Raw genomic sequence first — 57,671 nt, 5'->3', positions numbered from 1 at the left:
AAGAATATTAATCTATTAAATGTACTGCCGCTAAAAGAAGTCTTAGTAGAAGCTGAAAAAAAGGGGTATGCAATCGGTTCATTCTCACCACGATATACACCGATGATTCGTCCGGTTTTACGAGCAGGGGAAAAGACAAAATCTCCTTTGATTGTCCAAATATCCGAAAAAGAATTAATTCGCTATGGCATTACCCCGTTTGAATTTGGTGAAGAATTTTACAAGGCAATGGAGGAAGAGAAAATCACAGTGCCAGTCGTCCTTCATCTTGACCATACAAAGAATTTTTCTGTTATTGAGGATACGATTGAAGCTGGGTTTACTTCTGTTATGATTGATGCTTCTGAAAAAGAGCTGGACGAAAATATTGCCATCAGTAAAGAAGTAGTTGAATTTGCCCATGCAAAAGGTGTTTCTGTCGAAGCGGAGCTAGGAAAAATCGGAACAACTGATTTTGTAGAAACTGACAACGATGAAGAGCTTTACACCGATCCGGAAGAAGCGTTGCAATTTGTGAACGAGACAGGCTGTGATGCGCTGGCTGTTTCGGTCGGAACGGCACATGGTGTCTATCTAGTCAAACAGCCAAAGGTCGACGTTGACCGCTTAAAGGCAATCAGAAAATTAACCCCGGTTCATTTAGTTCTCCACGGAGGATCTGGTGTACCATCTGAAATGATTAAAGAGGCGACAAAGCTTCCGAATGGCGGTATAAGTAAAGTTAATATCGCAACCGATTTAGAACTTGCACTTTTAAACGCCCTTGGCAGGGAAGAAAGAATGACAAACGAGGAGTGCAAAGGACTTTCAAAGGAGCAGTTAGAAATTGCTCAAAATGCAGTTGAGGCAACAGTAATTGAAAAAATCAAGTACTTTCTTGGTAGCGCTGAACAGGCAGAAAGCTTTCAGGCATAAGTCGAAAGTTTTTTGGGAAATGGGGTCATTCATATTGTGATGAAGAAAATCTCAACAAATCTTTACTTATATGAAGATACATGTAATGTATACGTGATTAAGACCGAAGAAAAGGCGGTCTTAATTGACTTTGGGGATGGAAATGTTCTCAAGCATCTTGATACAATCGGGGTTGAGAGCGTAACAGATGTTTTCATGACCCATCACCACCGGGATCAGTGCCAGGGGCTTCCTGCTGCTGTTAAGGAAGGGATCCGAATTTGGGTACCTCAAAATGAACAAGATTTATTTCAATATATCGATGAACATTGGCTGGGTAGGGAAATTAATAACAACTACAATATGAGACAGGACCGTTTTTCCCTCCTTCAATCTGTACCAGTGTATAAAACATTAAAAGATTATTCTACACATGTTATAAACGGGATTAAGTTCACGATTATTCCCAGCCCTGGCCATTCAATCGGTTCCATTACCATAATAGCGGAAATTGACGATAAGAAGACAGCGTTTACAGGTGATCTGATTTATGCCCCTGGAAAGGTTTGGTCGTTAGCGGCTACACAATGGTCCTACAACGGTGGTGAGGGTATTGCTTTAAGTGTGCTTTCGCTATTGGATTTAAAAGATCGGGAACCTGATTTGCTTCTGCCCTCTCATGGGCAAATAATGGAGGAGCCATTTTCAGCTATGGAACTCCTAATTGAGCGTTATGCCGTATTGATGGAACAAAGAAAGCAGAATCCAAGATTATTTAAATTGCGGGAAAATCCATATCAAGCCATTACACCTCATTTATTGCAAAACTGCACAAGCATGTCCAATGCCTATGTCGTTTTATCGCAAAGTGGCAAAGCGCTGTTTATTGACTTTGGTTACGATTTTATTGGCGGAATCGGATCTGGGAGTGACAGGGCTTCAAGAAGACCTTGGTTATATACTCTTTCAAGGTTAAAGGAACAGTACGGGGTTGAAAAAATCGATGTTGTCATTCCAACCCATTTTCATGATGATCATGTGGCGGGAATAAACCTATTGCGGGATGTAGAAGGAACTGAGGTTTGGTGCCCTGAAAACGTGGCAGAAGTATTGGAAAACCCCAAAAAATATGATTTGCCGTGTGTGTGGTATGATCCGATAAAAGTGGATAAACAGCTGCCATTAAACCAAATATTTAAGTGGGAAGAGTTTGAATTTATTGTTTATGAGCAGGCAGGGCATACACTATATGCGGCTGCTATTGAATTTATGGTAGATGGGAAAAAAGTTCTTGCAATTGGAGACCAATATCAGGGTGAAAATGGCCAATTCAATTATGTGTACCATAACCGATTCAGAATATCGGACTACATTGACAGTGCTGAACTCTATAAGTCTGTTAAACCTGACCTAATTATTTCTGGACATTGGGATCCTGTCATCGTAACGGAGGAATTTCTTTTGCAAATCGAAGAAAAAGGGAAGGTGCTTGAACAGCTCCATAAAGACCTTTTGCCATTAGATGAACTGGATTTTGGGGCGGAAGGCTTTGGAGCGTTCATTCAGCCATACCAAACAGAGGTACAGTCAGGGCAAACTTTTTCTGTAACCGTTGAAATAAAGAACCCTTTCCCAGAAGAAAACGAAGTCATGGCAAAAATGATCACGCCAGCCAGTTGGGAAATCAATAAGAGAGAGTTCAAAACGAAGCTGCCTGGCAATGAAGAAGCACAATTTACAACATCCATTACAATTCCTGCAGGAACAACGGGTTACAGGGAACGAATTGCAGTGGATCTTACGGTAGGTAAGCGGCGTTTCGGCCAGCATGCAGAAGCACTTATAACGATAAAGGATTTGCCAATTTTAGGAGGTGCAAAAAATGACTGAAAAGAATATTTCGATGATGGAAAAACAATTGCCTAAAACAAAAGAAAAAACCTTACATATGATTGGAAATGCCCATCTTGACCCCGTATGGCTATGGCAATGGCAGGAAGGATTCCAGGAAACAAAAGCAACATTTAGGTCTGCGCTTGATCGGATGAAGGAGTATCCAGATTTCGTGTTCACGAATAGTTCAGCCGCTAATTATGAATGGATTGAAAACAATGAGCCTGAGATGTTTGAAGAAATCAAACAGCGTATTCAAGAAGGTCGGTGGGAAATTGTCGGCGGCTGGTGGATTCAGCCGGATTGCAATCTCCCGAGCGGGGAGTCGTTTGTACGCCAAGGTCTTTATGGACAGCGTTATTTCCAAGAGAAATTTGGGGTAATCGCAAAGGTTGGCTATAATGTTGATAGTTTTGGACATCATGGTATGCTTCCACAAATATTAAAGAAAAGCGGCATGGATTATTATATTTTTATGCGTCCAAGCCCGCAGGAAAAAGGTCTGCCCGGAAGGTTGTTCTGGTGGGAATCAGATGACGGCTCACGCGTTTTAGCCTATCGTATTCCATTTGAATATTGTACATGGGGCAAGGATGTTGAAAAACATATACGTAGAAATGCAGGAGAATTAAAAGCACCATTTAATGATTTAATGACATTTTACGGTGTTGGTAACCATGGCGGTGGTCCAACGAAGGAAAATATCGAAAGCATTAAACAATTAAATGAAAATCCGTCATATCCAACGCTCGTTTTTAGCACAGTAAATAAATTTTTTGATGAACTCATGGCAAAGAATCTTCCGTTCCCGGTTGTCCATGATGACCTTCAGCACCATGCAAGCGGATGCTACTCTGTTCATTCGGGAATTAAAAAATGGAACCGTGAGGCAGAAAATTCCCTGATTAAAGCTGAGAAATTCTCGGCACTTGCGGAATGGACGACAGGACAAAAATATCCGGCTTCTGAATATAAACAGGCATGGAAAAATGTATTATTCAATCAATTCCATGACATTTTAGCAGGGACGAGTATTGAAGCAGCATATGAGGATGCCCGGGATATGCACGGAGAGGCCATGTCGATTGCTAAACGGGGTGTCAACTACGCGATTCAATCTTTGTCCTGGAGAATTGATATAGAAGAAGAAAAAGGGATGAAACCGATTGTTATCTTTAATCCTCATTCGTGGAACAGTACTGTAAATGTTGAACAAGAAATAGGCGGATTAAAGCTAGAGGATATTTTAGTTGATGAAGAGGGAAATCAAGTTCCGATGCAAGTGGTTCAATCGCAGGCAACGGCTGGTGGCCGTTCAAGGATCAGCTTTATTGCCAATCTTCCTTCAATGGGATACCGGGTATATAAAATCGTTCAACGTGAAACTGGTAAAGAATTTACATCCATCAAAGCAAGTGACACTAGCTTGGAAAATCACCATTTTCGAGTTGTAATCGATCAACAAACCGGATTTGTCACGAGCATATTTGATAAACAAAAGCACCTTGAAATACTAGGAGGGCCAGCAGCAAGACCAGTCGTCATTAACGATCATAGCGACACATGGTCGCATAATGTTCTTCAATTTAATGGCGAAGCAGGCACATTTAAAGCAACCAGCGTCAAACTGGTGGAACATGGTCCAGTAAAATCTGTCATCCGCGTTATCAGTGACTATGGAAAATCGACACTCGTTCAAGACTTTACCATGTATAATGAGTTAAACCAGATTGATGTCCATTGTACAATAAACTGGCAGGAACAATTTAAAGCACTAAAGCTTAAGTTCCCAGTCGATCTTATCTTCAGAAAATCAACCTATGAAATTCCTTATGGGCACATTGTTAGAGAGGGAAATGGAGAAGAAGAGCCTGGACAAAACTGGATTGATACTTCTGGAACTCATCCATCAACAGGCGAAGTATACGGATTCAGCTTAATAAATGATGGCAAATACAGCTTCGATATCCATAACAAAGAAATGAGTATGACGGTCCTTCGCAGCCCGATTTATGCACATCATGACCCGCTAGTACCGGAAGAAGACCGATATTATTCATTTATTGACCAGGGAATTCAAAGATTCACTTACTCCATGCTGCCGCATGAAGGAAATTGGGAAGCAGCTGGAACTGTAAAACGTGCAGCAGAATTGAACCAAAAACCAATTAGCATTATTGAAACCTATCATAAAGGTTCACTTCCACAAAAAGATTCTTTCTTGTCTGTTGATGTTGAGAATGTCATAGTAAGTGTCATAAAGCAAGCGGAGGACAATGAGGATCTTATTGTGCGTGCCTATGAAACAGCAAATGATGAAACTACGGCCATCATTTCTCTTCCTAAATGGAACCGAAAAATAAAGACTAAGTTTAAGCCGTCAGAAATAAAGACATTCCGTATTCCAAAAGATTCGTCCGAACTAGTAATGGAAAATAATTTACTGGAGTGGGAAGAATAAGAATGTCTAATGAGCACTTACTTAAGACAAGAGGAGTAAAGTACATGATTGTGTCACAGCGTCGTAAGTTAATAAAAGAGCTATTAATAAAAAATAAGAGTGTAAAGGTTTCTGATCTTGTTGATTTGCTGCATGTATCAGAAGAAACAATCCGGCGGGATTTGAACCAGCTTGAAAAAGAAGGCGTTGCCGAGAAAAACTACGGTGGAGCAGTCTTAATAGAGGAAGACCAAAACCAATTCTTGATTCCTCCTGTGGATAAAAGAAAACTTCAATATTCTCGTGAGAAGGAGTTAATTGGGAAGGCCGCAGCCCAATTGATAAAAGAGGGCCAAACCATCATATTTGATGCAGGATCGACAACTTGGTATGTGGGGAAAAACTTACCTGATAAAAGTAACTTGACGATTATCTCCAATGCTATGAACGTAGCTGAGGAATGCAGCAAGGATGAAACCGCCTCTATCTACTTATTAGGCGGGAAACTAAGGAAGAATTCAATGAGTCTTGTTGGGCCGCAGGTAGAGACTGAATTACAAAACTACAATGCCGATTATGTGTTCCTTGGGACAGCCGGAATTTCATTAAGGCATGGGTTTACAAGCTCTGATTTGTATGATGCGGAAATGAAACGGGCGATGGTTTCTGCAGGACAAAAGATTGTTGTTGTGGCTGACCACAGCAAACTTAAAAGAGCAGGTTTAACTCCTTTTTGCCCTTTTGATCAAGCAGATATGTTTATTACCAGTGACCTTGCCGATCAAGAAATCCTGAAAGAAATTGAAAAAAGAGGTGTGGAAGTAATTGTAGTACCTCTATCAGAAGATACGTTTGCTTGAATGGAGTTAACAAAGCTAATTTGGAATTTTTTGTGCGAGGTCAAGAGGGATTATTATAGGTAAATTGGTTTCGCACGCTTTCTCTAGATAGAAAGGTAGTGAGGAGAAAAAGCAAATAAGTTTGTTTTTTCCCCTGACTTCTATGAATTTTACATTCTAATAAAAAATCAAACTTGCAAAAGGAGGTTACTCAATGGTAAATGTTGCTTTATTAAGTAAATGGCATGTTCATGCTGACGATTATGCACATCAAGCAAATCAAAATAAACATCTGGAAATCAAAGTAGTCTGGGATGAAAATGCCGAACGTGGGAAAGAGTGGGCAAGAAAGCTAGGTGTTCCTTTTGAACAAGATTTAATGAAAGTTTTATCTAACCCGGAGATTGAGGCAGTCATTGTAGATACGCCAACAAACCTTCACAAAGAGATCATACTTCTTTCGGCAAAAAATAAAAAACATATTTTTACAGAAAAAGTACTGGCTTTTACGGTGGAAGATTGTAAAGAGATTTATGAGGAAGTCCAAAAAAACAAAGTAAAATTGATGGTTTCTTTGCCCCGGCTAACTGAAGATTACTATTTATACGCCCAGCAGGTTGTCAATGAAGGGTTGATAGGGAAACTGACTTATATTCGTTGCCGATTAGCACATAATGGTGCGGTTCCCTTTGAGGGAAATCCAAACGGATGGCTTCCCAAACACTTTTTTAATAAAGAGGAATGCGGCGGTGGTGCATTTATTGACCTAGGGGCGCACCCGATATATTTAACCAATCGCCTTGCAGGACCAGTAAAAGCTGTGACAGCTAGGTTACAAAAACAATTTGGCTATGAAGTGGATGTTAATTCCGTCGCTATTATTGAATATGAAAACGGTGCTTTAGGAACGATTGAAACGGGATTTCTTTCAGGACGCAGCCCTTTCCAGCTGGAACTGTATGGGACTGAGGGAGCTTTATTAATAGAAGATAATAAGATTCGCTTAAATTCTAAATCGGCAGGCGAAGGATGGAATGCCCCTGAAAGGCTGCCAGACGCACTTCCTATGCCGATGGAGCAATGGGTAAATTCGATCATTGATGAAACAGTACCAACCATTACGGATACTGATGTTCAAGGGTTAACGTTAATCAATCAGGCAGCACTGCTATCGCAGGATCGAGGCCGAAGAGTAGAAACAGCTGAAATTATAATAGATAAACAAAGAGTATGAATCGGAGGGAAAGAAAAATGGGGAAAACATTAAGAGTTGGGATTATCGGAGCGGGCGGCATCGCAAAGCATGCACATATTCCAAACTATTTAAAATGCGGAGAAAAAGTTGAGATAGTTGCAGTAAGTGATGTTGTAAAGGAAAAGGCTGATCAATTAGCAGCAGAATTCAATATTCCTCATGCTTTTAGAAGTTATGAAGAAATGTTTCAGACTTTAAAATTGGATGCGGTCAGTATTTGTACACCAAATAAATTCCATTATCATGCCACAATAGCCGCATTAAATGCAGGATGCCATGTTCTATGTGAAAAGCCGCCGGCGATGACCGCAAAAGAAGCAGAGGAAATGGCCATCGCTGCTGAAAAGGCTGGAAAAATCCTAACTTATGGATTCCATTATCGTCATGCACCACAGGTAGAAGTGTTAAAGCGCTTTATCGACGCTGGCGAACTTGGTGATATTTATGCTGCACGTGTAACGGCAATGCGCCGCCGGGGAATTCCTGGATGGGGTGTATTCACAAACAAAGAACTTCAAGGCGGAGGGCCTTTAATTGATATCGGTGTCCATATGTTGGATACGGCATTATATTTAATGGGTTATCCAGAGCCGGATACCGTATTTGGAGTAACCTATCAAAAACTTGGGAACCGAAAAGGACTAGGACTCATGGGATCATGGGATTGGGAGAATTTCTCGGTTGAAGATATGGCGCGCGGAATGATCACTTTCAAAAATGGGGCTTCCATTCTATTGGAGTCTGCATTTGCTGCTAACGTCGAGAAGGCTGATGAAATGAATGTGACGTTAATGGGGGACAATGGTGGAGCAGATGTCTTCCCACTAAAGATCTATCAAGAAAAACATGAATCGTTAATTGATCTCACTCCAGCACATTTACCAAAGAGAGATTATCATGAACTTGAACTTAGTAGATTTGTAGACGCATGTTTAGAAGGTACAACACCATTAAGTACCGCCAAACAAGGCGTTTATCTCCAACAAATCATCAACGGACTATATGAATCAGCGGCTAAAGGTGAAGCTGTCAAATTAAGTGAACATGTACAAGTTTAACTAAAAAATTTCAGAAATGAGGGGCGGCAGGTATTACTTTAAGTCGCCTCTTATTTAATAATTAGGGGGAATTTCCATTGAGTAAAATTGGCTTGCAATTATTTTCTGTGTGGAAGGATGCCGAAAAAGATTTTTTAGGAACGATTCAAAAAGTGGCAGAGCTTGGATACGAAGCAATCCAATTTGCGGGCTTTTATCATACTCCAGCTGACAAACTACAAAATGTATTAAAAGAAAATGGAATCTTAGTTGCAGGGGCACATGTAGGGATCGAGAAGCTTTTAGATGATGAATTAAAGAGGACGTTTGAATACCATAGTGCCATTGATAATAACTTACTTATTTGTCCTGCGCTTCCAAAGGAAATGAGACAGACAGCTGATGATTATAAGAAAACAGCAGAGACACTGAATCAAATTGGTGAAACATGTAAAAAGGCAGGTTTTACTTTTGGATATCATAACCATGCATTTGAATTTGAACAGTTTGGAAGTGAAACGGGATTTGATCTGCTATTTGGACACACAGACCCTGATTTAGTGAAAATGGAATTAGATTGTTATTGGGCTAGCTTCGCGGATCATGACCCGTTAGAAATCATTCAAATATATAAAAATCGTGTCGTGTCCCTGCATATTAAAGATATGAAAATAGTTAAAGGTAAAAAGACTGGTATTGAAATAGGAAGAGGTCAACTTGATTTTGCCTCGCTTATTAAGATAGGGAATAAAGTTGGTGTTGAGTGGTTCACGGTTGAGCAGGAGGAATTTGAACGGGACCCTTATGAAAGTCTTTCGATTAATGTTGATACTCTTAAGCAATTAATGTTGGAAGAGAAAACTCGATGACTAATATGATTCCTAGACCGGAATATCCAAGACCTAATTTCAATCGAAATAAGTGGTTAAATCTTAACGGCCAATGGAACTTTGAATTCGATGATCACAATATTGGTTTAAGAGAAGAGTGGTATGTAAAACATGATTATCAACAAGAAATTACGGTTCCGTATCCATTTCAATCGAAACTAAGCGGTATTCATACAAATGAGTTCCATGATGTTGTTTGGTATGAAAGAACATTTATGATTCCAGAAAAGTGGCAGGGGAAACAAATACATCTTCACTTTGGTGCCGTTGATTATCGTGCAGCTGTCTGGGTTAATGGAAAGTTTGTTACTTCTCATGAAGGAGGGCATACATCGTTTTTTACTGATATAACAGATAATTTAATTGAGGGATTAAATAGAGTTGTTGTAAGGGTAGAAGATGTATCAACCGACTTAGAGCAGCCGCGTGGAAAACAATACTGGGAGGAGGAATCGGAAGGGATTTTTTATACCCGAACAACCGGCATTTGGCAAACTGTTTGGTTGGAGCCAGTAAATCACTCTTTCATTGATAGAGTAAAACTAACACCCAACATCGATACAGGTGAAGTAACGGTTGAATATTTTATTCAGAACCGATCAGAAAAACAAGAGCTAGAAATAGAAATCTATTCTCAAGATTTAGTTGTTGCAAAAGAGTCTTGTAAAGTAAATCTTGTTCAACGCAAGAATAAACAAGTGGTTTTGTTGAAGGATTTCGAGAGCGGTAACGGAAAACTTTGGAGCCCGGAACAACCATTTCTTTATACGATTAAACTCTGTTTAAATGTAGAAAATGAGATTGTTGATAAAGTTGAAAGCTATTTTGGGATGAGAAAAATTTCTATTAATGACGGAAAAATTGAATTAAACAATAAGCCTTATTATATGAAACTGGTTCTAGATCAAGGATATTATCCTGCTAGTCTACTAACCGCCCCAACGGATGAAGATTTAAAGAGAGATATCGAAAAAACGAAAGATATGGGCTTTAACGGAGTGAGGAAACACCAAAAGGTCGAGGAGCCTCGTTATCTATATTGGGCAGATCAATTAGGAATTCTTGTCTGGGGTGAAATGGCTAACAGCCATACATTTACAGACAAAGCCATAAAACGGATTTCGTCTGAATGGCAAGAAGCGATAGAACGCGATTATAATCACCCTTCTATTGTTGCTTGGGTACCTATTAATGAAAGCTGGGGTGTTCCTCGATTAAAGAGGGATCCCCATCAAGCGAATCATTTAGTAAGTATGTACTATTTAACCAAATCATTGGATCAGTCGCGTCTAGTTATTTCAAATGACGGATGGGAACACACCGTTTCAGATGTCTTAACCATTCATGACTATGAAGGTGAAAAGCAAGTATTAAAGGAACGGTATTCAAAGCTTGATACTACATTACAGTTTACACCTGCAGACCGTTTTTTATTTGTCCCTGGCTATCAGTATCATGGTGAGCCCATTATGGTTTCGGAGTTTGGCGGTATTGCCTATCAGAAAAGTGAATGGCAAGGATGGGGCTATACATCTGCCTCAAATGATCAAGATTTTATCGAGCGATATTATCATGTTGTTTCTAGTTTGCTGGAATCACCGCTCGTTCAAGGATTCTGTTATACCCAACTTACAGATGTCGAACAGGAGATTAATGGTCTTTTAACATATGACAGAAAGCCAAAGGTTGACCCTAGCGTAATTCGTGAAATCAATGAAGGTAAAAAGCTAACGTTTATAGTGAAAGACTAACCCTGACTCCTGGTGTGTTTATGTTATAGTTTACAGTTTTAAAAGATACAAAAGGGGAGCTTTCAACAATCATTAATTAAATCGAACAAAAGGCGTGAAACCGTTTAGTTTGGTTTCCGCCTTTATTATGAAGAATATCTAATTGTGTTTACTTATTATCCGCTAATTTCACATGACGATTATGAAGAATATGCCTTAAATAATCGAGTGAATGCTCCACATCCTCCAGCATAGTTCGAACGGGCTGGGTGCTTTGTGGATGCCATAGTTCAAGTGCTAGCCAGCCGTTATACTTTGCAGCTGCTGCGGAATCGAGCAAGGAGACGAAATTAATCTCTCCTTCAAGTAAGTCTTCACTTGGTACATGCCCACGTTGATTACGTAAATGGAAGGCAAAGACTCGATCCGGATAGTCAGTTACCCACTCAATGGGATTGCAGCCAGATACATATGCCCAGCCAGTATCTATACATAGTCCAACATGCGGATCTGCATATTGGATGGCCGATCTTAAGTCACCTCTGGCATTGTGATTGTCTGCAGCATGGTTATGAAGACAAACCTTTAAACCTAGGGAGGCAACAAGTTCGGATATACGAGATAGGTTTTCACCCTGCTGTTTGAAATGATCCTCCGACTTAGGAACTGGGTTTTTCCAATTGATAGGGTCAGCATTTATTAGTAAATCGGTGCCGTCTGCTGCTGCCAAGCGTTCAGCAAATGGTAACACCGTTTGCTCCACTCCAAGATCGTTGAATGGTATATGTAAAGGGAGACCGATATAGGAGGCAGATACTGCCAACCCAAAGGAACGTGCCAATTTTAGTTTTTCAGTAACAGCATCAATCTCGACAGCATCAAGACCTGCTTCTGCACAAGCGCGGAATAATTCTTCCCACTGTGGTTTTTTGCCATCCATTTTCCAGCGTTCTGTCCAGCCGTACATATTTGATGAAAATCCTTTGATGTTCAAAGTGTTACTCCTTTCTGCACCATTTCTATCAGTTGTTTTTGTCCGGTTTCTGCAGTTGTATATATGGATGTAAGGCAGAGAAAATTATTCAGTGCTTGTTGATTAACGTTAGCATGTGATTCAATGCCTTTCACTTTTCGATAAAAGTGAAGGAGTGGATTGTCGAAAATCGTGTACTCACTTCGCGGTCCTGTTTCTACCTGTTCCTCTACAAGTTGCCCGTGCTTATCGTAACGAAAGAAGACAGGCTGCCTAGAATCAAATGGTGTCCACCTAAGTGAACCAAGTGTACCCTCGATTTCCGCCCTTACATAACTTTCTCCGTGTGCACATGAAGCACGCTCGTAATGGACGTGAATTGGATGGTTACCACTGCTGAAAGTCATGAAGGCGCCGACATGAGTTTCAACATCGAAGGGTGTATCCATGGGATCAATTTCAGTATGGGGCTTCGCCGTCCATGCAGTATTTATCTCAATGGAGGTTGGATTGAGTATGTCATTCAATGTGGCAAAGTCGTAAGGTCCCCAATCCATTAACACGCCTCCGCCGCTTAGTGTTGAATCTAAAAACCAGCGGCTTGCAGGCTGATATTCGATTCCTGATCGGCTTCGTTCCCATTTGTTAACAAACGTAACATGATAGATTTCACCTAGAGATCCGGACTTGATTACTTTCTTTACTGCCTCCATGTGAGGCATGCCTTTAAAACGTACACTGCAGCATCCTAATAATCGGTTATGCTTTTCTGCAAGCTGGACCATTTCTTGAGCTTGAGAACCATTCATCGCTAGAGGTTTCTCACAAAGAACATGGCGGCCAGACTCAATTGAAAGTCTTGAGGGATCAAAATGTGCCGTCGGCGGTGTACAGATAATTACAATATCATCGTTTTGTGCAGTCTCGGAGTTCAGCATTTCTTCCACACTTGTAAAGCCAATTGTCTCAGGAAATTGGCTGCAAAATGCTTCTAGTGCAGCAGGATTTGTATCAGCAGCTCTCAATTGAATCTGTTCGGAAAGTTTTTTTGCCGCTTCCGCATGTGTCCGGCCAATTACGCCCGCGCCAATTATATAAATTCTCAAATTTATTCACCTCTGTAGAATATTAATGGTTTTACTCTACCATATCCAATAAATTAAGTTCTCCTCCAATTAAGCTGAAAACTTATCATTTTGTTCAAAGAAAAGATTGTTTAGGAGTTGTGAAAAATGTATGTAGAACACTTACGTTTACAGCGATCGTTTGCGTTTTGCCGTGTATGGGGGTCACATGAGGAGCATGATTTGCATGTCCATGATTGTTTAGAAATAGGGGTAGTTATTAATAATGAATTAGAATATAGGTTTAACGAACACACCTACCTCGGGAAGCCGGGAGATGTGTTTTTATGCCGTCCATTCGAGCCGCACTGGAGTTTTGCTCAGCCTGATCAACCGTTCGAATGTATTCTCCTCCTGTTCACACCGTCTGCTGTACGTAAAATCCCTGATGGAATTCAGCTTCTTAAGCCTTTCTATACTGCACAAGGAATACAGCCCATTATCCCGTCTAACACGATTTTCGCAAGAGCAATAAGGCAGGCGGCTGTATCTGCGATGGAAGATCAAGAAAAGGAAGAAGATCTTTGGGTGACCCGTCAATATATGCATTTAATCAATATTTTACTGCAAGTAAATCAGTTTGCTAAAGAATCTCAATCTGCAGATAATTCGGAATTACCATCTTCTGGAATTGTTGAAATTGTGGGGTACATGCTTGAAAATTATCAGAAGCCTATAAATATTGAAACATTATCCTGGCAGGCAAAAATGGGGAGAACAATGTTTTTTAATGAGTTCCGCAGGTTGACTGGACTTAGTCCAAATGAATTTCTTAACTTCCTGCGCCTACAAAGCGCAATGGACCTCCTTCGTTCGACGAACAAGAGTATCATTGACCTTGCCTATGCAAGCGGATTTCAGTCCTTAAGTACCTTCAATAAACAATTTAAAAGGTATACGGGGCGATCCCCTAAAGAGTATCGCCAGATGGCATATCAAATTTCGTAGAAACTTGGTTTGTTCAATAGGCGAACTAAGTTTAGCGGGAAACATTGAAAATATATTAAATAGGAATGTTTCAAAACTATTAAAAATAAGGGGCTATCAAAATCATGAATTCTATTTTAATTCGTAATGTTCGTGTAATCTTCGATGAAGAACCAATACTTGGAAGCATACTTATTCGGAATGGGCAAATTGAATCGGTTCATACTGGCAATAGGTGTTCTGACTTTTCCGCTGATTATGAAATCAATGGAAACGGCCAGATTCTAATTCCAGGAATGATTGATGTACATATTCATGGAGCAGAAGGTTTTGATATGATGGACGGTACTGTTGGCAGTGTGGAAGCAGTTTCTAAAGCTTGCGCAAAGACAGGATGCACCTCCTTCTTAGCCACCTCAGTTTCTTCCTCCTTAGAAGATCTTCTTGAAATGATTACCAATGTAAAAGAGCTGGCTGGCAGCGAACCTGGGGCTCAAATCATTGGCATTCATATAGAAGGTCCTTATCTAAATGTAAAACGAAAAGGTATGCAAAATGAGCGGTATTTAAGGCATCCTGATTTGGAAGAAATGAAAACCATCATGCAGAAAACTGGTCCATTGCTCCGCATGGTGACGCTGGCGCCTGAATTGCCAGGCGGTCTTGAGATGATTTCTTTTTTAAAGGAACAAGGGATCATTGCTGCTATTGCCCATTCTGATGCCACTTATGATGATGCGAAACAAGCATTTAAGTGTGGTGCCAGCCATGTTACTCATTGTTTTAATGGGATGCGGCCAATTCATCACCGTGACCCGGGTTTGATTTTAGCAGCTTTTGAAGAAAGCAGTGTTAGTGTTCAAGCAATCGTGGATGATGTCCATCTTCATCCAGCCATTGTAAGGCTCTTATACCGGGAAAAGGGTCCAGATAGAATGGTGTTAATTACAGATGCCCTTCAAGCTATGGGAATGGGGGATGGAACATACTTATTCGGGGGTCATGAAGTTCGCGTAATGGATGGAGTTGCTATGTTAGACGACGGTACCCTTGCATCAAGTACGGTGACAATGAATGAAGCATTGGCAAAAACAGTTAAATTGGGAATTTCTTTAAAGGACGCAGTTAAGATGGCGACACAGTCACCCGCAGATATACTGGGATTTGAGAAAAAAGGCCGGATTAAATCCGGTGCAGATGCTGACTTAGTTCTAATGAACGATCGTTTCGAGGTCCTGTGGACAATGGTAAAAGGGCGAATCGTCTATCAGGCCTAAGCTTTGTTAAGATGCCGTTATCGGCCAGCGTTATTGGACCATATAAAACAAAAATGGGTATCTTAAATTAGATACCCATATTTTATATTGTTCAATTAGATGTATTGTAAGGTTGAATTATTGTAAAAACTGTCTATTATCCTAAAAACTTAACACAAACTGGATGTGGCATCGTTATATCAGATTGTATAAGAGTTAATTTTCATGTATTCTCATCTCTTGAAAATAAAACCAAATTGCTCGATTCTTGATTAGAGTAATCAGTAGATATTTAACTGAAAAGAAAAAAGAGTTCTTTAACGCAATCAGCCAATTGACATTATAATTGGCAATGGTTGAAAAAATAAAAATAGTGATGAAGGAACCACTATACCTAATAAGACAAAACCGGAAAGAGACATTATGGTATTCAAATGTTCCTATAATATTTGGAAATTAACCAAGCGTATACTTTGGTGTCACCTTATCAAAATGAGGATTTTCACCACTAACCATTAATCCCATTCCCCAATCAAAATGTGTATCTTCTATAGGGAAATCCGATGCATCACGATATTGAAATAAAACATTTCTGCGATTTCGTCCACTCTTGTTTACATCAGAACCGTGAATCGTTAAATAATTGAAAAATAATACATCTCCAGGTTCAGCTGGACAAGGTGTTCCACTAGAAATAGGATATTCTTTGTGATTTAAGTAGTGTCGCCCAACATGCGAAAGGACACCTTGTTTGTGTGACTTAGGGATGACACGCAGACAGCCGTTTTCTTCATTACTTTCGTCTAAATGTACACTTGCGGCCAACATGCTGTGTTTTTCATGAGGAAAGTAAGGGTAATCTTGATGCATCGGAAATGCAGCACCTTTTTCAGGTGGCTTAACAAGCATTTTTGAATGATGAAGTTGTACATTTGGCCCTATTAATTTTTTTAATACAGAAACCATATTTACATGAAATAGGGCATTTAAGAAGACAGAGTCATGATAATGAACGTTATGAAATCCCTTCAATACGAGTCTTCTTATTTGTTCCTTTGGCAAATAATCACCATCCCATGCGGCATTCTCATCCCTTTTTGCTTCAGCTGCTCGTCGAATGATATTGTCTATACCACTTCGCATAGCTTCGACTTCTTGCATATTAAACACGCCTTTAACTAATAAATAACCTTCTTCTTTGTAAAATTCTACATCCTTTTTTTGAATCATCGTTTCCCATCCCCCTTATTTCATAATTGTTTAATACTTAAATCCTTTAAAAGTAACGTCCAGCATCCCCGTTTTATTCCATTTATTTCACTGCAGAAGGGCGTTCCTTCGCTTTGTCAGATTCACCAGCATTCTTATTTGCTGCTTCTCGGTTTTTAGCCATTTCTTCTACTGTTTTGACTTTGAACCGCGCTGCACCTTTATTGTGCTTAGCTTGAATTGATTTTCCAAATTCTAATCGCTTTTTAGCATTTACGATTGCATCCTGATATTGTGGTAACCATTGTTCCTGCGCCACTAGCATCTCATCTACAAGCTGCCAAATTTCTTTCGGATTACACACTGCTCCTACTAATGGATCCATCATCATGGCTTGACGTAATAGATAATCATCTCCATGAATTGCAGCTTCCACTGCAAGGTATTGAACGGTGATACTAGCATTACAAACTGCCGCACAGCCCAGTGGCAGCTCTCCTACATGTGGCATACTAATACCATTTCGATCAACATATCCAGGCGCCTCGATAATCGAGTAATCTGGTAGATTTGAAATAATCCCATTATTAACGACATTAAAGTGTCCTCGGTATACTCTTCCAGTTTCTAGGGCTTCAAGAATATAGGATGCGTGTTCCTCACCACGATTTTCCTCTTTATATTCACGAACAGGTTCTTTCATCCAGTTCGGAAAATCCGTCTCAAACCAATTTCTTCCTTCCGTACAAACTCTTAAATATCCCCCGGTCTCACCATTTATCCAGCTTCCAAGATCAATCCAATCGTTAATTTCTTCTGGACGTTTTCGGTACCAAGGCACATATTCACTTAAATGACCATTTGATTCAGTGCTGTAATAGCCAAAACGTCTTAGCATATCAATGCGAACCTTTTCCGTTTTACTAAATTCCGGGTGATTTTCAAATGCATGGAGAAGCTTATCTGTCATATCTTCACCATTGTGCTTTACTTGGATATACCATGTTTGATGGTTGATACCAGCACAGATTATATCGACTTCATGTTTCTCTAGACCTAGCACTTTAGCAATTTGTCGGTGTCCCCCTTGTACACCATGACAAAGTCCAATAGTCTTAACACCACCGTGTTTATTACAAGCCCATGTAATCATTGCCATTGGATTAGCATAATTGAGCAACAAGCACTCATGGTCTGCAACTTCACGAATATCTTTACAGATATTAAGAATTTCTGCTATTCCCCGCTGCCCGTACATAATTCCACCAGCACAAAGTGTATCTCCTACACATTGGTCTATGCCGTATTTTAATGGAATGTCAATATCATATTGAAATGCCTCTAACCCACCTACTCGTACAAGCGAAAATATATATTTTGCATTTCTAAATGCTTTCCTGCGATCGACTGTCGATTGTATTTTTATATTCAAGTTGTTTTCATCAATATCTCGTTGACACAGCTTTGTAACTCTATCCAAGTTTTTTGGGTTAATATCTGTAAATGCTACCTCAATATTATGGAATTCTGAGACAGACAAAATATCCCGTAATAACCCTCTTGTAAATCCAATACTACCTGCCCCAATAAATGCAATTTTAAATGTCAATGAGTAACTCCCCTTTGCTGATCACGGTAGATTACTTTCTTTATCTTACCAAGCAATATAAGAAAGCGTTATCAATATTCTAACCTTCTCAATCTATCGATGTATAAAATACTAACTTCTACAATCTTTTCTTGACTGAAATTATTTGTTAAGCGTATTTCGATAATCAACGGGAGTCTTACCAGTGTGCTTTTTAAAGAGTGTACTAAAGTACTGACGGCTGTTTATACCAACGTATTCAGATATCTCAATGATGGGTATTTCTGTGTGAGCAAGCAGCATTTTAGCTTTTTTGATTCGCAATGAAGTTAAATATTCCATCACCGTATAACCCATTTCTGCCTTGAAAATACGATGTAGGTAAACAGGGTGTAGATTAACGACATTTGCAATATCCTTCACCTGAATTTCACAGTCATAATTCTGGTGAAGGAAAGATAGGATTTGTTTGATATATAAATTTACTTGATAAGAATTCTGATTTTCATATTCAATCGCTAATCTGCCAATTTTAATAAATAGTTGAGAAAATAGGAGTTGAATCATCAACTTATTCTCTAAACTTCTCTCGTATAACTCAAGTACAAGACTTTTTAGTATATGGTAAATATCACTTGAATCTTTTAACACAATATAAGGATAAGCTTTTGAAAGGAACTGAGACAGCATACCATTCGTTCTGACAATTTCTTTGAAAGATGGTGAAAATCCCTCATTCTCTTTGTTTGTAAAAAAAAACTCTAAATTTAACATTCTGCAAGGATTTTCATTATCTACAACCAAACGATGCGCAATGTTTGAATCGAGTAAAATTAAATCTCCTTTTTTCATGGGTACTGTTTCGGTAGCGGTTTCGACAACACATTTTCCCTCAATCACATACATAATCTCGATTTCATTATGAGAATGATACGGCATTTCAAAACCCTTCCATTGTTTAAAATAATACGATATAACCTTTGGATAGTATTTATCATGCAGCAATTCACTTTTATAAAGGCTGTATTCATTCAAGCATTTTTACCTCCCCCGTACATGTAAATTTTTCTTCTAAAAACTTAAAAATATTCTCACTATTGATTGACAATGGACAGTGGGACAGGTTTCATGTCCAATGGTCTTTCAACTGACTATCTTTCAATATTCACTTTATAAAACCTTTATTCTCAATTTTAAGACCTATTCCAAAAAACAGTACGACGATCTTTTATTTATATCGTCATTGTAAAAAATTTATCTTCACTTTTTCTTTATTTCTTAAGGTAGGTTCTAATCTCCTAGAAAAACATAACAAATATCTTGTTTACTCCCATAGGTATTTATATAAATAACCACAAAAAATTAGAGTCTTTCTATATAGAAAGGCTCCATTGTGTTGAAAAAAGAAAATCTTTGGGTGACCAGTAAAATATACATTTAATTAATATTTTGCTGCAAGTGAATCAGTTTACTAAAGAATCTCAATCTGAAGATTATTTGGACATACCATCATCTGAAATTGTTGAAATTGTGGGGTACTTGCTTGAAAATTACCAGAAGCCGATAAAAATTGAGACATTGTCCTGGCAGGCAGAAATGGGGAGAACAATGTTTTTTAATGAGTGTCGCAGGTTGACTGGACTTAGTCCCAATAATTTCTTAAACAGCTGCGCTTACAAAGCGAAATGGACTTTCTTCGTTCGACAAACATGAGTATGATAGACCTTGCCTATGCAAGCGGATTCCAGACTTTAAGTACCTTCAACAAGCAATTTAAAACGTATAGTGTGCGATCCCCTCAAGAATATCGCCAGATGGAATAAAATGGTTTCAAAGTCATTGCGAGTAAATCACAAAAGTTAAAAAAAACCGCGGAATCAATCCGCGGACTTTATCTATCTTAAAACATTAAAGTATCTCGCCTCTGGATGGGCAAATACCATGGCTGATACGGATGCTTCTGGCTCCATCATGCAGCCTTCCGTTAATTCAATCCCAATTTCCTCAGGATGAATTAATGCAAATAATTTCTTCTGATCCTCTAATTCCGGGCATGCTGGATAACCAAATGAGAAGCGCTGCCCCTGATATTTAGCTGTAAATCGATCCTGCATGGTGAACGTTAGCGGGTCTGGGAAACCCCAGCGGTCGCGCATTTGACGATGAATCAACTCTGCAAAGCCTTCTGCTGATTCAAGTGCTAAAGCTTGTAGGGCATGACTCTCAAGGAAACGGCCTCCAGCCTTTAACTGGTCTGCCTTTTCACGGATTCCTCTTCCCGCAGTTACCGTAAAGAACCCAACATAATCTTTCTCCCCACTGTCAACAGACTTTACAAAGTCTGCTAAACATAAATGAGGTGCAGATTCCTGACGTGGAAAATCAAATGTTTCAATAACAGTATTAGGCTCTTCTGGATCATAAATAAATATCTTATTCCCATCAGACTGAGCAGGGAAGAATTGATAGACAGCAGCCGGTAAAATCCAATTACCTTGTTTAGCATCTGCTAATAATCCATCAACTACTTCTTTTACTTTTACAGCTTTTTCATTCTTTTCAGCTAGTAAATTTGCAATTTTTCCTTTTACCCCTAGGTGGTGTCCAATTAACATTTGCATATTAATATAAGGCTCAATATGGGATAGTGAATAAGTTTTTAAGATATGTTTCTTAGTATCCATCGGTGTAAAAACCGGTACTTCAGTCGAAACAGATGGCCTTGTTTTAACTGCGGTGGATACAGCTGAACGAATAGGCAAATCGCGCGGAAGTTCAATCGCGGCTAGTTTTTCCCTTTTTTCAGCAATCAGTTTTTCGTGCTCTTCTGGCGATTGAAGCTGATTCGCGAGTGATAATCCAGTCATAGCATCCTTGGCATAAAGAACAAGTCCATCATACTCTTTTGCAATTTTAGTATCGGTGAACTTTCTAGAAAGGGCAGCTCCTCCTACCATGATTGGAGTTGAAATTCCAGCTTCTTTCATATCCTGTGCTGTTAACACCATTTGCTGTGCAGATTTCACCAGCAAGCCAGATAATCCAACGATGTCCGGTTTTTCTTTTTGAATCACTTGAACCAATTCTGTAGGTGATACTTTAATCCCTAAATCATGTACATCATAACCGTTATTGCTAAGAATAATGTCAACTAGATTTTTTCCAATATCATGTACATCGCCTTTTACAGTTGCTAAGATGACTTTTCCTTTGGAAGAAGAAACATCACCCTTTTCCATATAAGGTTCTAAATAAGAGACAGATGCCTTCATAACTTCAGCACTTTGGAGAACTTCGGCAACAATCAGCTGATTGTCGTTAAACAGTCTTCCTACTTCTTTCATGCCCTCCATTAATGGTCCATTAATAATATCAAGCGGGGCAGGGTACTTTTCAACTGCTAAAGCCAAATCTGGCAAAAGACCTTCCTTCGTACCTTCGACCACATAGTAAGAGAGTCGTTCTTCCAAACTCATATTTGGTACTGTACTCTTTGTCTCTTTCTTCTTGCCTCGATAAAATTCAGTAAAGGTTGCTAAGGTTTCATCTGTCGTGTTAAATAAAAGGGCTTCTGCTAATGTGACTTCTTCCTTTGAGATAGAAGCGAACCGTTCGAGTTTTTCAGTATTTACAATCGCATAATCAAGCCCTGCTAATGTACAGTGGTATAAAAACACCGAGTTTAATATTTCTCTGCCAACAGGCGGAAGACCAAAGGATACATTGCTGATTCCAAGAATGGTTTGTGTCTTAGGAAGATGTTCTTTGATTAACTTAATACCTTCCACCGTTGCTTTTGCAGATCCAATATACTGTTCATCACCTGTACCAACAGGAAAAACAAGTGGGTCAAATATTAGATCCTGGGGCTTTAAACCATACTTGTTGACGAGAATGTCATGAGATCGCTTGGCAATTTCTAATTTCTTTTCAGCTGTAACACCCATACCCTTTTCATCAATCGTACCAACGACGACAGCAGCACCATATTTATGGATTAATGGAACAACTGCCTCAAATCTTTCCTCGCCATCCTCAAGATTAATCGAATTAATAATCGCTTTTCCTTGAGAATACTTGAGTGCTTTTTCGATTACTTTTTCATCTGTGGAATCGATAACTAGCGGAGCTTTTATTTTCTTAACTACTTCAGGAATGAAATTCTCCATGTCGGTTAATTCATCACGATCAGGGTCAGCAAGACAGATGTCAATAACATGTGCGCCGCCTTTAACCTGTGCACGTGCAATCTCGGCTGCTTCTTCAATCTTACCTTCGTTAATTAGGCGTTTGAATTTTCGAGAGCCAATGACGTTTGTACGTTCTCCGACCATAATCGGACGTAGTGTCGGGTCATCGTAAACGAATGGTTCAATTCCTGATACCATATGAAAATCAGAAGACTGTGCCTCGCGTGGTGAGAACTTTTTCATCTCTTCTGAAATCGCTCGAATATGATTTGGTGTTGTACCACAGCAGCCGCCAACAATATTCAGCCATCCATGGGCAGCAAAATCAGCAAGCTTTTTCGCTAACGTTTCAGGTGTTTCATGATAATGTCCTTCTTCATCAGGCAGCCCAGCATTTGGATAACAAATAATCGCTGTTGAAGCAAGATTGGAAAGGGAGCGGACATGCTCCTGCATAAATTCCGGACCTGTTGCACAATTCAGTCCCACTGCCACAGGTTTCATATGTTCCAGCGAAATATAAAAGGATTCAATCGACTGTCCTGCAAGGGTTGTACCCATCGGCTCAATGGTACCCGAAACGATTAAGGGAAGAACCTTGCCTGTTTTATCAAATGCATTTTTAATCCCAATAAAGCCAGCCTTTACATTCAGCATATCCTGACTTGTTTCAAGCAGCAGGAGGTCAACACCACCGTCAATCAGCCCAATCGCTTGTTCCTCATAAGAAGCAGCGAGTGCTTCAAAGGTGGTTCCGCCTGTAACGCTTAGCGTTTTTGTCGTCGGTCCCATTGAACCGGCAACATATCGCGGCCAGTCAGCTGTTGAAATTTTCTCAACTTCCTTTTTGGCAAGTTGACCGGCAATTTTATTTAATTCATAAGCCTTAAAGCCTAGATTATAGTCATCAAGAACAATGCTTGTGGCCCCGAAGCTGTTAGTTTCAATAATATCAGCACCAGCCTCCAAGTATTCACGATGAATTTTCGCGATTGTCTCAGGAGCTGTTACATTCAGATACTCATTACAGCCCTCGTATTGCTCGCCGCCAAAGTCTTCTGCTGTTAAATTTGCATCCTGGATCATGGTGCCCATGGCGCCATCCATTACAAGAATCCGTTTTTGTAGTTGTTCACTGAATGGAGCTTTCAACATAGTTGTTCCCCCTTACTTGACTTGCACGCTGTTTAGCATATATGGCTAATTCTGTTGTTAGTTCATACCGTAAAAATGGTGTGATTAAATAAATCCCATTGAATAAATCTAGTGCTGTGTCAATTAACGATTTCGTTATTTCAATTCCTTCACGTGCTGCTTGATGCGGTTGATCATTTAATGCTGCCATTCTTTCACGAATGGGTTGTGAAATCTTTATTCCTGGAACTTCATTATGAAGGAACTCGGCATTTCTGCTGCCTGTTAAAGGCATTAACCCAATGTAAATAGGTGCATTAAGGTGTTTTGTATGTTCATAGACTTCAATTAATTTTTCTTCAGAGAAGACGGGCTGTGAAATGAAATAATCAGCACCGTATTCTATTTTTTTCTCAAGACGTTTAACTGCCTTTTCTACTGAACGAACATTTGGATTAAAGGCACCGGCAATGCTAAAAGCGGTTTTTTGTCCTAGGTCTTTTCCTGAAAAAGATAAGCCTTCGTTCAATTGTTTAATCATTTGTATTAACTCGAATGAAGAAACATCATAGACAGATGAGGCGCCAGGGAAGTCTCCGACTCGGGCTGGGTCACCTGTGATTGCCAGAACATCATGCATTCCAAGGGTATGAAGCCCCATTAGGTGAGATTGCAAACCAATAATATTCCGGTCTCTGCAGGCAATATGGATAAGCGGTCTCATCCTTAATTCTTGTTTAACAAGATAACCTAAAGATTCATTGGAAATCCTTACCTGAGCCAAAGAGTTATCTGCCATCGTAATCGCATCAATTCCTGCTTCTTTCAAAGCCTTAGCGCCTTCAAAAAATTTGCTGGTATCAAGCTTTCTTGGAGTATCTAATTCTACGATAACTGAGGGACGTTCCTTAACGATTTCCTCAAGAGGCTGGTAATCCCTTTTAGCTGCACTTTGTTCAATGATGATCTTCTTCGTTTTTAATTTAACTACTTTTTCGGTAATAGGCACGCTATTTTTTAGTTCTGACGCAAATGCCTGGATATGCGCCGGGGTCGTTCCGCAGCATCCGCCAAGCAAACGGACACCCTCCTGACGGAAGCTTTGGGCGGATTTTTTAAAATAATCTGCGTCACCCTCATAATGGAATATCCCGTCTGTATAGGCTGGCAGACTCGCATTCGGGTAGGCAGAAAGATAAGCATGTTTAGGCAATTCAATCTGCTCAAGTGTTTTCAACATATGATGTGGACCAAGCCGACAATTTAAGCCAATGACATCAGCGCCAATGCTTTCAAGCCGTGTAAAAGCTTCATTAATCGGTGTTTGATCTTGTAAAATTCCTAACTCCTGAAGTGAGACCTGTGCAATAATCGGAAGCTTTGTTTCTTTTCGAGCGATTGTAAGAACTGTCTCTAGTTCCTCAAGGTCGTAAAAGGTTTCTAATAAAATCCCATCTACCTCTTCTAGCAATAGGCAATAGAGCTGTTCACGGAAACTACGCTTTAATTCTTCTATTGATAATGCACTAGGCTTAATCCCACGGTTACCGCCGACTGTACCAAGAACATAAGCGTTTTGCTGAGCCGCTAATTTTGCATTCTGGACGGCTGCACTATTTATTGCTTTTACAGAGTCCTCTAAACCATATCTTTGCAGTTTTAAATAATTTGCCGCATACGTGTTTGTTTGAATCACATCAGCACCGGCATCAATATAGGCTTTATGGATTTCCTGAATCTTTTCTGGATGTGATAGGTTTAGTTCTTCAAGACAACTATCCTTTCCAAACGAGTAGAGGAGAGTACCCATGGCACCATCAGCAATTAATATTTGCTTCTCTAATTTTTCTAATAGACTCATATTATCCGCCTCTTTGTACAGTCAGTTGTTGTTCATTTACCACTTGAAGAGCTTGTGAAAAATCCTTTATTAAATCATCAGGATTCTCTAAACCAACAGAAAGACGGAGTAGACTATTTTTGATTCCCCGTTTTTCTCTCTCTGCTTGAGGCATGGCAGCATGTGACATTTTAGCTGGATAGGATAAAATGGATTCTACCGCGCCAAGACTGACTGCAAATACAGGTAATTTTACATTTGAGACAAAGGTCCTTAGAGCTTCTTCATTATGGAGTTCGAATGATAATACAGCGCCTGCTCCAGCTGCCTGTTCCTGTTGCAATTTATGCTGTGGATGATTTTTAAGAGCTGGGTAATATACTTTTTCAATAAGAGGATGTTCCTCTAGGAACTGCGCAATCTTAAGAGCTGATTTTTGTGATTGTTCTAGTCTGACATGAAGGGTTTTTAATCCCCTAAGTACAAGCCATGCATCTTGTACCCCAAGTACAGCACCAAAGGAATTCTGTAAGGAGTACAGTCTCTTTCCTAACTCTTCATCTTTTACAACCGCGAGGCCAGCAATCACATCACTATGACCAGATAAGAACTTAGTTGCGCTATGAAGAACTACATCCGCTCCAAGCTCTAAAGGTCTTTGGTACTCAGGAGTTAAAAAAGTGTTATCTACATAAGTAATGGCATTAATTTCTTTTGCCAAATTACTAATTGCTTTAATATTCGTAACCTTTAATGTAGGGTTAGACGGCGTTTCAACATAGAATGCTTTGGTGTTAGGTCTAATGGCAGCCTTTACTTGATAAAGGTCTGTCATATCTACAAATGTATGTTGTATTCCGAAACGAGTCAGTACCTCTGTAACCATTCGATATGTGCCGCCATACACATCCTCGGTAATGACGATGTGATCTCCAGAAGAAAGGAGGAGGAAGGCTGTTGAAATAGCTGCCATTCCCGATGAAAAAGCAAAGCCTCTTGTTCCGCCCTCTAATTCTGCGATTACATCCTCGAGTGCTTCTCGTGTAGGGTTTGCACTTCTAGCGTAATCGTATTTCCCGAAACTTTCGATATCAAACTGATGGAACGTTGATGCATGCTGGATCGGCACACTTACGGCTCCAGTGTTTGGATCGACTTTATGCTGATTATGAAGGAGCTTAGTTTCAAAACTATAATCTTCTAAACTCATTATCTAATCACTCCTTCTTTTAATTTAGCTAATGCCTGTTCAAGATCATGAATGATATCAGTAGGATCTTCAAGGCCTACAGAAAACCTCAATAACCGATTACAAACACCTGACTGAATTCGAATTTCTTCTGGAATATCAGCATGGGTTTGGGTTGCAGGGTAGGTAATAAAACTTTCTGTCCCGCCAAGACTTTCAGCAAACGTAATAAGTGAAAGTTCTTGCAGGAATGGGTTAATCATGGACTCATCCTGTAAGCGGAAGGAAACCATTCCACCTCTTCCTGGGTAAAGGACATCTGTTACTCCTTCGTGAGCAGAAAGGTATTCCACGATGGTCTGTGCATTGCTTTCATGTCGCTGCATACGAAGGGATAAAGTTTTCATTCCGCGCATCACCAGCCAAGAATCAAAAGGACTTAGGACTCCGCCTGCACCGTTATGATGAAATGCCAGCGCCTCACAAATTTCTTTCCCCTTAGCAACAATAAGACCAGCAAGGACATCATTATGACCGCCTAAGTATTTTGTAGCACTATGAATAACAATATCCGCTCCAAGCACAATAGGCTGCTGGAGAAGCGGGGTATAGAAAGTATTATCCACAATCAGGATAATTCCGTTCTTCTTGGCAATTTTTGAGACAGCACTGATGTCAGACTGCTGCATAAGCGGATTGGTTGGAGTTTCAAGGAAAATCGCCTTGGTTTGTGGAGTAATCCTGCTTTCAATTTCTTCTGGACTACAAGTATTCACATATTGAGTCTGCAGACCCCATTTTTTAAAGCCCTGTTCTAGTAAACGGTAAGTTCCTCCATATAAATCCTCGCTCACAATCCATTCGTCCCCAGACTGAAATAGGGAAAGAATCGTAAAAATAGCAGCCATTCCCGAACTACAGGCAAATCCTTGATCTGCCCCTTCTAAATCAGCTATCGCCTTTTCTAGTAGCTGCCGAGTAGGATTTCCTGTCCTTGAATAATCATATCCTGTTGATTGGCCAATGCCCTCGTGACGGTAAGCTGTTGAAAAGTAAACAGGAGGATTAACGGTGCCTGTCACCTTATCGCTTCTATTTCCAATTTGGGCTAACTTCGTATCAATTTTATATACCATTTCTTCATCCTCCTTAATATAAAGCTCTTTTCTTAAACATTGCTGCTTTTGGAGATTAAAAACACTTGAATTGGCTATATATTGTCGCAAATTAGCCATCCATCGTAAGAAAAGAGCTTGCAAACTTAATTTCGAGCACAAAATAGTTTGTTCCGCGTTAAAATCGGCTTTAGGATTTTAACAACAATCTTTACGAAAACAGACTTTTAAAAAACAAAAAAAGTCTTCTATAAGAAGAAGACTTTTGGATGCACATTCGCACAGGTCATTCTTCTTATCTCACAAGTTACCTAATAACTTGATGGACTTAGCACCTTTTCAATGAAAAATAGACATTGAAGGTTGCTGAGACTTCATAGGGCCATTCCCTCAGCCTCTCTTGATAAGAAAGTATAATATTTAGACTTTTTATAAAATTTACTACACTAAAGGAGGAGTGTCAATGTATTTCGCAAATTATTTGAATCATATATTAATGTAAGCGTTTAATATCACCTTTTGTTTTTTTCCCATATTTTAAATTTAATATAGTTTATATATTCTTTAAAATCATCTTTATCAATTCCGTCTTTAATGGCTTTTTCAATCAAAATTTCCCATTCCTTATCAAGTATCCTTTCCCCATTGATTTCCGTCTGATCCTCTATTTGATCAATTCCAGTAAGTAGATATTCAATCGAAATATCTAAAGGTTTGGCAACCTTCATTAGAAAATGAATTGACGGATTTTTATTAAGGTTCCGTTCGATATAGCTTAAATAGGATTTTGAGACATTAGCAAGAGCGGCTAATTCTGTAATTGAATATCCATTTTGTTCTCTTAAGATTTTTAATCGGTCTCCAATCATAGGCTTCTCCTTATTACCATATTTAAGATTTTTGGTTCTAACAAGTATTTAACTTAACTAACGCAGAAGAAACCTGAAGCGGAAAGAAAAATAGACATTTCCCCAAATCTCTTTTATTCCATACTATCTGGAAACTTCCAAAAGAAAAAAGTAGATAAGCAATCTGCATGTCATGGTTAAGTAATTTGGAGTCAGTTAAAGAAATGTTATACACATATGTAGTAGGAAAGTATAAATCGAATCCGCTAGTGTATTAACCTATACTTCCGTGGAAAAAAATAGATAAGTTACTTAATTTAGGAGCGAACTTTTACACATTAATCATAGTATAAATCAAAATGTGTTCTTTTTAAAGAACTAAATTCCGATAAAAAAGGATGATATTTTTCTGAAAATAAGAATGTAATTTGTCAAGTATTGAAGGAAAAACCGACAAATTAGGGTGTCTTTTGAATTTGTTTTTTCGACCTGTAATGTTATAATGTTCTTAATATAGAACTGTTGTTTATGTGAAACGAAGGAACTCCTACATATAGGAGCTAAGACAAACCTTAGGAAATAAAGCTATCAAAGGCGTAATCTGTATACGGGGGTGATACCACGATTTACAATTAAGCGTTTTAGTTTTGGTAAATATGCTTTTATATAGACTAGGAGATATATATGAATAGAAGGAGTTTAATCATAAGTTTTTCAGCAATTCTTTCGTTAGCTGGTTTTCTTTTTTTATATAACAACGGGGTAGACAACAAATTGGAAAAGGAAGACAAAGCCGTAGTAAAGGCAGTTAATGTTGTATATGAGTATGTGAATGTGGATGAATTTGGTGCTAATGGAGATGATTCGAAGGATGACTCCGGATCTATACAGGAAGCAATAGATCATAGCCATAATTCGAAGATCGGAAAAGTAAAGTTACTAGGAAATAAGACTTATATAGTAAAGCAAGGACTAGTTATAAAAAAAGGAGTTGAATTAGAGTTTGGTCAAAATACTAGGTTAAGAATAGTAGGAAACTTTAGAGCAATTGATGTAAAAAAAAATGCATCAATCTCAAATGGAATTATTGAAATTGTGGATGATAGTTTTAATTCAGATGTTATATACCTTGATGGTAATCAAAAGTTTTGGTCATGGGATAGAACTCAAATCAGGAATGTTACAATCATAAACTTAACTGATTCGCATATGGGAACAGGTCTACATCTTTATGCTAGAGAGTCTGGTCATTTCATTTCTTTTGTTAATTTTACTGATTTAAGAATTGCAGGATTTCAGACAGGTGTTAAATTGGAAGCTGATAAACCAAAGGAAAAGGATAAATATAGTTTTGTTAACGGCAACCGATTTATTAATCTAACCCTGGATGACTGTGTAAGATGTATTGACATTAATAGTTCAGTAAGTATTCCGAATGAAAGTTCTGGAAATGAGTTTAGCGGCCTTCAAATTCAAATTTCTGAAAATACTAAACAAGCAATAAGAATAACCGGCTCTGATAATAAGTTTGAAGGAATCATTTGGGATTTTCATATTTTAAAGAAGAATAAATCAATCGTAGAATTTACAAATGACTCTATGAGAAATCGTTTAGATTCCAATCTAGGGTCAGACTATATTAAAGATAAAGGTAAAAATAACTATTATACTTCACCTGAAGAAGACTCAAAGAATAAAAAATAGAACGCAACCATATAAAATGATTTTCTTTGGAGGTTATCATGGACGAAAGAATAAATTTAAGAACATTCTTACACATCATTCGAAAGAGAATTCTCACCTTGATTATTACGGTCCTAACAGTATCTTTATTAACAGCTGCAATATCTATTTTCTACCTAAAGCCAACCTATGAGGCAACTGAAAATATTATTATTGGCTCTTTGGTGAAGAACGAAAGTGCATATGATTCACAGGAACTCAGTATGTTACTTGCTTCAACCATCGACTTCATAAAGAGTCCAGTTGTGCTTAATTCTATTCAGAAGGAGCTAAACATAACGGACGATCAATTAGAGGAAAAGATAGTTGTTCAAAACAATAGAAATTCACAAATTGTTAATGTGGTGGTCAGGGATCATGATATGGACAATACGACAGAGTTAGCCAATACCGCTGCTAGGGTATCCGTTGATAAAATGAAGGAAATGTTTGGTGTTACAGATATTAAACTATTGAGTGAAACTGATGGAGAGCCTTCGGTAAAGCAAGTGGGAAGCACGACGTTAAATATCGCAATTGGAATAGCTGTTGGTTTTCTTTTGGGAGTCGGTCTTTCCATGCTTAGAGAGTATTGGGATGATTCTGTAAAGAATACCAGGGAAGTGGAAGATATTCTTGGTTTACCTGTTTTAGGAGAAATAAATTTTAAAAATAAAAGAGGGAATTCAAGAAACCAAACAATTACAAAGCAGCAGCATGAAATCTTAAAGAGAAGCGGGGGGCAAATCAGTGTATAAGAAGAGGGTTAGTATAAACAAAAGGTATCAGTTAATGGAAGAATCAATAAGTAAGGAACAAATCCGAATGATTCAAGTGAATATTGATCAAAAATTAGATTGTCATTCGACTTCATTTATGTTGACCTCCCCTACTGATGATGGAGAAAAATCAATTATTTCATCTAAGTTAGCCATATCATTTGCTGAACAAGGAAAAAAGGTACTTTTAGTTGATGCTAATTTAAGGAATCCTTCTATCCATAATTGGTTTCAACTAACAAACCAAAGTGGATTAACGAATGTAATCGTAAAAGAGGAAGATATCCAACATCATATAAAAGAAACGTTATTTCCAGGATTGTTTGTTTTACCAACAGGTCCTAATCCCCTGAATCTTTCAGACCTATGGGTCACAAGTAAAATAAAAGGAATGGTAAGAAAAGTCCAATTGGAATATGATGTCGTTATTTTTGAGGCTCCACCCTTCTTAAATGTATCGGATTCTCAAATTCTTGCAAACCAGTGTGATGGTGTAATTTTAGTCGTAAAAGCTAATAAAACTAAGAAAGCAGATGTACTTAAGACTAAAGATTACCTTGAAAAAACAAGTAACAGTATTTTAGGAGTCATTTATCAAACAGGATAATTGCAGGCATTCAATCACGGTACGAAGTGTCGTAATAAGGTGGCTATTTTTATGGAGAAATCAAAAAAAAATTCAATCGCTAAGAATATTATACATCTATTTTATAGTACAGCATTATCTAGTGTCTTGAATGCTGTAGCATTAATCGTGTTAGCCTATTATTTACAGTCCTATTATTATGGAATGTTTAGCGTCGTTTTAGCATTTGCGATGATTATGGGATATTTTACAGATGCTGGACTAAGTGACATCGTCTTAAGGGAAGGATCCAAGAAAGAGGTAAATACATCCATTCTTATTTCCTCATATGTGAAAATGAGACTTGGTTTATTGGTTGTCACCTTTCTATGTGGATTTTTTTTCATTCATTTATCAAACTCAGGGCATCAAGAACTAATTCAAACTGCTTATTTTTTAATTATTCCGATGGTTACTGGGGTCGCTTTACAAAGCATAGGAACAACATATTTTCAACTGATAGAGAAAATGCAATATTACGGCCTAATCCGAATCATTTCATCTGTTTGTTTGGTACTCACGTTATCAGTTGGAATGATCTTTCATCTTAATCCAATGTTTATTTGTACATTATATGGACTTTCTTATCTTACTGCTGGGATTATTGGGGTCTACCTGGTTAGTAAAAATGTTCAAATCCGTTTGACAAGCCCTTTCCATAAGGGCTTATTGCAAAATTTAGGGTCATTTACTTTAGGTGGATTAATTTTTGTCATGCTTCCTCAATTAGGTCCCCTTGTATTGGAAAAGACTATTACCTTAAAAGAAGTTGGCTTATTTGCGGTTGCGTATCGAATCCCACAAGCACTGCAGCAAATACCATTTATTGTTGCTGGGGCATATTATCCGGTACTGTTTAGGTCATTTAATAATAACCTATTGGACGATCACTTAAGATATAACATAGAGTTATTAAAAATAATTTCCTTAGTTGGAATGGCCATAACAATCCCATTTTACTATATGTCAGATTATATTATAGATTTGTTGTTTGGTGAGGAGTGGATTCAAGCAGCTCTTCCACTGAAAATATTATCATTAATGTTGACATTACAGGCAATCAATATTGCCTTGGCAGATGGATTAACATCTAGAGCACTACAGTCTTATCGTACTGGTGTTCAATTTATCTCTGTGATATCGGGTATCTTTCTTTATATGTTCTTTAGTAAATCATTTGGTGTAACTGGTGCAGCTTTTGCAGGTGTAATAATTGAAGTAATAGCCTTTTTAGGGTTTTGGATATGCATTCCAAATCGCTGGATTATTGCCAAAAGGGTAATCATTCCTTACTTGAGCTTTTTCATATTTTGTTTAGGTAGCATTGACTTTTTTCTAGATTCAATCCCATTTCTAGCGGTGGCAATCCACTTCATTTTATTGGCATTAGTAGTAGTTTTCGATAAAGAAAATATAGAAAAGATTAATGGCTATTTAAAACCATTGGGAATCAATCAAAAATGGAAATCAAAGAAATCCGAGGGGGGTTAAGATGAGTGATAAAATGACTCTAAATTCACATAAATACAACTTCACAATCTTCTTTCTCTTTTTATTAGTAACACTTGCAAATTATTACATTTATGTAGGGTTTGCTATAAAGCCGTATATGATTTTCTTAATCTTGTTTTTGATTATAAATATTGGATTATTTTACTTCCAAAGGCTTCACCTGTTTGAAGTTGCGATGTTGTTATTTTACTTGGTGTATAGCTTTAGTGGGGCCTTTGCATTATATCCAGCATCAAGTATTAGAATCATCTGTGGAATTATCCTTTATATCTTTTGCTATTTTATTATGAAATCAGTTATTGGAAATGCCAAAGATTCGGTGATTGAAAGAGCCCTTTCAGATGCAGGAATATTCTTTAATGTGGCAAGTCTAACACTATATTTAGTTGGATTGAAAAGTCTTGGTTTTGTGTTTGAGGGAGATAGGGTTTATCAATTCGGAGTCATGTTAGATAGAGATTACCCACGATTAATCGGGTTATTACAAGACCCTAATTTCTTTGTTTTTTATAATACCCTGTTTTTTTCATATTATCTTTGTAATGTGAAGTCCTTGAAAAATAAGCTTGGGTTAATTCTATGCATATTTGCAAACATTTTAACCTTTTCAAGAGGCGGAATTTTAGTCATGGCACTCATATTCCTTCTTTTTATTATCATCAAGAACCCAATTAAACAGATTAAATTAGTGCTTGGTGTTGTTTTTTCACTATTTGTGACCGTGTATGTTGCAATAGTTTATATGAAATTTGATATATTTGGAATCTTACTGTTAAGAATTGAAGATCTTTCCCAGGATGGTGGAAGCGGGAGGTTCGAATTGTGGGGAAGAGCGTTGGATTTCTTTTCTTCTCATATGATTATTGGAATTGGGGCTTTTAACTATTCAGAATACAACTTATTCCAATATGGAGATAGTTTGGAGGTTCATAATACATTTTTAGATATCTTATCAGAGTCTGGTTTAGTGGGGATGACATGTTTTTGTTTATTTCTCTTTTTATTATTATTCCAACTATTCCAAAGCAAAATACATAAAAATAAACCCTACTTATTTTTAGCTTTTATAGGAATGATTCTTCAAATGGGGTTCCTTTCTGTCATTATTAACGACATGTTTTTCATGTATATTGCGATTGTAACTACTTATTTACATAAAGAAAGTCATGAGTTAATAAATAAAAAGACATCTTTGTTTTCCACCTTAACTACCGATAAGCAAATATTAAAAATGAATGTTAAATATAAAGGAAGTGATCCAACACATGAATATTCTAGTCATAACGGATAAGCTAATTCACGGAGGTGCAGAAATGTATTTTTGTAAATTGGAGAATCAATTACAGCACCCAAACATTTCTTTTTACTATGCTGCAGGTCCTGGGGAATTGTACGAGAAAATCAAACATCAAAACAACTTTAATGAGATGAGCAGAACAAAACACCTCCAGAATGTAAAAAAGCTTAGAAAGTTGATTAACGATAAACAGATCGACCTTGTTCATGCGAATAGTTTGAGGATGGTTCTCTACTGTATATTTGTAAAAAGGTTCACAAAAAGGAAATTCAAAATTGTTTACACGAAGCATAATGTTACAGTTTTGGAGGAAAAAAACCCTGTTATTTTCTCTCATTTATTAAATAAATATGTCGAAAGAATCATTACTGTAAGTGATTTTGAAAAGAGGAATCTTGTCAATGCAGGAATAGAGCCTAACAAAATAACCACTGTTTATAACGGTGTAGATTTACAGCAGTTCTCTTTTCATCAAAAAGAAAATGGAAATATTTTTAAAGTTGGGATATTAGCAAGGTTATCAGAAGAAAAGAATCATGAGTTTTTTATCAAGATCGCAAACCAGCTTCGCAACATTCCAAATCTAATGTTTTATATCGCAGGTGATGGACCAGAGAAAGAAAAAATTAAGAATATGATTCAATCACAAAATCTACTTGACAAGATAAAGATGGTAGGAGTTGTTCACAATCCGCAGGAGTTTATTAAAGAAATGGACTTATTATTACTGACATCCCACCGAGAAGTATTCCCAATGGTTATATTAGAAGGTATGGCAGTTGGGACTCCAATCATCTCTATTAATAGAGGGGGGATTGGGGAAGCCATTATCGGGAATAAGACTGGTGTCCTCATTAATGATCATTCAGTAGAGGACTTCTGTAATAAAATCTTGGATATTAAATCCAACGAAGATCTTAAGAAACATTTCATTGATAATGCCCGAAGAAAGGTCCAAGTGGATTTTTCGTTAGAACAAATGGTGAGTAATACGTTAAAAGAGTACTTAAATTGTAGCTGATAGTATCGACATAATATTAACTAGCTGCAATGTCATAATGAACAGCTTTATTATGTAAAACCCTGGGAGTGTTAAGTAATGGGAATAAAAGGACTTCGGTTTGGCGTTATTTGTGACAACATTAACGTTGAAGAATGGCAATTAAATTGTATTAGGAAAATGCTGGAATTGGAGCTTGTTGAAGCAAACTTGATAATTCTGATTGATTCCAAACAAAGAAAGCAAATAGTTGGAAAGAATGATTTTTGGTCTTTCTATCCGAAAAGGACAACGAGTCTTACAAGCCTTATGAAAAACGTCGCAATTTTAGAATGTGATTCTGTGAGAACTGCTATTGGTGAAGACCATTTTTCTGAGAAAGATCTGGATAAGGTTAATGGCTATGAACTAGATTTTTTGCTAAATCTTAGTGTAGGCAATATCGGGGGAGGAATAACAAAATTTCCACGACTTGGTGTATGGTCCTTTCAGCATAGTTCAAACCTTCCTCATTATTTTTGGGAAATTTATAATGATGAACACGTTACCTTTGCTTCATTGAACCAATTATCACACCAAAATAATCTACTAAAAAAAGGCTGTTTTTCTATTATTAAAGATTCATTTAAGAAAAATAAAATGCACATTACTTCAGTAATCTCAGAATGGCCAGCTAAAGTCTGCCAAGATGTATTGAATAATAATGCTACTTATATGCAAAAAGGTTCTATTGCTGCACCACCGCCTTACTTTATGAAGCCTATTCCTAAGCAAATGGCGGGATTTTTTGGCAAGATGCTTAAAAATAAGTTTCAAAAGTTGTTTACAAAATTGTTTTCATATGAATATTGGAACATTGGTATCATTCCTAAACCTATACATGAGGTTCTAAACGATTCAAAAGTAAATATAAATTGGTTATTTCAAAAGAAAGATTTATATTTTGCTGATCCATTTGCGTATGAAGAGGAAGGCGGTCTTCGTATTTTAATGGAAGAACTAGATTATAAAGTTGTAAAAGGTTATATAAGTGGCATAAATGTAAAGAAAAAAGAGGAATGGGATATCGGTACATTTAATCAGGCAATGATGAAATTCCCCTGTCATATGTCATATCCATTTATTTTGGAACATGAAAATGAAGTCTATTGCGTACCAGAAACTTCGGAGGCGAAGGAAGCGTCCATTTATCAATTAAATAAATCAAGTAAAGAATGGAAAAAGGTGAAAACTTTAATTAAGGATTTTAATGCTGTTGATTCATCTATCGTAAAATATGGAGATTATTGGTGGTTGTTTTGTACAAAATCATTTTCAACGATTCAAAGTCATAATAATGAACTGCATATTTTTTATGCTGCTGACTTATTTGGTGAATGGAAGCCCCATTGTTTAAACCCGGTTAAAATTGATATACGGTCTTCTCGGCCGGCAGGAACACCATTCATTCATGAAGGGATGCTCTATCGCCCTGCTCAGGATTGTTCAAGAACTTATGGCGGTAGAATTGTTTTGAATAGAATTAAGATATTAACCATTTCGCAATTTGAAGAGGAATCGGTTTGTTTTGTCGAACCTCAAAGCGATAGCCTGTATCGAGATGGAGTCCATACACTATCAAGTGTAGGAGGAGTTACCCTTATAGATGGTAAACGTTTCGATTACAGCTTTTTTCACCTTTTCAGAAAGCTATATAAATATAAACCAGTAACAAATCTAAAAAATGTGAAATCCGGCCAGCTCGAGAAAGTATCTAAAACATTGGATACTCTTTGAGATATGAAGGAAAGAGGAGACAAAATTTTTTTCGTTCTATTATTCTTTATTGAGAACGGACTTTTATTTATTAAGAAAAAATGGAGTGTAAAGAAAGGAGGTTTGACATGAAGGAAGACTATAAGGGGCGATTTGTAAAGCTCTTCATGGCAATTATCGATGTCACATTCGTGTATGTAGGATTTATCCTGACATATTGGGTCTTGAATCTATTTTCAATCCCGACTGTAGGGGGAATGATGGATCACGATAGATTGATTGTACTCTCGGCTTCCTCATTTTTTGTATTTTATCTATATGACCTATATACGGATTGGCGCCGAAAAGGTAAACAAAATTTAGTCTATTCCATTATTTTATCGATGGTTGTCTTTTCTGGTTTCGAATTGGGAATCTCAATATGGACCCCTTTTCTATCTTTTCAGTTAAGCTTTATTTTTGCAGCATTTCTTATTCAAACTAATCTGCTAATGTGTATCCGTTTATGTTTTTGGTTGGTTAACAAGAAATTATACTGTAAAAAGAAAGTCTATATAATCGGCGAAGATTCAAATATGGGACTGTATTTAGCTGGTAAATTCTTAAACCATAATAAAGGGTGGTTCGAAATATCGGGTTATATTCCTTTAACCAAAAAGGGTTCCATCCATGAGTTTGTAGAAAGGGGTGACCTTTTCCTACTTAGCCCTACTATTAACAGGTCGGATAAAGAGGAAATTGTGAGGCAATGTATCAAGCACGGAAAAGAAATAATGGTGATACCACAATTATTTGAATTGTCACTTATAGGGGCTAATACACTACAAATAGATGATATGCTGGTCATTTCCATAAAGCCTCCGCGCTTAAGCGTTAGTCAACAGATTAGTAAACGGCTGTTTGACGTAATTGTATCATTGATTTTATTAGTAATCTCTAGTCCTATTTTAATGGCTTTATTTTTATTAATACCACTTACTTCGAAGGGACCAGCTCTTTATAGACAGGAACGCATTGGAGTGAATGGGAATCCATATTGGATTTATAAGTTCAGAAGTATGGTTCATGATGCAGAAAAAAGAACAGGACCAGTATTAGCGACAGATAAGGATCCAAGAATTACGGTAATTGGAAGAGTGATTCGGGCTGTTCGTTTAGATGAGCTACCACAACTATTTAATGTGCTAAAAGGTGAAATGAGCATAGTTGGACCAAGACCAGAAAGAGAATTTTTCATTAATCAATTTAAGCAAGAACTGCCGGAATATTCTCTTCGATTAACGGTAAAGCCAGGAATAACAGGATTGGGGCAAGTCTTAGCTAACTATACCACCCCTGTAGAAGAAAAATTGCGGTTTGACCTATTATACATTCTAAATTTTTCGTCCTTGCTGGATTTTAAAATCCTGCTGCAAACGATTAGAGTTGTTCTACAACGTGAACAAGCTCGAGGGTTAAAAGAAGGAAATGTTCGAAAACAACAATTAGTAAAAAATATTGATCAAAACAAGGTGATTAATCACTAGTTATTTTGTAATAAACTAAATTTCTGTATTCGTAGGGAGAAGGCAGGGAACAAAAATGGAAAATTCCACTAAACCGATTGTTTCAGTTATTACTCCAACCTATAACGCTGCAAGATTTATTACTGAAACCATTTTTTCTGTTAAAGAACAAACTTTTACAAACTGGGAAATGATTATTGTAGATGATTCCTCGTTAGATAACACGGTTGAAATTGTAAAGAAAGAAATGGAGAAGGATTCAAGAATTAAGTTAATAGAGCTTAAAAAAAATAGCGGACCTGCCAATGCACGAAATAGAGCTATTACTGCTGCATCTGGGAACTATCTTGCCTTTCTAGACAGTGATGATCTTTGGCTCCCTCAAAAATTGGAGCGGCAGCTAATGTTTATGGACCAAAAGAATCTCGCTTTTTCCTATTCAGCATACAGGATTATGACAGAAGATGGTGAAAGAACAGATGTTGTATTTCATGTACCAGGTAAGATTGATTATAAGAGCCTGCTAAAAAATACAATAATTGGGACACTGACTGTCATGCTTGATAGAAGGAAAGTAGGCAAGGTACAGATGCCAATACATCGGGACTGCTCCGAAGATTATGGATTATGGCTTTCAATCTTATCTAAAGGAATCCAAGCATATGGAATGAATGAGGAGTTAGCAATATACAGAAAGCGTGAAAAATCACTGTCAAGTAACAAACTGAAATCTGCTCAGAAAACATGGAACACATATAGAAAGGTAGAAAAAATTACTATCCCTTCTTCAATATGGTATTTAGCAAATTATTCACTTCATGCTTTAAAGAAACACTCAAAAACGTAGAAATAATAGATTAATGGAAATGAAGATTTTTTGGAATAGAGGGATAACCAATGGCAAGTGGAAGAAGAACTTTATCATATGTACAGATATCTAGGGCAATAGCCATTATATTTGTCCTCTTAGGACATGTGAACACTTTATTTTATACAAACTTCCAATACGACTGGTTTAATATGGGGCAGTGGGAAAGAACGGGTGGTGTGGATTTCTTTTTTATCGTAACAGGATTTATGATTTACTACCTTTATTATAAACATGCTGGTGTACCAGGAAAGACTACTGAATTTATCTTAAAGCGTGCAATTAGAATTTACCCGCTTTACTGGATATTTACTTTAATTTTGATTGCTTTACCCTTGATTTCTCCTTCCAAATTTGAGGGATATACCTGGGAAATTATTATTAAGTCCCTAATTATTCTGCCCTCTGTACCTATTCTTGATTCAGCTTGGTCACTTTGTCATATAGTGTTTTTCTATCTATTATTTAGTGCTTTTCTATTCCGGCCAAAAATTTTCAAGCCCATTATATTTATGTGGATTGTAGCAACTATATTATTAGAGTTAAAGATTATCCCATATCCAGAGGAGTCGTTTATTTTTAGCTTTAGTAGTTTGGAAATCTTATTTGGGTGTTTAGTCGCATATTTGACCCTTAATTATTCATTTAGACATTCTACCCTATTGATCTCAATTGGACTACTTGGATATTTAGCAGTTTGGGTAAATAATATATACAACTTTACGTATTTACATGGAGCTTTGTTCTTCTCCTTATTTTCCATGGTACTTATGTTAGGTATCTCAGAAAAAGACAAGAAGGAGCGAAAAGTCCCGAAAATACTTTCATTCTTGGGGGATGCTTCTTATTCTATCTACATTGCTCATACACCATTATTACACCTCTATCTCTTTTTATTGATAAGGCTTCATTTAATCGGTCCTTTAGGCTACTTTTTTTCGATGGCAATCGTGATTATTTTAACGATAATTTCGTCATGTATCATCTATAAAGTTATTGAAAAGCCTATATCAAAATATTTAAGAAAGTTAGTGTTTACAAAAAAAATCCGTCCTGCGGAAATACCTATTGGAATTGCAAAATAAGGCATTTTTTTACTCATTTTGTTCGTTTTTGGGAACAGATCACACTGTTATATTAAAAAAAAATAGGAGGTAAAGATGAAAAGATTGTTTGATATTGTTACAGGTTTGCTCCTATTGTGTGTCTTTTGCCCGATCATGCTGGGAGTTGCAATTCTGGTCAGAGTGAAAATAGGTTCTCCGATTCTTTTTAAACAAGAACGAGTCGGCTATCATGAACGAATTTTCACTCTATATAAGTTTAGAACAATGACAAATCAAAAGGATGAAGCTGGAAAGGATTTATCGGATTCTGTTCGATTAACAAAGATCGGGCTTTTGCTAAGAAGGCTGAGTATGGATGAGTTACCACAATTACTAAATGTCGTAAAAGGTGACATGAGTTTGGTTGGACCACGTCCTCTTCTAGTTCGATATTTACCTTACTATACTCCGGAAGAAAGAAAAAGACATTTAGTAAGACCCGGAATTACGGGGTATGCACAAGTGGAGGGAAGGAATCAGTTAGATTGGAGCAGCAGATTCAAATTGGATGTTATATATGTAGAAAAACTGTCTTTTCTATTAGACTTAAGGATTATTTTCAAGACAATCAGTAAAACACTCAAACGAGAAGGGATTGCTGATGTGCCTGACCAACAAATGTTAGATTTTGATGTAGAACGAATGATGAAAGCTAGTATTCAAAAGGTGGAATAAAATTTAATGAAAATACGTATTGAACCTTTAAAAAGTAAAGACGCTCATCTTATACCCAAGCTGATTGAGTCCGGAATGGATAAGGATACTTTTTCACTCACCATTTTTAGTTCAAATAGATATGAGGCATACCTGGAAAATTTGCTTACAATTCCTGAGGAAAATCGAAGAGTGAAACTTTATGGGGCCTTTGTTGGTGACCATTTAGCGGGTTATACAGAATGGCGTATCTTTGAGAATAGTCTTTTTTTAAATAATATTTATGTTTTCCCTGAATATCAGGGATTAGGCATTGGAAAATCTCTTTTAGAAAAACACGGTAATAAGTTAGTGGTGGAATATGGGAAATCTAACATAACCTTAGATGTTTTTGATAATAATGCAGAAGCAGTGAGGTGGTATGAAAAAATCGGCTTTGTAAAACAAAATTCCACTAACTGGTATGTTGGGGAGCAGCTTGCTTTAACCCGTGATAACCTTACTTATGAATGTTATATAGAGAATTATCCAAATGCGGAAGTGGAACAAAAGTCATACGATTTTTCCATGTTTACATGTTCAACAAAAAATGGAGTTTATCAAATAGGTAGAATTAGAAATCAATTCTATCGACTAACAAATCCTGAGTCTTTAAATAATGATGATTTACTCCACTTTCTTTATCAGTTTGATCCAAAAAGGAAGTTGCTTCTATTAACTAGTGATGAATTCTCCAGTGAATTTTCGTTCACCCTGTCGTGTGTAAGCAACAGGATGAAAATAGAGATTTAAGATGTGAATTTGCAATTTCGATTGATTATAGATAACTGGTTTGAATTTACTTTATTGAACTATTGGGGGGACTTTAGTGGTTTATAAAATATTTGATTTAAGTGAAAAAGAGAGCTGGTACGAATTCTTAGAAAGGACAGTAAGTCAGGATATATATTTTACGCCTGAATATTTTGAAATTTCCGAGAGAAATGGGGAGGGGAAGGCTCAGCTCTTTATCTACGAGAATGGTCAGGATTTTGTCTATTACCCGTTTTTATTGAGGAGTCTTAATGACATTCCATATGCAGAAGGCATCAGGAGAAAATATGGAGACCTCTATGATATTACAACTCCATACGGTTATGGAGGCCCAATTACTAATATGACGGAAGAATCCGATAAAAAACAATTGTTTAGACAATTTGAGGAATCATTTCATTCTTTTTGTTCTCAAAACAATATTATTTCGGAGTTTGTACGGTTTCATCCATTGATTAGGAATGATAAGGATTATAAAGATATTGAATCAACATTAAACCGTCATACTATTTACGTTGATTTATCTCTGGATTTACATGATATTTGGGCTAATTATGATAATAAAAACAGAAATAGACTACGGAAGGCACAAACCAATGAATATTTTACAATGGTCCATCGGTCTCCTAGCGAACTTGATAACTTTATGAATCTATATTATAAAACTATGGATAAGAAAAACGCTTATGAGTATTACTATTTTCAGAGAGCCTATTTTGAAAACAGTGTTGAACTTTTACGGGATCACTTGGAATTAATCGAAGTTTTGATGGGCGATAAAGTTATTTTGTCTTGCTTTTTTATGCACTATGGAGATTTCATTCATTATCACTTATTAGGTTCAGATGAGGAATATATGAACTACTCACCTAATAATTCTTTAATTCATTATGTTGTGGAATGGGCAAAGTCTAAAGGCAAGAAATTTTTACATTTGGGCGGAGGATACGCTGGAGATACTGATACATTATATCGTTTTAAAAAGCGTTTTAATAAATATGGAGATTTGCCTTTTTACATTGGAAAAAGAATTCGTAATGAGGAAATTTATCATCAGTTAGTTAAAGACTTGCCAGTTACCGAAAATTATTTTCCTTTGTACAGACATCCGGATTTTACTTTACAAACTCATCTTAGTAAACGATAACCTTAGCTTTTATATTTGAGTATAAATACGCCTTTAGGGAGTGGATGTGAGTTCATGGATAGTAATAATAAGAGAATTTATCTCTCGTCTCCACATATGACTGGCAATGAGCAGAAATACATCGATCAGTCCTTTGAAACAAATTGGATTGCTCCTTTAGGACCTAATGTTGACAGATTTGAAGAGGACCTATCCCAATATGCTGGAACAATGGGTGCTCTAGCAGTTAGTTCAGGTACAGCAGCAATCCATCTGGCATTGAGATTACTTAATGTGCAAGCTGGGGATTTAGTTTTTTGCTCCTCTCTTACATTTGTGGCAAGTGCTTGTCCGATTCTTTATCAACAAGCTGAACCAGTGTTTATAGATTCAGAGTTTGATACATGGAATATGTCCCCTAAAGCTTTGAAAAAAGCATTTATGGACGCTGAAAAAGAGGGAAACTTGCCCAAAGCAGTAATTGTAGTTCATCTTTATGGACAGAATGCCAAAATGGACGAAATAATGGATATTTGCAATTTTTATCAGGTTCCAGTTATTGAAGATGCGGCTGAATCACTTGGTTCTACTTATAAGGGGAGAAAAAGTGGTACGATCGGTAAATTTGGTGTGTATTCATTTAATGGTAATAAAATTATTTCTACCTCGGGTGGAGGAATGCTGATTTCGGATGATAAGGAAGCACTAATAAAAGGAAAGTTTCTCGCTACCCAAGCACGAGACAATAAGCCGTTTTATCAGCATAGTGAGCTAGGCTACAATTATCGGATGAGCAATATCCTTGCTGGAATTGGCGTTGCTCAACTAGCTGTAATTGAAGAAAGAGTAAAACAAAAACAGGCTATTTTTCAGCGATATGTACGTGAGTTATGTGATGTTAAAGAGTTTGTTTTTATGCCGGAATACCAAGGGACACGTCATAACCGATGGTTAACTACACTATTTATTGATTCGAATCGACCATCATTTACACCACTTGAGCTAATACAGGAACTGGAAAAAGAAAACATTGAAGCGAGATTAGTATGGAAACCAATGCATTTACAACCATTACTAAATGAATACAGGTACTACCCACATTCTAACCAAATATGCGTTGGTAATTATTTATTTGAAAGAGGGCTATGCTTACCTTCAGGGACGAACATGACCGAAGAGGAACAAACACGGGTTATACAAACTATCCTATCTTTTGTAAGTCGCAGAAAGAGCCGATATTTTATTGCAACATAGGGGTCTGGTTAGGATTCAAATTATTGGATCAGAATCGTGAATTTATAATCCACGGTGATATTATTTTGCATAAGCGTTCTTTAATAAGAACGAAACAATTCTAAAGGACATATCTAAATACAATAAAAAAATTTAGAAAGAAGTGGGCCAAGAGTGAGTTACCAAAAACGGGTTCTTTCTTTAATAGTAATTGATTCTTTAATTGTATTTACATCGGTATATATATGCTGTTTTATCTTGTTCCCAGGCTTTATTATGCCTGCAGTAAAACAGTTGGTACTTATATCAACAACATTGCTTTTAAGTCATCATATATTTGCTTATAAATACAAGATGTATCAAAGAGCGTGGGAGTATGCAAGTGTAAGTGAGATGGTAACGGTTCTAAAGGCAGTAACCTTTTCAATAATCACTGCAGCGATTATTCAACTTATTATTGGACAGCATGTATATTTTCGGATTTTAACAACAACATGGATGATGCATATGTTTTTAATTGGCGGATCACGTTTTTCTTGGCGTATTTATAAAGATAAACATTTTTCAGAAAAAACTAAAGTTAAAAAACGAACGCTTATTATCGGTGCTGGGTCTGCTGGCATTTTGGTTGCAAGACAATTAAAACATAGCAATGGTGAACTTATTCCTCTCGCATTTATTGATGACGATAAACAAAAGCAACACCTTGAAATTTTAGGTTTACCAGTACTTGGCGGCTTGAATATGCTTAAAGATGCGGTCAAAGATCTAAAGATAGAAAATATTATTATTGCTATCCCGTCCCTAAATAAAAGAGAATTGCACAATATTTATGAGGAGTGTTCCAAAACAATGGTTAATACGCAAATGATGCCAATGTTTGAAGATTTGGTAACTGGTAAGGTCTCAGTTAGTGAGATTCGTAATGTAGAACCGGGAGATCTTTTGGGCAGGATGCCTGTTGAATTAGATACAAACTCGATTTCGAAATTCATTACTAATAGTGTGGTCCTTGTAACCGGTGCCGGTGGATCGATTGGCTCCGAAATTTGCAGGCAAGTCTCTCAATTTAAACCATCTAAACTTATTCTGCTTGGTCACGGGGAGAATAGTATTTATACGATTGAAATGGAATTGAAATCTTCGTTATGTAACAACATTGAAATTGTAACTGAAATTGCTGATATTACGGACAGGGATAAAATATTCTCTATTATGAATGAATATAGACCAAGAGTAGTATTTCATGCAGCTGCTCATAAGCATGTTCCGTTAATGGAAAGAAATCCAGAAGAAGCAATAAAGAATAATGTCATAGGTACAAAAAATGTAGCAGAGGCAGCAGGGGAAAATTATGTTGAAACATTTGTCATGATCTCGACTGACAAGGCTGTAAACCCAACAAGTGTAATGGGAGCTACGAAGAGAATTGCAGAGATGATAGTTCAGGAGTTAAATCAAAAAAGCAATACAAGGTTCGTAGCAGTCCGGTTTGGGAATGTATTAGGAAGCAGAGGGAGTGTTATTCCGCTGTTCAAGAATCAAATCTCGAAAGGTGGTCCTATTACGGTAACACACCCTGATATGACAAGATATTTTATGACCATCCCCGAAGCCTCTAGACTTGTTTTACAAGCTGGAGCGCGTGCAGAAGGCGGGGAGATTTTTGTTCTTGATATGGGAGAACCAGTAAAAATAGTTGATTTAGCTAAAAATTTGATTCGCTTATCCGGCTATTCAGAGGATGAGATAGAAATTACTTACTCAGGAATAAGACCAGGTGAGAAATTGTTTGAAGAAATTCTAAACCAAAATGAAGCAAAGGATTATCAGGTGCATCCAAAGATTTTCGTAGGTAAACCTGTGAATTTGGAAAGTACGAAAATTACAGATTTACTTGAGACTTATAGCTATCTCGATAGAGAAACACTAAAAGGAATCCTGTTGTATATGACCAATCAATCAACAGAAAATATAAAAGTAGTTGTTTAGCAGTCAGGCTAACTCAATGTCGGATGGAGAGTGTAAGGATGTTTTTAAATAAAAGAGAGATTCTTTTAGTCGCTCCCTTTACAATACTTCCCGGGGAAAAAGGATTTAATAGATTTACTTATATTGCAGAAAAATTAAGCGGCAAAGGTCATAAGGTTACATTACTTACAAGTAATTTTAAGCACAGTGATAAAAACTTTAGAGACATCGCTAAAATTGAAAAAATCGGTAGGAGCCTAAAGTATAAAATCGTCATGATAGAAGAACTAGGATACAAAAAGAATATTGGTATTGATCGAATTCAAAGTCATAGACACTTTTCGAAACAACTGGCACTATATTTAAAAAATAGTAAACAAAAACCCGATGTGATTTATTGTGCCTATCCTATGATGGATGCTGCTTTTATTGCTGGAAGACATGCCAAACAATATAAAATTCCATTTGTTATGGATATTCAGGACGTATGGCCAGAAGCAATCAAAAATGCTATCCCCCTTCCAGAGATATTGGTTGATTTCTTATTATATCCACTTACAGTCTATGCCAATAAAATTTATAGTTTAGCAGATTACGTTGTGGGTGTTTCAAAAAGTTATGTTCAACGAGTAAATAAAGTCCATGTAAATGCCAAAAGTTACTTACCCATTTTTATCGGAACAGACTTAGGTGTTTTTGATAGTTATAAAGATAAACATGTAAAGAAAGATCCTAATGAATTTTGGATAACCTATATCGGTACCATTAGCTATAGTTATGATCTTGAAACAGTAATTCGTGCAGTTTCGATTCTCAAAAATAAAGGAATCAATAATATCGTTTTTAAAGTATTTGGTTCCGGACCTTTACAGCCAAAGTTTGAGAAGTTGGCCAATCAGCTGGATGCTCCTGTGGATTTTATGGGTCATTTTAAATATGAGGAAATGATTCCTTTTCTAGTATGTTCGGATATAGCAGCAAATGCAATCAGTAAAGGTGCTCAACAAAGTATTACAAACAAGATTGGAGATTTTTTATCAGCAGGATTACCAGTACTAAATAGCAGTCTTAATAAGGAATTTATGGACATGGTCACGACGGAAAGTATTGGATATAACTACAATCCTGGAGATTCGGTAAAATTAGCTGCCCTAATTGAACAACTTTATAATAATAAGGGTTTACGAGCAGCATTTGGAGGAAATGCCAGGAGATTGGCAGAAGAAAAATTTGATAGAAGACATTCCTACAGAGATATTTATAGCATTATTGAACAAGCAACCGTTTAAAGACGAACCATAGTTAAATAGATTATTATAGGTGATAAAATGGTACCTCCAAAGATAATGTCTTCACAGAAAAGAAATAAAGGAACCCTGTCTACTACTAAAAAGTTTCGAAATATGTTTTTTTCAGTTCTGCTTTTTTTTCTACTTTTTCTATTGTTTGCAGGGCGATTTTTAGTGCTTAATGAAGAACCGAAAAAAGTGGACACGATTGTTGTATTAAGTGGAGGAGATGGGCGACTGGAAAAAGCAATTGAACTTTTTGAGTCGGGGTATGCAAGTAAACTGATTGTATCTAATGGATTGGCTGACGGTTTATGGGAAAATGCTGTTAGACTTCTGCCACCTAGTTCCATAATATTGGAGGAAAAGGCAGATAGCACATATGATAGCGCCGTCTACGTAAAGAAACTCATGAATAAGAATAAATTTCATACAGCCATCCTAGTCTCTTCTGATTTCCATATGAGGAGGGTGAAATATAATTTTCAGAGAGTCTATAAGGGCAGCGATCATGAGCTTATTTATGTAGCAAGTGATACTTCGTATAATCCTAAGGTATGGTGGATGAATAAACGCAGTTTTGGTATTACCATTAGTGAATATGTAAAAATAATTGGAAATACCTTTGGTGTTCATGGAAATGAAGCAAAAAGAACATTATATAGATATTTTGAAATGTTCTTTTATGAATAGCAGAAATATTATTTTTTAATAGAAGGAGGAATCAGTTTTGGAGAAAAAATTGGTAAATGAAATTTTTCTAATGAGAACTATTTCTTGTTTAAGTATATTACTTCTTCATTCACTTGCAAGAGCTTATGCTCATGACAACAATATTGTTAACCTGATGCAAGTTTTATTAACTTTCGGGACACCTACTTTTGTTTTTATCTCTGAATTTATCTTGGCACGTTCTTATCCTCAAGAACTGCCAGCCAATTTTTGGTCTAAAAGACTAAAGTTTATTATGGTACCTTATATTTTATTTGGTACATTTTATGCTCTGATGAAGGGGTTCGAGCAATCATTAAGTTCCGGAAACGATTTCCTAGGCTCTTTTGGAGGTTTTCTATGGAAACATATATTATTGGGGGATTACCATGGTTATTTTATTCTAGTGATCTTTCAATTTTATTTACTACATTATTTCTTCCATAAATATTTGAAAAAGTGGAACCCATTTATAGTTATGGGTAGTGCCCTGCTAATTCATTTAGCCTATTTAGGATTCTTTAATTTTGTCAAACCGCCTCAATCAGAAATCGGGCTTTACATTTGGGAGAAGTTTTATTGGGTACCTTTTCTTGGCTGGCTTTTCTATTTTACTCTCGCTTTTTACTGTGGCAGGAACTTTTCAGTATTCATCAAATATATTAATAAATATTCAAGATGGGTAATAGTAAGTCCTTTCCTAGCTGGGGCGGTTGTTTTATTTTTATATGACTCAAAAATAATTCCTGTTATCTCATCCAAAAGAGTAGATATGGTTTTATTTACTACAAGTATGATTTTCTTGATTTATTATATTGCAACAAAATTACACAAAGTACCTAGAGTTGTCGTATGGATCAGCCAGTATTCATTTGGAATCTATTTAATGCATTCAGTCTTTTTAGCTGTTATGTATCTGGCTTTTACTCGATTACCTATTGAAATAAATCCAGCTTTGCTTACAGTATTATACTTCTTTGTAGGTCTTTTATTGTCAATTGCCTCCACATTTGTCCTCAATAAAATTCCATATGGACACTATTTTATTGGGAAAATATCTATAGGTATTAATAATAACAAAAAGAATAAACGAACTGTTCCTAAGGCAAAAACGATACAAGGGTAATTGGATAAACAAAGGGGGTGTCTCTAAAAGAGACACCCTCTTCACCATTAGTGGTATAAAAAAAGGGAAAGGTTATTTTTACGGTCGATTGTTGCAAATAATACATTACCTACTTCAGTCTGATACTGACTCCTTAGTGTGTTTATGAGCCACCCTTCATCCTTATTCAGTTGTCGGAGCTCATGTAGTTCAATTTTGCCTTCTTTAATTATGGTCTTAGGGAGGTCAAAGGGTTCGGTAACAAAGTTATAGGTTGATGGGGTGAGTGCTTCGTATTTTGGATCCAAAAAAACAGAAACCTTCCCATCGGCTTCCCATAATGCCAGTGCAACTTTTTTAACATCTTCTACTTTCTCTTCCCGTAATTCTTCTAATAAAATATCGATTGATATTCTTGCTTTTTTCAAACCTTTAGAAATAATCTCTCCGTCTTTAACAAGTGTAATAGGTGGAGGAGTAATTAGGTTTCTTATTCGTGGGAATTTTAATATAGTATAGACACTGCCAATATACAATAGCACCAGTACCACTGTGGTTGTAATAGAACCCTTAAGTCCAAGGTGTTCATCTGACAATGGGTGGGCAAGGATGTTCCCAATTATCAAAGCAATAGCGAAATCAATCAATCTGAGCTGAGCAATGGAACGCTGCCCCATTGCTTTTGCTACAATTATCAAAAAGAAATAGGCAACAATAGCACGTAGAACCCACTCTATTGTCGTTAAGGATTCCTGACTATTAAAGAAATTCATCGAAGACACATCCTTTATTAGTTAAGTCTAATTTCCAAAAAACTTAACACAAACCGGGTGTGGTACCTTTATATCAGATTCTAACAGAGTTAATCTCCCGGTGCTTTCATCTCTTGAATATAAAACTATATTGCTGGATTCTTGATTAGAAGCAACAATGAATTTTTCAGAAGGATCAATCTCAAAATCCCTTGGCCAATCCCCCTCTGTTGAAGTGTGCTCCACAAAGCTTAGTTCACCGGAATCTTGATTGATTTGAAATAGAGCAATACTGTTATGACCACGGTTGCCAGCATAAACAAAACGACCGTCCGCTGAAATATGAATGGCACTTCCTTGGTTATTTTCTGTAAAATCCTCCGGCAGAGTAGAAATATATTGTATTTCAGTAAAATGACCGTTTTCCGGATGATAGTTTAACGTAATTACCTCAGAACTGAACTCAGTCATAATATAAGCATATTTGCCATTGGGATGAAAAGCAAGGTGCCTCGGACCACTGCCAGCTTTTAAAGGAAGAAGGTTTACTTTTTCAAGTGTGCCATCGTCTTTTACTTTATAAGTAATCAGGGCATCAATACCCAGTTCAACAGCTGCTAAATATTTTTCATCAGGTGTTAATCCTGCATAATGGGTATGAGCTTTTTCCTGTCGTGGATCCGGTCCTGAACCCTCATGTTTAAGGATCGACACAGCAGGTTGTACGGAGCCGTCTTCCTGATTAAGCAAAGAGGATTCTACCGTTCCTTTATGATAATTAGCGCTAAAAACATAGTTGTTTTTAGTGTCTACACTTACATGACAAGGTGGTGATCCTTCAGAGAATTGGCTGTTTATTGCTGTTAACTCACCATTTTCATTAATAGAAAAAGCGGCTAATCCTCCTTGTCCTCCTTCTTTTACAACTGAGTAAAGGTAACGATTATTGGAACTAATTGTTAGGTAGGTTGGGTTATCTAACCTAGCTGCAACTTTAACGTCAACGATCTTCCTTTCATCCGTGTCTAGTGTGAAGGAATAGATTCCCTCGCTTTCGCCTTTTGTGTAGGTTCCAATATAACCCGTGAAATGTTTTTTTTCAGTCATCATTTAAACTCCTTCAATGAAATATCATCATTTTATTTTACACTTGTGTATTCCTTTGTTCAAATTGGTAACAGTTTTATTAAAAAAGCATAAAAAAATGTCGTAATTTTTAGAATCTTTTATGTTCGATATATAGAATAAATGTGGTACTATTTTCTTATGAACTTTATAACGTTATACAGATAAAGGCAAACCTCTCGAAATGGGATGCAAAGCTACGGGTCTAAAGTGCTAAACAATGAAGCTGAGCTACTTAAAAACTAATATTTTAGGGGGACACCTAGTACTATGTTAACACCTCTATTAAATCAAAAAGAATTAGATAAGGAATGGCTAGACCTCATTTTAGAAGCTCAAAATTTAGGAATTACTATCAATGAAATTAAGGACTTCCTAAAAGATCCTTCTAACACATAATTATGTCCTCCTTCGATATTTACCTACATACCAAATCTTGCATGAACGTTGCAATAAGGATTTAATGAAATATGAACACAAAAAATGCCCATAAAATGGGCATTTTTTCTTTTAAGTATAAAAATGTTGAATCAATTTGGAGACTGGGCTGGTTGAATTTTATTAAAGACAAGATGACACAAATAGTAATTGCAATAGGCAAAAACACAGAAAATAAATAGAAAAGTAACGGACCAAGTATATAGAATCAATACCATCAAAACAAATAAAACAATTACAGACAGAGTTACAAAGAAATATCTGACTGAAAAGAACAGAGAGTTCTTTATAGCAGTCAGCCAATTGACATTATAATTGGCTATGGTTGAAAAAATAAAAATAGTAATGAATAGAATGACGATACCGATTAAAGACAAAACCGGTAAGAGAATATACTGGAAAGTACCGAGATTTTTAATTAACATAAAATCAAGATAAAACACTCCGGCAAAAACAATCCAGATTATCCCTAAGATAAAACTTTGTTTAAAGTTCTCTTTGAAATATTGAAAAAAGGAACGAAAGACACTGTAGTCTTTATGCAAAATCCATTGGCGAATGACACAGAACATAGCAACGGAAGCAGGGAAAATCGTAATGACCGGCAGACAAAATAACAACCAGAGGATATTTAATTGAAAAAAAGCGGTTACAAACTCAAGTACTTTGAATAACTGTTTCATATTCTCACCATGTTTCCTCATCAAAGATGTAAATTAAACACCCCGTTACCTAATAGGGTGTTTAATTTTGTTTAGAAAGTAAACTAATTGAAGGGGTATTAACTAACTAAGTTCGGCTTTTTCACTTCTGCAGTAGAATTTCGTATAATCAACTCTGGTTCGTATATGATAGACTGTGGATTACTGCTGCTGTGCCCTTCGACTGCTGAAACAATCCACTTCGCAGCTTCAATACCCATCTCCATTTTCGGGTGGGAAACAGATGTTAATTTTACCTCGGTTGCCTCTGCTAAGAAGGAGTCATCATACCCAACAATGGAAACATCCTCTGGGACGCTCAAATCAAGGCCTCTTAACATTTCAATAACACTTAATGCTGATTGGTCATTATAGCACACAATGGCTGTAGGCATTTTTTCATTAGTATAAAAATGCTTTAATTGTTCTACTATTTTGCTATGCTGATCTTCTGTTGTATAGGTAATAACCATATCTGGAAAGAACGTTATTCCGTGCTCTCTAAAAGCCCGGATAAAGCCTTGCATCCGGTTAACCCCTTGAAGGTCATCCGTTTTGAAAATCCCTATTATCTTTTGGTGGCCTAATTTAATTAAATGTTCCGTAGCAATAAAGCCGCCATGCTCATCATTCATAATAATATGAGGCGGCATCAGCTGTGAATAGTATTGGTTAATCATTAGATAAGGGGTATTGTTTTGTTCTAGTTCTAAATAGTAACTAATATTAGGATTATAATTGCTGCTTTTTGTTGGTTCAACAATTAGCCCATTAATATTTCTGCTCAACATTGTTTGCAGGCATTGTTTCTCTTTTTCTACATCATTGTCTGTACATGCAAATGTTAAGGAATATCCCTGGGTTGTTAAATAGGACTCAATACCTTTAATAATAGAAGGGAAGATATAATCTGAAATATAGGTTGTTATTACACCAATATTTTTCCCATTTCCATTTGAGATTTGAACCTGAGGCTCGACGGGTTCTTTTTTTAATGAACAGAACGTCCCTGCTCCTTGTTCACGATAGAGCCATCCTTCGTGAACTAAATCTCCAACAGCCTGGCGAACGGTGTGTCTAGAGACACCAAACATTTTAACAAGTTCATTTTCGGAATAGATTTTTTCACCTGGTTTGACGATTCCACTAGTGATCCATTCTGTTATTTTCTCTTTTACCATATTATACTTGGTTTTTTGTGCCACGGTTTCACCACTTTCAACTTGTATACTAAATTGTTAAGTTATACGTACAACGAATAATGTATAGTCTTATATTATCAAATAGAATAATTATTTGCTATGGTTAAATTATACACGGATAAAGTTATTGTTAAACACGTACGGACATAAATAAAAATTTTTAATAAAAGCGATTGACATGTACGAACAGGCATATTATTATTTGAAGTATAGAGAATACGCTTTCAAAGTTTCATAGAAGTACAACTTTTGAAAAATAGAAGGTATTTCTATTATGGCGTTTATGAAAAATAGAGTCTAGGGGGTCTTAAATGTAATCATTCAACATGTACGTACATATAAAATCCGGTAACTTATACTTTCATTTTTTTTAAAAAAGTGGTTACGCTTTCAAAGGTTTTCACGAAATTGTTTTATTCTTAAGAAATTATAAAATAGTTTGTGGAGGGATTCAATTGTTTAAAATATCTAAAAAATTCGGAGTTATGACGCTGCTTGTATTATTGATTATCAGTACTATTCTTAGTGGTTGTGCTAGCAAGGAAAGCACCTCAGGTAAGACTAAGGACGGAAAAACAGCCATTACATTTATGTTTAGAGGTCAGCCTAAAGAACTTGAAGCTTATACAGCTACTGTAAAAAGATTTGAAAAGTCACATCCAGATGTTAAAGTTACATTGGTTCAAGTTGCTCCAGATCAATATGATACGAAGTTAAAAGCAGCGATTGCTGGTAAGAAGATTCCAGATGTTTTCTTCTATAACCCAGCTCAAGTTAAAGCATATGTTAACTCTGGTGTATTAAAAGATATTACTGAATTCGTTGAAGGGTCAGAAGATGTTAAAATCGACGATATTTGGGAAAAAGGTATCGCAAAATATCGCTTTGATGGCGAAACACTTGGTGAAGGTGCAATTTACGGATTGCCAAAAGACTTAGGTCCATTTGCATTAGGTTACAACAAAACAATGTTTGAAGAAGCAGGAATTCCACTTCCTGACAAAGATAAGCCTTATTCATTGGAGCAATTCATTGAAGTAGCACAAAAATTAACAAAAGATAAAAACGGCGATGGAAAAAATGATCAATTTGGTGCTGGATTTAACATTCAATGGGCATTACAGCCAATTGCTTGGAGTAATGGTGCAGACTGGATTGATGAAACTGGCACAAAAGTAACGATTGATACTCCTGAATTTGCTGAAGCGGTACAATGGTTTGCAGATCAACAAAATAAATACGAAATCACTCCTTCTATTGCAGAAGCACAAACACTAGATACGTACCAAAGATGGATGAAAGGCGAATTAGCATTTTTCCCTGTTGGACCTTGGGATATGGCAACATATGCAGAACAATTAAAGTTTGAATATGATTTAATTCCATGGCCTGCTGGTAAAACAGGTAAACCTGCTGCTTGGGTTGGATCATTAGGTATCGGTGTAGGAGCTACAACGAAAAATGCAGAAGCAGCTGCTGAGTTAGCAATGTACCTATCTGCTGACCAAGAAGGACAACAAGCATTAGTAGACGCTCAAGTTCAATTGCCAAACAGCGTAACAGTTGCAGAAGAATGGGCTGCTGATACATCTATTAAACCTGCAAATAAGCAAGAGTTCTTAGATATTATCAATGATTATGGACGTGGATTCCCTGCTGAAAAGACTTACACAGCTGAATGGTATGATGAATTCTTTAAGAATATCCAGCCAGTTCTTGATGGAAAGATGACAGCTGAAGAATACGTGAAAGAAGCTCAACCTAAGATGCAAAAATTATTAGATGCTGCAATCGAGCAAGAAAAGAAATCTTCTAAGTAATAAAATAAATTGATGCTCTGACATAGTGTAAATGGTGCTAGTTTTAAGAAATCTGCTAGCACCATTTATTCCTTTTATCTAAATTTTTTATAAAAAGAAATTTAGAAATAGGGAAATGTTCATTCATGTTTTGAAAGGGTGAGGTAAGATGAAAGCTACGTCCAAACTGTATCGGACAGAACAAAGAAACGCCTATTTTTTCATTGCAGCACCTGTCATAGGATTCCTCATATTTGCTATGGCTCCCCTCATTTATTCTATCTATGGTGCTTTTACTGACTGGGACGGTCTAGGACAAATGAACTTTATTGGACTAGAAAACTTTATTAATGTATTCCAAGATGAGTATTTCTATAAGTCTATGTTTAACACTATTTATATGATGCTGGGAATTCCGATTGGTATTGTGCTGGCATTATTGCTTGCTCTTGCATTAAACCGAGGAATTCCAGGAACGAATACATTTAGGGTGCTATACTATATTCCAGTTGTATCTTCTATCGCTGCGATCTCTATTTTATGGCAGTGGGCTTATAATGGGGATTACGGGTTAGTAAACCAGTTCCTTGCTCTATTTGGAATTGAAGGTCCAAACTGGCTGCAAAATACTTCTACCGTTAAACCAGCATTAATTATCATGGCAGTTTGGAAGGGTCTAGGCTATACGATGCTTCTATACTTAGCAGCACTGCAAAGCGTACCAAAATCATTTTATGAGGCAGCGAAACTAGACGGTGCTAATGCATTTCAAGCGTTTTGGCATATTACACTGCCAATGGTGAAACCAGTAACATTCTTTATTATTGTCACGAATATTATTGGCGGCGCCCAAATCTTTACTGAGATTAACGTTATGACACCAACAGGCGGTCCTGAATATAGTTCAGCATCCGTTGTATTTTATGTTTGGCAAAAAGCATTTGGTAACTTCCAATTAGGTTATGCGTCTGCAATGGCCTTAATACTGGGACTTTTCATCTTTATTATTACCCTAATCCAATTTAAGATAAATGAAAAATCATCCTTTGAATTGGATTAATAACAGATGATTAACAGAGTAATAGAAAGGGGCATTTAATAATGGAAGTTGCAATTGCAGATAAAAAGAAAGTTAAAGCAGAACCAATGTCTGAAAAGAAAAAAAATAGAATTACAAGTATCTTTGTTTTTGCCTTTCTAAGTGTAGGAGCTATCTTCATGGTGGCACCGCTGTTATGGATGTTTTCAACTTCACTTAAATCAAAAGAAGATGTATTTGCCTTACCTCCAGTATGGATTCCTGAAACGATCTCTTTTGCTAAGTATGCTGAAATCTGGTCTATGGGGCCGTTGTTATCTGGTATTAGTAATAGCTTAATCGTTGCGATATCGGTGACCATTATTGGAACATTTACATCCAGCTTAGCTGCCTTTGCTTTTGCAAAGCTGCAGTTCCGCGGAAAAAATAAAATATTTTTACTATTATTTGCATCTGTAATGATTCCCTATCCTGTCATTATGATTCCACAGTTCATCATGTTTTCTTCTGTGGGATGGATTGATAGTTTATTACCATTAATCATTCCGGGATTGTTTGGTAACATATTCATGATTTTCTTCTTACGTCAGTATTTATCAAGTATTCCTACATCTATTATAGAAGCGGCAAAGATCGATGGGTGCTCTTATTTTCAAATCTTTTACAAAATTATCTTTCCGTTGATTAAGCCTGCTGTTGCTGCACAGTTAATCTTGTGGTTCATGGGAATTTGGAATGATTACTTAGGTCCAATCCTGTACTTGAATTCTCCAGAAAAACAAACACTGCAGCTAGTTATTGCAAACTTTAACGCGTCATATGCAATCCAAAGTGATTACCCGTTAATTATGGCGGCTTCTGTCATTGCGTTATTGCCAATGTTGATTGTGTTTATTGTCTTCCAAAAGCAAATCATCGAATCAATTGCTATTTCAGGTGTAAAAGGTTAAGACAACTAAATCATATGCAGGTGCAATTTTGATTCGTAGTTAATAAAGTTAATAGAATATGTAGAAAGGCACTTATCAATTTTATTTCTGATAAGTGCCTTTTATAATTTTGGCTCTGTTAAACTTGGCTGTTGATTTTGCTCCAGGCGCTTCGGGAAGCCTCCTCGGCGCTAAGAGATAAGCGGGGTCTCCCCTGTCCCGTCCTCCTGCAGGACATTGGTTT

Annotated in this window: 47 protein-coding genes, 1 pseudogene and 2 riboswitches (1 of these 50 running past the window's edge); of the genes and pseudogenes, 33 read left to right on the top strand and 15 right to left on the bottom strand. The window is 36.9% G+C overall.

Features of this window, described 5'->3' with window-relative positions:
• From CHI06_RS09435 to CHI06_RS09400, 8 genes are all read left to right on the top strand, one after another.
• Positions 1-915 carry the 3' portion of a class II fructose-bisphosphate aldolase gene (locus CHI06_RS09435; protein WP_095248291.1) on the top strand. Its footprint begins 6 nt before the window's first position, so only the last 915 of its 921 coding nucleotides appear in the window; its start codon lies off the left edge, out of view; the stop codon is at positions 913-915.
• A gap of 39 nt (positions 916-954) precedes the next feature.
• A complete protein-coding gene (locus CHI06_RS09430; protein WP_257009220.1) occupies positions 955-2,784 on the top strand; it encodes an MBL fold metallo-hydrolase in 1,830 nt (609 codons plus the stop codon).
• A complete protein-coding gene (locus tag CHI06_RS09425; RefSeq protein ID WP_218833092.1) occupies positions 2,777-5,248 on the top strand; it encodes an alpha-mannosidase in 2,472 nt (823 codons plus the stop codon). Before CHI06_RS09430 ends, CHI06_RS09425 begins: the two co-directional genes overlap by 8 nt.
• Positions 5,249-5,292: 44 nt before the next feature.
• Positions 5,293-6,087, top strand: a complete 795-nt coding sequence (locus tag CHI06_RS09420) for a DeoR/GlpR family DNA-binding transcription regulator (RefSeq protein ID WP_179292575.1) — start codon at positions 5,293-5,295, stop codon at positions 6,085-6,087.
• Positions 6,088-6,280: 193 nt separating this feature from the next.
• Complete coding sequence (locus CHI06_RS09415) at positions 6,281-7,300, top strand: Gfo/Idh/MocA family protein (RefSeq protein ID WP_095248286.1); 1,020 nt, start codon at positions 6,281-6,283, stop codon at positions 7,298-7,300.
• A gap of 17 nt (positions 7,301-7,317) precedes the next feature.
• Positions 7,318-8,379 (top strand): Gfo/Idh/MocA family protein, encoded by a 1,062-nt coding sequence (locus CHI06_RS09410; RefSeq protein ID WP_095248284.1) that lies wholly within the window; start codon positions 7,318-7,320, stop codon positions 8,377-8,379.
• A 77-nt stretch (positions 8,380-8,456) separates the two neighbouring features.
• Positions 8,457-9,227 (top strand): sugar phosphate isomerase/epimerase family protein, encoded by a 771-nt coding sequence (locus CHI06_RS09405; protein WP_095248282.1) that lies wholly within the window; start codon positions 8,457-8,459, stop codon positions 9,225-9,227.
• The gene (locus tag CHI06_RS09400; protein WP_095248280.1) at positions 9,224-10,999 is read left to right on the top strand and encodes a glycoside hydrolase family 2 protein; all 1,776 of its coding nucleotides are present in this window, start codon (positions 9,224-9,226) and stop codon (positions 10,997-10,999) included. Before CHI06_RS09405 ends, CHI06_RS09400 begins: the two co-directional genes overlap by 4 nt.
• 148 nt (positions 11,000-11,147) lie before the next feature.
• Here the strand turns inward: CHI06_RS09400 and CHI06_RS09395 are convergent, their stop codons facing one another.
• Together CHI06_RS09395 and CHI06_RS09390 are read right to left on the bottom strand one after the other, a co-directional pair.
• Positions 11,148-11,972, bottom strand: a complete 825-nt coding sequence (locus tag CHI06_RS09395; RefSeq protein WP_095248278.1) for a sugar phosphate isomerase/epimerase family protein — start codon at positions 11,970-11,972, stop codon at positions 11,148-11,150.
• Entirely contained in the window at positions 11,969-13,057 is a 1,089-nt protein-coding gene (locus CHI06_RS09390; protein WP_142300936.1) for a Gfo/Idh/MocA family protein, read from the bottom strand. Before CHI06_RS09390 ends, CHI06_RS09395 begins: the two co-directional genes overlap by 4 nt.
• Positions 13,058-13,183: 126 nt before the next feature.
• Between CHI06_RS09390 and CHI06_RS09385 the strand changes: the two genes are divergently transcribed.
• Complete coding sequence (locus CHI06_RS09385; protein WP_095248275.1) at positions 13,184-14,023, top strand: AraC family transcriptional regulator; 840 nt, start codon at positions 13,184-13,186, stop codon at positions 14,021-14,023.
• A 104-nt stretch (positions 14,024-14,127) separates the two neighbouring features.
• Entirely contained in the window at positions 14,128-15,279 is a 1,152-nt protein-coding gene (gene nagA / locus CHI06_RS09380) for an N-acetylglucosamine-6-phosphate deacetylase (RefSeq protein ID WP_095248273.1), read from the top strand.
• 136 nt (positions 15,280-15,415) lie between these two features.
• Here nagA and CHI06_RS30420 read toward each other — a convergent pair.
• The 4 genes and pseudogenes from CHI06_RS30420 to CHI06_RS09360 all read right to left on the bottom strand — a co-directional run.
• Positions 15,416-15,535: pseudogene (locus CHI06_RS30420) on the bottom strand (beta-propeller fold lactonase family protein); the annotation flags it as partial.
• 179 nt (positions 15,536-15,714) lie between these two features.
• Positions 15,715-16,488 (bottom strand): phytanoyl-CoA dioxygenase family protein, encoded by a 774-nt coding sequence (locus tag CHI06_RS09370; protein ID WP_095248271.1) that lies wholly within the window; start codon positions 16,486-16,488, stop codon positions 15,715-15,717.
• Between the two features lie 82 nt (positions 16,489-16,570).
• Positions 16,571-18,076, bottom strand: a complete 1,506-nt coding sequence (locus CHI06_RS09365) for an alpha-glucosidase/alpha-galactosidase (protein WP_095248269.1) — start codon at positions 18,074-18,076, stop codon at positions 16,571-16,573.
• Between the two features lie 141 nt (positions 18,077-18,217).
• Positions 18,218-19,090 (bottom strand): AraC family transcriptional regulator, encoded by an 873-nt coding sequence (locus tag CHI06_RS09360; protein ID WP_095248267.1) that lies wholly within the window; start codon positions 19,088-19,090, stop codon positions 18,218-18,220.
• A 632-nt stretch (positions 19,091-19,722) separates the two neighbouring features.
• On the opposite strand from CHI06_RS09360, the gene CHI06_RS31050 reads away from it, so the two are divergent.
• Positions 19,723-19,878, top strand: a complete 156-nt coding sequence (locus CHI06_RS31050; protein ID WP_373558143.1) for a helix-turn-helix domain-containing protein — start codon at positions 19,723-19,725, stop codon at positions 19,876-19,878.
• A gap of 72 nt (positions 19,879-19,950) precedes the next feature.
• Here CHI06_RS31050 and metH read toward each other — a convergent pair whose 3' ends face one another.
• The 5 genes from metH to CHI06_RS09330 all read right to left on the bottom strand — a co-directional run bounded on the left by metH (position 19,951) and on the right by CHI06_RS09330 (position 28,392).
• The gene (gene metH / locus CHI06_RS09350; protein ID WP_095248263.1) at positions 19,951-23,400 is read right to left on the bottom strand and encodes a methionine synthase; all 3,450 of its coding nucleotides are present in this window, start codon (positions 23,398-23,400) and stop codon (positions 19,951-19,953) included.
• Entirely contained in the window at positions 23,378-25,240 is a 1,863-nt protein-coding gene (locus CHI06_RS09345; RefSeq protein ID WP_095248261.1) for a bifunctional homocysteine S-methyltransferase/methylenetetrahydrofolate reductase, read from the bottom strand. The genes metH and CHI06_RS09345 overlap by 23 nt, the downstream gene beginning before the upstream one ends.
• A 1-nt stretch (position 25,241) precedes the next feature.
• Positions 25,242-26,429, bottom strand: a complete 1,188-nt coding sequence (gene metC / locus CHI06_RS09340) for a cystathionine beta-lyase (RefSeq protein ID WP_095248259.1) — start codon at positions 26,427-26,429, stop codon at positions 25,242-25,244.
• A complete protein-coding gene (locus CHI06_RS09335) occupies positions 26,429-27,544 on the bottom strand; it encodes a methionine biosynthesis PLP-dependent protein (RefSeq protein WP_095248257.1) in 1,116 nt (371 codons plus the stop codon). Before CHI06_RS09335 ends, metC begins: the two co-directional genes overlap by 1 nt.
• A 271-nt stretch (positions 27,545-27,815) precedes the next feature.
• Positions 27,816-27,933, bottom strand: a riboswitch (SAM riboswitch).
• A gap of 102 nt (positions 27,934-28,035) precedes the next feature.
• On the bottom strand, positions 28,036-28,392 hold the full coding sequence (locus CHI06_RS09330) for a helix-turn-helix domain-containing protein (protein WP_095248256.1): 357 nt from the start codon (positions 28,390-28,392) through the stop codon (positions 28,036-28,038).
• 663 nt (positions 28,393-29,055) lie between these two features.
• Between CHI06_RS09330 and CHI06_RS09325 the strand changes: the two genes are divergently transcribed.
• From CHI06_RS09325 to CHI06_RS09240, 18 genes are all read left to right on the top strand, one after another.
• Positions 29,056-30,075: a glycosyl hydrolase family 28-related protein gene (locus CHI06_RS09325; protein ID WP_095248254.1), complete on the top strand. Its 1,020-nt coding sequence runs from the start codon at positions 29,056-29,058 to the stop codon at positions 30,073-30,075.
• A gap of 38 nt (positions 30,076-30,113) precedes the next feature.
• A complete protein-coding gene (locus tag CHI06_RS09320) occupies positions 30,114-30,851 on the top strand; it encodes a YveK family protein (RefSeq protein ID WP_095248252.1) in 738 nt (245 codons plus the stop codon).
• Positions 30,844-31,479, top strand: a complete 636-nt coding sequence (locus tag CHI06_RS09315) for a CpsD/CapB family tyrosine-protein kinase (protein WP_095248250.1) — start codon at positions 30,844-30,846, stop codon at positions 31,477-31,479. Before CHI06_RS09320 ends, CHI06_RS09315 begins: the two co-directional genes overlap by 8 nt.
• Positions 31,480-31,530: 51 nt before the next feature.
• A complete protein-coding gene (locus tag CHI06_RS09310) occupies positions 31,531-32,988 on the top strand; it encodes an oligosaccharide flippase family protein (protein ID WP_095248248.1) in 1,458 nt (485 codons plus the stop codon).
• Between the two features lies 1 nt (position 32,989).
• On the top strand, positions 32,990-34,300 hold the full coding sequence (locus CHI06_RS09305; protein WP_095248246.1) for an O-antigen ligase family protein: 1,311 nt from the start codon (positions 32,990-32,992) through the stop codon (positions 34,298-34,300).
• The gene (locus CHI06_RS09300; RefSeq protein WP_095248245.1) at positions 34,275-35,327 is read left to right on the top strand and encodes a glycosyltransferase family 4 protein; all 1,053 of its coding nucleotides are present in this window, start codon (positions 34,275-34,277) and stop codon (positions 35,325-35,327) included. The genes CHI06_RS09305 and CHI06_RS09300 overlap by 26 nt, the downstream gene beginning before the upstream one ends.
• 78 nt (positions 35,328-35,405) lie before the next feature.
• On the top strand, positions 35,406-37,082 hold the full coding sequence (locus CHI06_RS09295; protein WP_095248243.1) for a glucosamine inositolphosphorylceramide transferase family protein: 1,677 nt from the start codon (positions 35,406-35,408) through the stop codon (positions 37,080-37,082).
• Between the two features lie 107 nt (positions 37,083-37,189).
• On the top strand, positions 37,190-38,587 hold the full coding sequence (locus CHI06_RS09290; protein WP_179292574.1) for a sugar transferase: 1,398 nt from the start codon (positions 37,190-37,192) through the stop codon (positions 38,585-38,587).
• Between the two features lie 55 nt (positions 38,588-38,642).
• The gene (locus tag CHI06_RS09285; protein ID WP_095248239.1) at positions 38,643-39,413 is read left to right on the top strand and encodes a glycosyltransferase family 2 protein; all 771 of its coding nucleotides are present in this window, start codon (positions 38,643-38,645) and stop codon (positions 39,411-39,413) included.
• A 50-nt stretch (positions 39,414-39,463) separates the two neighbouring features.
• On the top strand, positions 39,464-40,519 hold the full coding sequence (locus CHI06_RS09280) for an acyltransferase family protein (protein WP_095248237.1): 1,056 nt from the start codon (positions 39,464-39,466) through the stop codon (positions 40,517-40,519).
• A 75-nt stretch (positions 40,520-40,594) separates the two neighbouring features.
• Entirely contained in the window at positions 40,595-41,215 is a 621-nt protein-coding gene (locus CHI06_RS09275) for a sugar transferase (protein WP_095248236.1), read from the top strand.
• Positions 41,216-41,221: 6 nt separating this feature from the next.
• Positions 41,222-41,986 (top strand): GNAT family N-acetyltransferase, encoded by a 765-nt coding sequence (locus CHI06_RS09270; protein ID WP_095248234.1) that lies wholly within the window; start codon positions 41,222-41,224, stop codon positions 41,984-41,986.
• 76 nt (positions 41,987-42,062) lie between these two features.
• Positions 42,063-43,154, top strand: coding sequence for a GNAT family N-acetyltransferase (locus CHI06_RS09265; RefSeq protein WP_095248232.1), 1,092 nt, complete (start codon positions 42,063-42,065; stop codon positions 43,152-43,154).
• Positions 43,155-43,208: 54 nt separating this feature from the next.
• The gene (locus tag CHI06_RS09260) at positions 43,209-44,387 is read left to right on the top strand and encodes a DegT/DnrJ/EryC1/StrS family aminotransferase (RefSeq protein WP_095248231.1); all 1,179 of its coding nucleotides are present in this window, start codon (positions 43,209-43,211) and stop codon (positions 44,385-44,387) included.
• 153 nt (positions 44,388-44,540) lie between these two features.
• Entirely contained in the window at positions 44,541-46,358 is a 1,818-nt protein-coding gene (locus CHI06_RS09255; protein ID WP_095248229.1) for a polysaccharide biosynthesis protein, read from the top strand.
• 38 nt (positions 46,359-46,396) lie between these two features.
• Positions 46,397-47,626 carry a glycosyltransferase family 4 protein gene (locus CHI06_RS09250; RefSeq protein WP_179292573.1) on the top strand — a complete coding sequence of 410 codons (1,230 nt, stop codon included), beginning with the start codon at positions 46,397-46,399 and terminating at the stop codon, positions 47,624-47,626.
• Positions 47,627-47,800: 174 nt separating this feature from the next.
• Entirely contained in the window at positions 47,801-48,319 is a 519-nt protein-coding gene (locus CHI06_RS09245) for a YdcF family protein (RefSeq protein ID WP_179292572.1), read from the top strand.
• A gap of 37 nt (positions 48,320-48,356) precedes the next feature.
• Entirely contained in the window at positions 48,357-49,463 is a 1,107-nt protein-coding gene (locus tag CHI06_RS09240; RefSeq protein WP_095248224.1) for an acyltransferase family protein, read from the top strand.
• A gap of 47 nt (positions 49,464-49,510) precedes the next feature.
• On the opposite strand, the gene CHI06_RS09235 is transcribed toward CHI06_RS09240, so the two are convergent.
• Both CHI06_RS09235 and CHI06_RS09230 read right to left on the bottom strand, forming a co-directional pair.
• Positions 49,511-50,215 (bottom strand): DUF421 domain-containing protein, encoded by a 705-nt coding sequence (locus tag CHI06_RS09235; RefSeq protein WP_095248223.1) that lies wholly within the window; start codon positions 50,213-50,215, stop codon positions 49,511-49,513.
• Positions 50,216-50,242: 27 nt separating this feature from the next.
• Entirely contained in the window at positions 50,243-51,301 is a 1,059-nt protein-coding gene (locus CHI06_RS09230; RefSeq protein WP_095248221.1) for a lactonase family protein, read from the bottom strand.
• 177 nt (positions 51,302-51,478) lie between these two features.
• Positions 51,479-51,558, top strand: a riboswitch (cyclic di-GMP riboswitch).
• Between the two features lie 31 nt (positions 51,559-51,589).
• On the opposite strand from CHI06_RS09230, the gene CHI06_RS09225 reads away from it, so the two are divergent.
• Positions 51,590-51,718, top strand: a complete 129-nt coding sequence (locus tag CHI06_RS09225) for an anti-repressor SinI family protein (RefSeq protein WP_095248219.1) — start codon at positions 51,590-51,592, stop codon at positions 51,716-51,718.
• 131 nt (positions 51,719-51,849) lie between these two features.
• Here CHI06_RS09225 and CHI06_RS09220 read toward each other — a convergent pair whose 3' ends face one another.
• Both CHI06_RS09220 and CHI06_RS09215 read right to left on the bottom strand, forming a co-directional pair.
• A complete protein-coding gene (locus CHI06_RS09220; RefSeq protein ID WP_179292571.1) occupies positions 51,850-52,440 on the bottom strand; it encodes a YesL family protein in 591 nt (196 codons plus the stop codon).
• Between the two features lie 98 nt (positions 52,441-52,538).
• A complete protein-coding gene (locus CHI06_RS09215; RefSeq protein WP_095248215.1) occupies positions 52,539-53,663 on the bottom strand; it encodes a GntR family transcriptional regulator in 1,125 nt (374 codons plus the stop codon).
• Positions 53,664-54,124: 461 nt separating this feature from the next.
• Between CHI06_RS09215 and CHI06_RS09210 the strand changes: the two genes are divergently transcribed.
• From CHI06_RS09210 to CHI06_RS09200, 3 genes are all read left to right on the top strand, one after another.
• Positions 54,125-55,480, top strand: coding sequence for an ABC transporter substrate-binding protein (locus CHI06_RS09210; RefSeq protein WP_095248339.1), 1,356 nt, complete (start codon positions 54,125-54,127; stop codon positions 55,478-55,480).
• Positions 55,481-55,628: 148 nt separating this feature from the next.
• Positions 55,629-56,519 (top strand): carbohydrate ABC transporter permease, encoded by an 891-nt coding sequence (locus tag CHI06_RS09205; RefSeq protein WP_095248213.1) that lies wholly within the window; start codon positions 55,629-55,631, stop codon positions 56,517-56,519.
• 86 nt (positions 56,520-56,605) lie between these two features.
• On the top strand, positions 56,606-57,448 hold the full coding sequence (locus CHI06_RS09200; RefSeq protein WP_095248338.1) for a carbohydrate ABC transporter permease: 843 nt from the start codon (positions 56,606-56,608) through the stop codon (positions 57,446-57,448).
• Positions 57,449-57,671 lie beyond the last annotated feature (223 nt).

This window comes from Bacillus sp. 7884-1 (genome assembly GCF_002272245.1).
Classification (GTDB): domain Bacteria; phylum Bacillota; class Bacilli; order Bacillales; family Cytobacillaceae; genus Neobacillus.
Note: the sequence above shows the minus strand (reverse complement) of the source record. Positions and strands in the feature narration are given on the sequence as shown.

Excerpts from the sequence above, each read along its gene's own strand:
- CHI06_RS09415 (WP_095248286.1), top strand. The coding sequence starts at position 6,281 with ATGGTAAATGTTGCTTTATTAAGTAAATGGCATGTTCATGCTGACGAT.
- CHI06_RS09345 (WP_095248261.1), bottom strand. The coding sequence starts at position 25,240 with ATGAGTCTATTAGAAAAATTAGAGAAGCAAATATTAATTGCTGATGGT.
- CHI06_RS09320 (WP_095248252.1), top strand. The coding sequence starts at position 30,114 with ATGGACGAAAGAATAAATTTAAGAACATTCTTACACATCATTCGAAAG.
- CHI06_RS09250 (WP_179292573.1), top strand. The coding sequence starts at position 46,397 with ATGTTTTTAAATAAAAGAGAGATTCTTTTAGTCGCTCCCTTTACAATA.
- CHI06_RS09205 (WP_095248213.1), top strand. The coding sequence starts at position 55,629 with ATGAAAGCTACGTCCAAACTGTATCGGACAGAACAAAGAAACGCCTAT.
- CHI06_RS09230 (WP_095248221.1), bottom strand. The coding sequence starts at position 51,301 with ATGACTGAAAAAAAACATTTCACGGGTTATATTGGAACCTACACAAAA.
- CHI06_RS09310 (WP_095248248.1), top strand. The coding sequence starts at position 31,531 with ATGGAGAAATCAAAAAAAAATTCAATCGCTAAGAATATTATACATCTA.
- CHI06_RS09305 (WP_095248246.1), top strand. The coding sequence starts at position 32,990 with ATGAGTGATAAAATGACTCTAAATTCACATAAATACAACTTCACAATC.
- CHI06_RS09280 (WP_095248237.1), top strand. The coding sequence starts at position 39,464 with ATGGCAAGTGGAAGAAGAACTTTATCATATGTACAGATATCTAGGGCA.
- CHI06_RS09285 (WP_095248239.1), top strand. The coding sequence starts at position 38,643 with ATGGAAAATTCCACTAAACCGATTGTTTCAGTTATTACTCCAACCTAT.
- nagA (WP_095248273.1), top strand. The coding sequence starts at position 14,128 with ATGAATTCTATTTTAATTCGTAATGTTCGTGTAATCTTCGATGAAGAA.
- CHI06_RS09290 (WP_179292574.1), top strand. The coding sequence starts at position 37,190 with ATGAAGGAAGACTATAAGGGGCGATTTGTAAAGCTCTTCATGGCAATT.
- CHI06_RS09225 (WP_095248219.1), top strand. The coding sequence starts at position 51,590 with ATGTTAACACCTCTATTAAATCAAAAAGAATTAGATAAGGAATGGCTA.
- CHI06_RS09325 (WP_095248254.1), top strand. The coding sequence starts at position 29,056 with ATGAATAGAAGGAGTTTAATCATAAGTTTTTCAGCAATTCTTTCGTTA.
- CHI06_RS09385 (WP_095248275.1), top strand. The coding sequence starts at position 13,184 with ATGTATGTAGAACACTTACGTTTACAGCGATCGTTTGCGTTTTGCCGT.
- CHI06_RS09425 (WP_218833092.1), top strand. The coding sequence starts at position 2,777 with ATGACTGAAAAGAATATTTCGATGATGGAAAAACAATTGCCTAAAACA.
- CHI06_RS09295 (WP_095248243.1), top strand. The coding sequence starts at position 35,406 with ATGGGAATAAAAGGACTTCGGTTTGGCGTTATTTGTGACAACATTAAC.
- CHI06_RS09400 (WP_095248280.1), top strand. The coding sequence starts at position 9,224 with ATGACTAATATGATTCCTAGACCGGAATATCCAAGACCTAATTTCAAT.
- CHI06_RS09270 (WP_095248234.1), top strand. The coding sequence starts at position 41,222 with ATGAAAATACGTATTGAACCTTTAAAAAGTAAAGACGCTCATCTTATA.
- CHI06_RS09300 (WP_095248245.1), top strand. The coding sequence starts at position 34,275 with ATGAATATTCTAGTCATAACGGATAAGCTAATTCACGGAGGTGCAGAA.
- metH (WP_095248263.1), bottom strand. The coding sequence starts at position 23,400 with ATGTTGAAAGCTCCATTCAGTGAACAACTACAAAAACGGATTCTTGTA.
- CHI06_RS09335 (WP_095248257.1), bottom strand. The coding sequence starts at position 27,544 with ATGGTATATAAAATTGATACGAAGTTAGCCCAAATTGGAAATAGAAGC.
- CHI06_RS09430 (WP_257009220.1), top strand. The coding sequence starts at position 955 with ATGAAGAAAATCTCAACAAATCTTTACTTATATGAAGATACATGTAAT.
- CHI06_RS09200 (WP_095248338.1), top strand. The coding sequence starts at position 56,606 with ATGTCTGAAAAGAAAAAAAATAGAATTACAAGTATCTTTGTTTTTGCC.
- CHI06_RS09370 (WP_095248271.1), bottom strand. The coding sequence starts at position 16,488 with ATGATTCAAAAAAAGGATGTAGAATTTTACAAAGAAGAAGGTTATTTA.
- CHI06_RS09235 (WP_095248223.1), bottom strand. The coding sequence starts at position 50,215 with ATGAATTTCTTTAATAGTCAGGAATCCTTAACGACAATAGAGTGGGTT.
- CHI06_RS09260 (WP_095248231.1), top strand. The coding sequence starts at position 43,209 with ATGGATAGTAATAATAAGAGAATTTATCTCTCGTCTCCACATATGACT.
- CHI06_RS09275 (WP_095248236.1), top strand. The coding sequence starts at position 40,595 with ATGAAAAGATTGTTTGATATTGTTACAGGTTTGCTCCTATTGTGTGTC.
- metC (WP_095248259.1), bottom strand. The coding sequence starts at position 26,429 with ATGAGTTTAGAAGATTATAGTTTTGAAACTAAGCTCCTTCATAATCAG.
- CHI06_RS09220 (WP_179292571.1), bottom strand. The coding sequence starts at position 52,440 with ATGAAACAGTTATTCAAAGTACTTGAGTTTGTAACCGCTTTTTTTCAA.
- CHI06_RS09410 (WP_095248284.1), top strand. The coding sequence starts at position 7,318 with ATGGGGAAAACATTAAGAGTTGGGATTATCGGAGCGGGCGGCATCGCA.
- CHI06_RS09330 (WP_095248256.1), bottom strand. The coding sequence starts at position 28,392 with ATGATTGGAGACCGATTAAAAATCTTAAGAGAACAAAATGGATATTCA.
- CHI06_RS09420 (WP_179292575.1), top strand. The coding sequence starts at position 5,293 with ATGATTGTGTCACAGCGTCGTAAGTTAATAAAAGAGCTATTAATAAAA.